At 39.9% G+C, this 57,671-nt stretch carries 54 protein-coding genes and 1 tRNA gene; 39 read left to right on the top strand and 16 right to left on the bottom strand.

Annotated features, from left to right (window positions below; all coding sequences use genetic code 11):
* Positions 1 to 24: 24 nt before the first annotated feature.
* The gene (locus FN960_RS22940) at positions 25 to 168 is read right to left on the bottom strand and encodes a hypothetical protein (RefSeq protein ID WP_185971110.1); all 144 of its coding nucleotides are present in this window, start codon (positions 166 to 168) and stop codon (positions 25 to 27) included.
* Positions 169 to 423: 255 nt separating this feature from the next.
* On the opposite strand from FN960_RS22940, the gene FN960_RS19035 reads away from it, so the two are divergent.
* The 7 genes from FN960_RS19035 (at position 424) to FN960_RS19005 (ending at position 7,365) form a co-directional block, all read left to right on the top strand.
* Positions 424 to 497, top strand: a tRNA-Met gene (locus FN960_RS19035).
* A 143-nt stretch (positions 498 to 640) separates the two neighbouring features.
* Positions 641 to 1,633, top strand: coding sequence for a thiamine-phosphate kinase (gene thiL, locus FN960_RS19030; protein ID WP_143850459.1), 993 nt, complete (start codon positions 641 to 643; stop codon positions 1,631 to 1,633).
* 10 nt (positions 1,634 to 1,643) lie between these two features.
* Positions 1,644 to 2,102: a tRNA (adenosine(37)-N6)-threonylcarbamoyltransferase complex ATPase subunit type 1 TsaE gene (gene tsaE / locus FN960_RS19025; RefSeq protein ID WP_438799905.1), complete on the top strand. Its 459-nt coding sequence runs from the start codon at positions 1,644 to 1,646 to the stop codon at positions 2,100 to 2,102.
* Entirely contained in the window at positions 2,093 to 2,809 is a 717-nt protein-coding gene (gene tsaB / locus FN960_RS19020) for a tRNA (adenosine(37)-N6)-threonylcarbamoyltransferase complex dimerization subunit type 1 TsaB (protein ID WP_143850457.1), read from the top strand. The genes tsaE and tsaB overlap by 10 nt, the downstream gene beginning before the upstream one ends.
* Entirely contained in the window at positions 2,802 to 3,248 is a 447-nt protein-coding gene (rimI, locus tag FN960_RS19015; RefSeq protein ID WP_143850456.1) for a ribosomal protein S18-alanine N-acetyltransferase, read from the top strand. The genes tsaB and rimI overlap by 8 nt, the downstream gene beginning before the upstream one ends.
* A gap of 1 nt (position 3,249) precedes the next feature.
* Positions 3,250 to 4,254: a tRNA (adenosine(37)-N6)-threonylcarbamoyltransferase complex transferase subunit TsaD gene (gene tsaD, locus FN960_RS19010; protein WP_143850455.1), complete on the top strand. Its 1,005-nt coding sequence runs from the start codon at positions 3,250 to 3,252 to the stop codon at positions 4,252 to 4,254.
* Positions 4,255 to 5,247: 993 nt separating this feature from the next.
* A complete protein-coding gene (locus FN960_RS19005; RefSeq protein WP_143850454.1) occupies positions 5,248 to 7,365 on the top strand; it encodes a hypothetical protein in 2,118 nt (705 codons plus the stop codon).
* A gap of 29 nt (positions 7,366 to 7,394) precedes the next feature.
* Here the strand turns inward: FN960_RS19005 and FN960_RS19000 are convergent, their stop codons facing one another.
* Positions 7,395 to 9,326 carry an ABC-F family ATP-binding cassette domain-containing protein gene (locus FN960_RS19000; RefSeq protein WP_143850453.1) on the bottom strand — a complete coding sequence of 644 codons (1,932 nt, stop codon included), beginning with the start codon at positions 9,324 to 9,326 and terminating at the stop codon, positions 7,395 to 7,397.
* Positions 9,327 to 9,494: 168 nt separating this feature from the next.
* On the opposite strand from FN960_RS19000, the gene FN960_RS18995 reads away from it, so the two are divergent.
* From FN960_RS18995 to FN960_RS18950, 10 genes are all read left to right on the top strand, one after another.
* Complete coding sequence (locus FN960_RS18995; RefSeq protein WP_143850452.1) at positions 9,495 to 10,133, top strand: redox-sensing transcriptional repressor Rex; 639 nt, start codon at positions 9,495 to 9,497, stop codon at positions 10,131 to 10,133.
* A gap of 26 nt (positions 10,134 to 10,159) precedes the next feature.
* The gene (locus FN960_RS18990) at positions 10,160 to 10,342 is read left to right on the top strand and encodes a twin-arginine translocase TatA/TatE family subunit (protein ID WP_143850451.1); all 183 of its coding nucleotides are present in this window, start codon (positions 10,160 to 10,162) and stop codon (positions 10,340 to 10,342) included.
* 18 nt (positions 10,343 to 10,360) lie between these two features.
* Complete coding sequence (tatC, locus tag FN960_RS18985) at positions 10,361 to 11,113, top strand: twin-arginine translocase subunit TatC (protein WP_143850450.1); 753 nt, start codon at positions 10,361 to 10,363, stop codon at positions 11,111 to 11,113.
* A 12-nt stretch (positions 11,114 to 11,125) separates the two neighbouring features.
* A complete protein-coding gene (locus tag FN960_RS18980) occupies positions 11,126 to 11,956 on the top strand; it encodes an STAS domain-containing protein (RefSeq protein WP_143850449.1) in 831 nt (276 codons plus the stop codon).
* Between the two features lie 163 nt (positions 11,957 to 12,119).
* Positions 12,120 to 12,638: a DoxX family protein gene (locus FN960_RS18975; RefSeq protein WP_143850448.1), complete on the top strand. Its 519-nt coding sequence runs from the start codon at positions 12,120 to 12,122 to the stop codon at positions 12,636 to 12,638.
* 678 nt (positions 12,639 to 13,316) lie between these two features.
* Positions 13,317 to 13,970 carry an ABC transporter permease gene (locus FN960_RS18970; protein ID WP_143850447.1) on the top strand — a complete coding sequence of 218 codons (654 nt, stop codon included), beginning with the start codon at positions 13,317 to 13,319 and terminating at the stop codon, positions 13,968 to 13,970.
* A 16-nt stretch (positions 13,971 to 13,986) separates the two neighbouring features.
* Positions 13,987 to 14,991 carry an ABC transporter ATP-binding protein gene (locus FN960_RS18965; protein ID WP_143850446.1) on the top strand — a complete coding sequence of 335 codons (1,005 nt, stop codon included), beginning with the start codon at positions 13,987 to 13,989 and terminating at the stop codon, positions 14,989 to 14,991.
* Entirely contained in the window at positions 14,992 to 15,738 is a 747-nt protein-coding gene (locus tag FN960_RS18960; RefSeq protein ID WP_143850445.1) for an ABC transporter permease, read from the top strand.
* A gap of 16 nt (positions 15,739 to 15,754) precedes the next feature.
* A complete protein-coding gene (locus FN960_RS18955) occupies positions 15,755 to 16,660 on the top strand; it encodes a glycine betaine ABC transporter substrate-binding protein (RefSeq protein ID WP_260682070.1) in 906 nt (301 codons plus the stop codon).
* Between the two features lie 169 nt (positions 16,661 to 16,829).
* The gene (locus FN960_RS18950; protein WP_143850444.1) at positions 16,830 to 17,159 is read left to right on the top strand and encodes a hypothetical protein; all 330 of its coding nucleotides are present in this window, start codon (positions 16,830 to 16,832) and stop codon (positions 17,157 to 17,159) included.
* Between the two features lie 38 nt (positions 17,160 to 17,197).
* On the opposite strand, the gene FN960_RS18945 is transcribed toward FN960_RS18950, so the two are convergent.
* Positions 17,198 to 17,410, bottom strand: a complete 213-nt coding sequence (locus FN960_RS18945) for a DUF4305 domain-containing protein (RefSeq protein WP_143850443.1) — start codon at positions 17,408 to 17,410, stop codon at positions 17,198 to 17,200.
* A gap of 1 nt (position 17,411) precedes the next feature.
* Positions 17,412 to 18,140, bottom strand: coding sequence for a CPBP family intramembrane glutamic endopeptidase (locus FN960_RS18940; RefSeq protein WP_260682069.1), 729 nt, complete (start codon positions 18,138 to 18,140; stop codon positions 17,412 to 17,414).
* A 272-nt stretch (positions 18,141 to 18,412) separates the two neighbouring features.
* Here FN960_RS18940 and groES point away from each other — a divergent pair, with 272 nt between their 5' ends.
* Positions 18,413 to 18,697: a co-chaperone GroES gene (groES, locus tag FN960_RS18935; protein ID WP_143850442.1), complete on the top strand. Its 285-nt coding sequence runs from the start codon at positions 18,413 to 18,415 to the stop codon at positions 18,695 to 18,697.
* A 44-nt stretch (positions 18,698 to 18,741) separates the two neighbouring features.
* A complete protein-coding gene (groL, locus tag FN960_RS18930; protein WP_143850441.1) occupies positions 18,742 to 20,385 on the top strand; it encodes a chaperonin GroEL in 1,644 nt (547 codons plus the stop codon).
* 89 nt (positions 20,386 to 20,474) lie between these two features.
* Here the strand turns inward: groL and FN960_RS18925 are convergent, their stop codons facing one another.
* From FN960_RS18925 to FN960_RS18905, 5 genes are all read right to left on the bottom strand, one after another.
* Positions 20,475 to 20,783, bottom strand: coding sequence for a tyrosine-type recombinase/integrase (locus tag FN960_RS18925; protein WP_143850440.1), 309 nt, complete (start codon positions 20,781 to 20,783; stop codon positions 20,475 to 20,477).
* A gap of 32 nt (positions 20,784 to 20,815) precedes the next feature.
* The gene (locus FN960_RS18920) at positions 20,816 to 20,983 is read right to left on the bottom strand and encodes a YolD-like family protein (protein WP_260682068.1); all 168 of its coding nucleotides are present in this window, start codon (positions 20,981 to 20,983) and stop codon (positions 20,816 to 20,818) included.
* Entirely contained in the window at positions 20,984 to 21,148 is a 165-nt protein-coding gene (locus FN960_RS18915; protein WP_143850438.1) for a YolD-like family protein, read from the bottom strand.
* Between the two features lie 85 nt (positions 21,149 to 21,233).
* Positions 21,234 to 21,920, bottom strand: coding sequence for a hypothetical protein (locus FN960_RS18910; RefSeq protein WP_143850437.1), 687 nt, complete (start codon positions 21,918 to 21,920; stop codon positions 21,234 to 21,236).
* A gap of 97 nt (positions 21,921 to 22,017) precedes the next feature.
* The gene (locus FN960_RS18905) at positions 22,018 to 22,233 is read right to left on the bottom strand and encodes a transcriptional regulator (protein WP_143850436.1); all 216 of its coding nucleotides are present in this window, start codon (positions 22,231 to 22,233) and stop codon (positions 22,018 to 22,020) included.
* Positions 22,234 to 22,449: 216 nt separating this feature from the next.
* Here FN960_RS18905 and FN960_RS18900 point away from each other — a divergent pair, with 216 nt between their 5' ends.
* On the top strand, positions 22,450 to 23,508 hold the full coding sequence (locus FN960_RS18900; RefSeq protein WP_143850435.1) for an FtsK/SpoIIIE domain-containing protein: 1,059 nt from the start codon (positions 22,450 to 22,452) through the stop codon (positions 23,506 to 23,508).
* A 661-nt stretch (positions 23,509 to 24,169) separates the two neighbouring features.
* Positions 24,170 to 25,042: a fumarylacetoacetate hydrolase family protein gene (locus FN960_RS18895; protein WP_143850434.1), complete on the top strand. Its 873-nt coding sequence runs from the start codon at positions 24,170 to 24,172 to the stop codon at positions 25,040 to 25,042.
* 739 nt (positions 25,043 to 25,781) lie between these two features.
* On the opposite strand, the gene FN960_RS18890 is transcribed toward FN960_RS18895, so the two are convergent.
* The 5 genes from FN960_RS18890 to FN960_RS18870 all read right to left on the bottom strand — a co-directional run bounded on the left by FN960_RS18890 (position 25,782) and on the right by FN960_RS18870 (position 30,492).
* Positions 25,782 to 27,743, bottom strand: coding sequence for a YjhG/YagF family D-xylonate dehydratase (locus FN960_RS18890; protein WP_143850467.1), 1,962 nt, complete (start codon positions 27,741 to 27,743; stop codon positions 25,782 to 25,784).
* Between the two features lie 172 nt (positions 27,744 to 27,915).
* The gene (locus FN960_RS18885) at positions 27,916 to 28,428 is read right to left on the bottom strand and encodes a hypothetical protein (RefSeq protein ID WP_143850433.1); all 513 of its coding nucleotides are present in this window, start codon (positions 28,426 to 28,428) and stop codon (positions 27,916 to 27,918) included.
* A 114-nt stretch (positions 28,429 to 28,542) separates the two neighbouring features.
* Entirely contained in the window at positions 28,543 to 29,238 is a 696-nt protein-coding gene (locus FN960_RS18880; RefSeq protein ID WP_143850432.1) for a hypothetical protein, read from the bottom strand.
* Positions 29,235 to 30,119, bottom strand: coding sequence for an ATP-binding cassette domain-containing protein (locus FN960_RS18875; RefSeq protein ID WP_143850431.1), 885 nt, complete (start codon positions 30,117 to 30,119; stop codon positions 29,235 to 29,237). The genes FN960_RS18880 and FN960_RS18875 overlap by 4 nt, the downstream gene beginning before the upstream one ends.
* A 1-nt stretch (position 30,120) precedes the next feature.
* Complete coding sequence (locus tag FN960_RS18870) at positions 30,121 to 30,492, bottom strand: GntR family transcriptional regulator (RefSeq protein WP_185971111.1); 372 nt, start codon at positions 30,490 to 30,492, stop codon at positions 30,121 to 30,123.
* Between the two features lie 475 nt (positions 30,493 to 30,967).
* Here FN960_RS18870 and FN960_RS18865 point away from each other — a divergent pair, with 475 nt between their 5' ends.
* The 4 genes from FN960_RS18865 (at position 30,968) to hpaB (ending at position 36,243) form a co-directional block, all read left to right on the top strand.
* Complete coding sequence (locus FN960_RS18865; RefSeq protein ID WP_143850430.1) at positions 30,968 to 32,902, top strand: endonuclease MutS2; 1,935 nt, start codon at positions 30,968 to 30,970, stop codon at positions 32,900 to 32,902.
* Between the two features lie 98 nt (positions 32,903 to 33,000).
* A complete protein-coding gene (locus tag FN960_RS18860) occupies positions 33,001 to 33,738 on the top strand; it encodes a polysaccharide deacetylase family protein (protein ID WP_143850429.1) in 738 nt (245 codons plus the stop codon).
* Positions 33,739 to 33,813: 75 nt separating this feature from the next.
* On the top strand, positions 33,814 to 34,257 hold the full coding sequence (locus FN960_RS18855) for a hypothetical protein (RefSeq protein WP_143850428.1): 444 nt from the start codon (positions 33,814 to 33,816) through the stop codon (positions 34,255 to 34,257).
* Between the two features lie 567 nt (positions 34,258 to 34,824).
* Positions 34,825 to 36,243, top strand: coding sequence for a 4-hydroxyphenylacetate 3-monooxygenase, oxygenase component (gene hpaB, locus FN960_RS18850; protein WP_143850427.1), 1,419 nt, complete (start codon positions 34,825 to 34,827; stop codon positions 36,241 to 36,243).
* Positions 36,244 to 36,296: 53 nt separating this feature from the next.
* Here the strand turns inward: hpaB and FN960_RS18845 are convergent, their stop codons facing one another.
* Entirely contained in the window at positions 36,297 to 37,487 is a 1,191-nt protein-coding gene (locus tag FN960_RS18845; RefSeq protein WP_143850426.1) for an MFS transporter, read from the bottom strand.
* A gap of 84 nt (positions 37,488 to 37,571) precedes the next feature.
* Between FN960_RS18845 and FN960_RS18840 the strand changes: the two genes are divergently transcribed.
* The 11 genes from FN960_RS18840 to FN960_RS18790 all read left to right on the top strand — a co-directional run bounded on the left by FN960_RS18840 (position 37,572) and on the right by FN960_RS18790 (position 53,019).
* Positions 37,572 to 38,237 (top strand): SIMPL domain-containing protein, encoded by a 666-nt coding sequence (locus tag FN960_RS18840; RefSeq protein ID WP_143850425.1) that lies wholly within the window; start codon positions 37,572 to 37,574, stop codon positions 38,235 to 38,237.
* Between the two features lie 279 nt (positions 38,238 to 38,516).
* Positions 38,517 to 38,810 (top strand): WXG100 family type VII secretion target, encoded by a 294-nt coding sequence (locus FN960_RS18835; RefSeq protein ID WP_143850424.1) that lies wholly within the window; start codon positions 38,517 to 38,519, stop codon positions 38,808 to 38,810.
* Between the two features lie 89 nt (positions 38,811 to 38,899).
* On the top strand, positions 38,900 to 39,139 hold the full coding sequence (yukD, locus tag FN960_RS18830) for an ESX secretion system protein YukD (RefSeq protein ID WP_143850423.1): 240 nt from the start codon (positions 38,900 to 38,902) through the stop codon (positions 39,137 to 39,139).
* Between the two features lie 33 nt (positions 39,140 to 39,172).
* The gene (essB, locus tag FN960_RS18825) at positions 39,173 to 40,504 is read left to right on the top strand and encodes a type VII secretion protein EssB (protein ID WP_143850422.1); all 1,332 of its coding nucleotides are present in this window, start codon (positions 39,173 to 39,175) and stop codon (positions 40,502 to 40,504) included.
* A gap of 28 nt (positions 40,505 to 40,532) precedes the next feature.
* Entirely contained in the window at positions 40,533 to 44,990 is a 4,458-nt protein-coding gene (gene essC, locus FN960_RS18820; protein WP_143850421.1) for a type VII secretion protein EssC, read from the top strand.
* 14 nt (positions 44,991 to 45,004) lie between these two features.
* The gene (gene esaA / locus FN960_RS18815; RefSeq protein WP_143850420.1) at positions 45,005 to 48,184 is read left to right on the top strand and encodes a type VII secretion protein EsaA; all 3,180 of its coding nucleotides are present in this window, start codon (positions 45,005 to 45,007) and stop codon (positions 48,182 to 48,184) included.
* Positions 48,159 to 48,641 (top strand): type VII secretion protein EssA, encoded by a 483-nt coding sequence (gene essA, locus FN960_RS18810; RefSeq protein WP_143850419.1) that lies wholly within the window; start codon positions 48,159 to 48,161, stop codon positions 48,639 to 48,641. The genes esaA and essA overlap by 26 nt, the downstream gene beginning before the upstream one ends.
* A gap of 691 nt (positions 48,642 to 49,332) precedes the next feature.
* Positions 49,333 to 50,157 (top strand): sugar-phosphatase, encoded by an 825-nt coding sequence (yidA, locus tag FN960_RS18805; protein ID WP_143850418.1) that lies wholly within the window; start codon positions 49,333 to 49,335, stop codon positions 50,155 to 50,157.
* A gap of 271 nt (positions 50,158 to 50,428) precedes the next feature.
* The gene (locus FN960_RS18800) at positions 50,429 to 50,776 is read left to right on the top strand and encodes a hypothetical protein (RefSeq protein ID WP_143850417.1); all 348 of its coding nucleotides are present in this window, start codon (positions 50,429 to 50,431) and stop codon (positions 50,774 to 50,776) included.
* Between the two features lie 277 nt (positions 50,777 to 51,053).
* Positions 51,054 to 52,307, top strand: coding sequence for a Glu/Leu/Phe/Val family dehydrogenase (locus tag FN960_RS18795; RefSeq protein ID WP_143850416.1), 1,254 nt, complete (start codon positions 51,054 to 51,056; stop codon positions 52,305 to 52,307).
* A 67-nt stretch (positions 52,308 to 52,374) separates the two neighbouring features.
* Positions 52,375 to 53,019: an SDR family oxidoreductase gene (locus FN960_RS18790; protein WP_143850415.1), complete on the top strand. Its 645-nt coding sequence runs from the start codon at positions 52,375 to 52,377 to the stop codon at positions 53,017 to 53,019.
* Between the two features lie 124 nt (positions 53,020 to 53,143).
* Here the strand turns inward: FN960_RS18790 and FN960_RS18785 are convergent, their stop codons facing one another.
* A complete protein-coding gene (locus FN960_RS18785) occupies positions 53,144 to 53,572 on the bottom strand; it encodes a VOC family protein (RefSeq protein ID WP_143850414.1) in 429 nt (142 codons plus the stop codon).
* 164 nt (positions 53,573 to 53,736) lie between these two features.
* On the opposite strand from FN960_RS18785, the gene FN960_RS23260 reads away from it, so the two are divergent.
* The 3 genes from FN960_RS23260 to FN960_RS18775 form a co-directional block, all read left to right on the top strand.
* Positions 53,737 to 53,862 (top strand): hypothetical protein, encoded by a 126-nt coding sequence (locus FN960_RS23260; protein ID WP_260682067.1) that lies wholly within the window; start codon positions 53,737 to 53,739, stop codon positions 53,860 to 53,862.
* A gap of 330 nt (positions 53,863 to 54,192) precedes the next feature.
* Positions 54,193 to 54,978, top strand: coding sequence for a 5'/3'-nucleotidase SurE (gene surE, locus FN960_RS18780; protein WP_143850413.1), 786 nt, complete (start codon positions 54,193 to 54,195; stop codon positions 54,976 to 54,978).
* Between the two features lie 171 nt (positions 54,979 to 55,149).
* Positions 55,150 to 57,671: DUF2252 family protein (locus FN960_RS18775; RefSeq protein WP_260682072.1), on the top strand; the 2,522-nt coding region annotated here is incomplete at its 3' end.

Here is a 57,671-nt window from a genome sequence, read left to right as displayed (position 1 = left end):
TACTTTTTTTTCTAAAGTATAGGTTTACCGATCTTGGTTTATATATTCAATCAATGTTTGAAGAATTGGTACGTCTGTCACTAATAAAACAGGTAAAAGTAGGACTGTTAATAATAGGGCAGCAGGAGTTAGGAGCATTGTACGAAACGCTTGTTTAACTGATGACATGATGATTCTCTCCTTTTTAAATATGAATCTGTCACAAAATATTCATATTTTTTTGCTATGGATAGAATAATACTCTCTTAGATTGAAAGATGCAACATTTTTGTTTGAAAAATGTTCAAATTTAAAGCTTGTTCATTTTATTAAAGCGTGCTAATATAGAAGATGTGCTAAACAATTCGCATATGATTATTAAAATATGTACATACTTGTAGAAGAAACAAATTGAAATAACCTCATCCATTAACTATATAACGACGCGGGGTGGAGCAGTCTGGTAGCTCGTCGGGCTCATAACCCGAAGGTCGGAGGTTCAAATCCTCCCCCCGCAATACCAATTACCAGAAAAACCGAGGCGGATGCTTCGGTTTTTTGTGTGGAATGAGAAAAGCTTAGTTTGTGGTATGATAAAGCAAGATTAGCTAAACTAAAACATAAATAGAAGATGTGTAATAGAGTGAGGGAGGTTTCACTCATGAAGGACGAATTTGCATTCATAAATATGATTAAGCCAAGAGAATATAAGCAATCCACCCTGGTCATGGGCATTGGTGATGATGCCGCTGTTTATCGGCCATCAAAGGGTATGCGAGAGGTTATTTGTCTAGATACGATGATTGAGGGGATCCATTTTACAAAAGAAACCTTATCTCCTGAACAAATAGGGCAAAAAGCGTTGGCTATTAATATAAGTGATCTGGCGGCAATGGGCGCGATTCCGCGATATTATCTCGTATCCGTTGCCATCCCATCTAGCTGGTCAGACACTGAATTGAAGGCGATTTATCAAGGGATGAGCAGTCTTTCTGATCGTTATGAGATGGATTTAATTGGGGGAGACACGGTCTCTGCAAAGGAGTCTTTAGTCCTTACTGTCACGGCTATTGGACAGGTAGAAGAAGGGGTAGAATTCTTCCGGAGCCAGGCAAAACCTGGCGATACGATATTTGTCACCGGAACGATTGGCTCGTCAGCTGCTGGTCTAGCGTTGTTATTAAAGCATGGTCGTTCAGGAAAATACTCAGATAGTGAAAAACAGCTAGTGATACTTCATCAAGAGCCAGAGCCTCAGGTAATAGCAGGGCGATTATTTGCTTCAAAATGCACACGAATGGCATTAAATGATATAAGTGATGGATTGGCCAGTGAGTCTCATGAAATTGCTGAGGCTAGTGGTGTCTCGTTATATATAAATGAGGAATCTATTCCACTTCACAACGCGTTATTGGATACAGTCGATTCAGTGAGTAAACGTGTAGAGTATGCTTTAAATGGTGGAGAAGATTTTCAATTAATCGGTACCGTTAGCTCAACTGAGTTTGACGAGCTTATCAAAGATGCGCTCAAAAAAGGAATTGTTCTCACGCCAATTGGAGAAGTCCGAGAGAAAGCTGAGCAGCTTGTTTACATAGTCAGAGAAGGTAGTGAAGAGCCTCTAGCGAAAAATGGGTATAATCATTTTAAATGAAGGTGAAGCCATGTATAAGATACTAATGAACTCTCCAGAGCAAACGACTCAGTTTGCCGAGGGATTGGGAGAATTATTAAATGCCGGGGACATCATTACGCTTGAAGGGGATTTAGGCGCTGGGAAAACCCATTTTACAAAAGGGTTAGCAAAAGGGCTTGGCGTGCAAAAGGTCGTAAACAGCCCAACCTTTACAATCATTAAAGAGTATAGGGGGCGGATACCGCTCTACCATATGGATGTCTATCGACTTGAGGAAGAGTTTGAGGAAGAACTGGGACTTGATGAATATTTTTATGGAGAGGGAGCCTGTGTAATTGAATGGGCTTCAAAAATTGCACCCCAGCTTCCGGAGCAGCGGTTGGATATCACAATTCGTCATGCGGGGGAAGATAAAAGGTATTTACTATTTCAACCAATGGGCGAACGTTATGAAATGCTTTGTAAGGAGATATCTGAATGGGAATAACATTAGCAATAGATACAAGCTCGTATGCACTAGGTGTTGCGGTTATTAAAGATGGGCAGGTGGCTGGAGAGGTCATCACCCATATTAAGAAGAATCACTCCTTACGATTAATGCCCGCGGTCCATACATTGTTACATGAGCTTACAATCGAACCAAATCAGCTCACAAAACTTGTCGTAAATGTCGGGCCAGGCTCTTATACTGGTGTTAGAATCGGCGTAACTACGGCCAAAACTCTTGCTTGGACATTGGGTATACCATTAGCTGGTGTTTCAAGCCTTGAAGTTCTTGCTCAGCAAGGCCGTTTTTTTGATGGTTTGATCTCTCCTATCATTGATGCACGACGGGGACAAGTTTATACTTCATTGTATCGTACCGTTAATGATGAAGCGCATCAGGAACAAGAAGAACAATTAGTTCAATTATCAGATTGGTTGGATGAATTAGTACTTGGTAAACAAAGGGTGCTATTTACCGGAGCAGATGTAGAGCTTCATAGAGACTTGATTAAAGAAAAACTTGGAGGGCTTGCATGTTTCCCACCTTATACCATGCAGCTTGCTCGCCCTGCAGAATTGGCACAATTAGGTGAACAAAGAGAGCCTGTAGAGGATGTACACTCATTTGTCCCGAATTATTTGCAACTTGCTGAAGCAGAAGCAAAATGGCAAGAAGCTCAGGGAAAAAGAGGTTCGTTGAATGACTGATGATCCTATTCGACTGATGAATCTGACGGATATTGACCAAGTGATGAAGGTAGAGCGGGATGCATTTACATCACCTTGGACAGAGGAAGTATTTATTAATGAGTTATCGGTTAATCATTATGCGTACTATCTTGTGTACGAGCTACAAGGGAAAATTATTGGATACTGTGGATTTTGGTTTATAGCTGGTGATGCTCAGGTTACTAATATTGCTGTTCTCTCTTCTTATAGAGGTCAAAAGCGTGGGCAGGAGCTTTTAGAAGCAGCTATCGCGATGATTAAAGGCATGGGTGGTAAGCGAGTTTCTCTTGAAGTAAGAGAGTCTAATCTGACAGCCCAGCAGCTTTACCGTAAGATGGGTATGCAAAAAGGCGGTATACGAAAAAACTATTATCAGGACAACGCAGAGGATGCGTGGGTCATGTGGGTGGATTTCTAAAATGACAGATTCTAAAAAAATCTTAGCAATTGAAACAAGTTGTGATGAAACGGCTGCTGCGATTATTGAAAATGGAACAACCATATTAAGTAATGTTGTTGCCTCGCAGGTGGAAAGCCATAAAAGATTTGGTGGGGTAGTACCAGAAGTTGCCTCTCGTCATCATGTGGAGCAAGTAACGAAAATCATTGAGCAAGCACTAGAAGAAGCGCAGTTAAAGCCAGCCGATCTAGACGCAATAGCTGTAACAGAAGGACCAGGACTTGTTGGAGCCTTGTTAATTGGTGTTCATGCGGCTAAAGCAATGGCGTTTGCTCATGGGCTTCCGCTAATTGGTGTTCATCATATTGCGGGACATATTTATGCCAATCAGCTTGTACGCCCAATGAACTTTCCATTAATGGCATTGGTCGTATCAGGTGGGCATACTGAATTGATTTATATGGAGGAAGATGGCCGCTACGAAACCATAGGTATGACCAGAGATGATGCGGTAGGTGAAGCCTATGACAAGGTTGCTCGTACACTAGGTCTTCCGTATCCTGGAGGTCCTCATATTGACAGGCTTGCACATGAAGGAGAAGCCGTGCAAACATTTCCCCGCTCCTGGTTAGAGAAGGAATCCTTAGACTTTAGTTTTAGTGGCCTAAAATCGCATGTACTAAATGTTGTCCATAATCAAAAACAACGTGGCGAGGAGATCTGCGTCGAAAATATTGCGGCCAGCTTTCAGGAAAGTGTGATTGACGTGCTAGTAACTAAGACGAGACGAGCTGTGGATACGTATCAAGTAAAGCAATTAGTGGTTGCCGGTGGAGTTGCTGCTAACAAAGGGCTACGAGCGGCGTTAGAAAAAGAATTTGCCGAAGAGATCGAGCTAAGTATTCCCCCGTTAAATCTATGTACAGATAATGCAGCAATGATTGGCGCCGCAGCATATGACCTATTAAAGAAAAATCAGTTCGCTGACTGGAGTTTAAACGGTAGACCAGGACTAGAATTATAGGCCATAACAGAAGTGTTTTCTGCAAGGGAATAATCCAACTTCTTGTGTAAGAAAGTTATCTAGACTCTATGTGTTTAATTTATCATAAATTTGATATCTGCTACTCTCACCAAGCGGACGAAAATGGAGGGCCGACATCTTTCGGTTAAAAAGGAGGCTACCGAAAGATTCATTTAGACAATGAGCTCATGTGCACCGCTACAGGAGAAAACTACGCTTTCCACGGGAACGGCCTCAGCCCTTGAAGTGGAAGGGCGCCACTACAATGTCTTCAGACGCGTTCTGTTCCGTAGGAGTCTACGTTTTCTCCTTCCGCTCATGGACTCAATCAGACAAAGGACCAACTTTCCTATCTAGGGAAATGAGGTCTTTTTTTGTTTGAAAGATAAATACCAGCATCCCTGTGTAAGAAAGCTATGTGGACTCTCCGTGTCTAATCTCTAATATACTTATATGAAAATTGATGCCCGCCACTCACCAAACGGACGAAAATGGAGGGCCGACACCTGCGGGATATAAAGGTTCATTGAGATAAATCGACGTAGTCGAGTTAGCTCAATACCTTCCCGCGGTAAGTGTGCCCCCATTTTCGGGAGCGTTAGCGAAGCAGCTATACTCAGATACCCTCCAATTCCTCCACGAATTTATACAGCGAAGTGTATTAGAAGTGTATTTCTGTAGCGAAACTTATACTCGTATTTACTTTAAAAGCTGAACTCCATTGTTCAGCTTTTTTTATTTGTAATAATACATTTGTCTTATATATGTACTTTTAAGATTAACAGCATGTGCATAAAATTATCCACAAGCTGTGAATACTGTGAATAACATATATTGAAGATACTTAAGAAGGAAGTTTTCATGTTTTATGAAGGACGAAAAAGCTCTTAGGGAATTTCTTGCTAAGAAGCAAAGCTGTGGATAAAACTGTGGGTAATGTGGATATGTCAGAATTTATGAACAAAGGACACGCATATGAGGATTATGTTGTTAATGAGTTTATTACTAGTAATGTACCCTACTCCGTTGAAAGCAAACATGGCTCCAGAACCAAGATCCCAAGTCATCATACTTGTGCCTGGTATGAGCTTTGAAGAAACAGAATGGTATGGATACCACGGCGAAAGCACATTATGGAATCAGGCTTATATAGGTGCCATGAATACCAAATCAGCTGACCTGCACTCCGACGTAAGTAGTATGGTTACGCTAGCAACCGGTCGGAAATCAGTTAGCATGTCCAATTGGCAATCGTTTCAGGAAACAGAGCTGGTTAATGGGGTCAAGGCTATCGATCTTCATAAGCAGCTTACTGGACAACAATCGTCCGAAAGTATTGTACATCCTCGGGTTGCCGAGCTTCAAAGGAAGAACCAACAAACACTCTATCGCTCAGATGTTGGACAATTTGGAGAGCGGTTAGAGGCAGGGAACATCGATAGATATGTCATGGGTACAAGTGATACAGCGAGCCAACACCGTTTTGCAGGCATTCTCGCCATGAACTCACATGGAACGGTTAATGGAGATATTATTAATAGTTTGGTAGAAGACACCACTCGCCCTTATAGCAAAAGAGTGAATGCATCATGGATGTTAAAAAAGCTAAACCAAACTACAGATTCAAACCGATTTATGGTTATTGAATGGGGGGATTTGTACCGCTTATTTAGTCAAAAGGAACAAATGGCTGAGGAACACTATGCTAACCAACGAGTGATGATCCTAGAAGAGCTTGAAGCATTTATTATTCAGTTAAGAGAGCAAATAAATGATGATATATGGCTAATTTCTCCGTTTGTACATCAGGAAGCATATCAAGAGAAACAGCAGCTAGCTCCGGTGTATAACTGGACGACAGAAGGGAGCGGGGGACAGCTCTATTCAGAGACAACAAAGAGGAAGGATGTCCTAAGCAATATTGATATCGTACCTACCTTTATTAAACGGTTAGGTCTTCCTTCTGAGCAGCATGACCTTGGTTTTGCGCTAGAGAGGACAGAAGATACTTCATCAAACAGAAGCCTAGAGGCTGTCAAGAATGTGAATCAAATGGTAGGCATATTTCAATCGCGTTCATTTGTTCTATCTACCTATATTAGCTGTTTAGCATTGCTGTTAATTGTAACAGGCTGTTTTACGTGGTTTAGACCAAAAAGAGCGTTACATACTGCCTTCGTTCTTCGATCAATTCTTCTGTCGGCACTCAGCTCACCGCTGTGGTTGCTTGTATTGGCTGGATTAGAAACAAAAACGGGGGCTGTTTGGTTTCTATGCCTGCTGTTCCTAAGTTCAACTCTTTGGGGAATTCTGCTTAGCAAAGCGGGTGACGTAGGCATTTATATCACGGCTTTGCTTACTTTAGCTGTTATTACTCTAGATGTCATGACGGGTTCAACAGTGATGTCACATTCCTATTTAGGCTACGATCCTCTTATTGGTGCGAGGTATTATGGGATTGGTAACGAGTATGTGGGCGTTTTTATTATTTTTGGTCTGTTACTCTCAGCTTGGACGACTCGTGTTCCAATGTCACGCGTCTCCCACCTTTTATTTTTTATTTTATGGCTAGGTCAATTGGTTATTCTGTCTCATCCGCACTTAGCGGCAAATGCTGGGGGTTTTCTATCGGCAGTAATGACAATAGGGTACTGGCTGTTACTTGAATGTAAGTCACGAATGAGTCGTAGATCTGTGATTCTCACTTTTTGTATAACTGGAGCCATTGCAATTCTACTGCTATTTTTAATGCAACAGATAGGTCCAGGGTTTTCCCACATTGGCAAAGCGTATGAGCGGTTAATCCAGGGGGATATAACATTTATTTTTGATACGATCTTGAGGAAATTGGAGATGAATCTAAAGTTATTCAAACACTCGAATTGGACGCAGCTGTTAGTGACAAGCTACGTGCTTGCAGCGATGATCCTCTGGTGGAAAAAGCTCCCGTTTCGAGAAATAGGAAAAAAACGCTTTATAAAAGTGGGAACGGTAAGCTCCATTTTTCTTCTGCTTATTAACGATTCAGGAGTCGTTGCAGCAGCAATTTCGATGTTTTGCGTTGTGGCTACCTATTTTTATTGGATTCAGACTGAACGAGAAAAGCAGTAGGGCATGATGACTACCTACTGCTCTGAGTTTTATTCTTTTGTTTGCAACGTTTCCCATTCTTCCATTAATGCCTCAAGCTTTTGATTAGAGGTGACCAGTTCTTCTTGGATACCTGTGGCACGAAGGTGGTCAGCGTAGACCTCTGGTAGGCATAGTTCAGCTTCCAATTGATTAATAGCCTGCTCTACTTCTGCCATTTCATCTTCAATAGCATCAATTCGTCTTAGACGCTGACGTTCTTGTTTTTTAGCTTCTTTGTCCTGCGAATAGTGTTGTTTAGTTGGTTGGACGTTTTCGTCTTTTTTTAGCGTAGGTTTTGCTTCTTCTAGCAAGGCATATTGCTTTTGCTCTTCTTTTTTCTCGAGATAATAGTCATAATCACCTAAATACGAGGTTATGTTTCCGTCTGAAAGCTCAACAGTACGAGTGGTTAATCGATTTAGAAAATATCGATCATGGGAGACAAAGAGTAGAGTACCTGGATAGTCAATTAATGCGGCTTCCAGTACTTCCTTTGCATCTAAGTCCAGATGGTTGGTGGGCTCATCCAGCAATAATAAATTGGCCTTTTGCATCATGAGCTTTGCCAAAGCCAATCTTGCTTTTTCCCCACCGCTTAATGCGTTAACTGGTTTAAGAACGTCATCACCACTAAATAAGAAGTTCCCAAGCACAGTTCTTATTTCTTTTTCAGGTAACAGCGTATACTCGTCCCAAAGTTCATTTAATACGGTTTTATTTGACTGAAGGTCAGCCTGCACTTGGTCGTAATAACCTACAGTTACCTGGGAGCCAAAACGAATCGTGCCTTGATCTGGAGTGAGCTTATTCATAATGGCTTTTAATAATGTCGATTTACCAGCTCCGTTGGGTCCAATTAAGGCAACACTCTCTGACCGTTTAAGCTCTAAGGAAAGGTTTGATAGGACGGGCTCGCCGGAAAAAGAAAGACTAAGATCTTCTACCCTAAGTACTTCATTTCCACTTTGTCTTTTAATATCAAATGAAAAGGAAGCTGACTTCTCTAGTCCATCGGGTCGATCAAGGCGGTCCATTTTCTCGAGCTGCTTTCTTCTGCTTTGAGCGCGTTTGGTCGTGGAGGCTCTAACAATATTACGAGCAATAAAGTCTTCAAGCTTTGCAACTTCTTCTTGCTGCTTCTCATATTGCTTAAGCTCCTGCTCAAATCGAGCGGCTTTTTCGTCTAAGTATTGGCTGTAATTCCCGCTAAACTTCGTTGACTGCTGCCTCGAGAGCTCTACTACACCATTTACAATTTGATCAAGGAAATAGCGGTCATGAGATACTAGTAAAATAGCCCCAGGGTATCCTTTAAGAAATTGCTCCAGCCATGAGAGTGTATCTATATCCAAATGGTTAGTAGGCTCATCAAGAATGAGGAGATCAGGCTTAGATAGTAATAGCTTAGCTAAGGCAAGTCTTGTACGCTGACCACCGCTTAAAGTAGTAATTTTAGTATTGTAATCAAATGATGAAAAATGAAGGCCGGAGAGTATGCTACGAATATCCGCTTCATATTGATAGCCGCCTTTATCCTTAAACGTGATCTGCAATTCATCATATTCTTTCATTAACTTGTCATAGCGAGAGGCATCTGCGAGCACAGACTCATCCGACATAGCTTGTTCTAATTTACGTAAGCTAGATTCCATCTTCTGCAGGGGCTCAAAAACGGTCAGCATTTCATCCCACATCGACCGCTCAGATGCTAAGCCGCTATGCTGTTCAAGATAACCAATTTGAATATCCTTTGGAATCATAATTTGACCTGAGTCAGGCTTGTATTCGCCTGTAATTAATTTCAGTAACGTTGATTTACCAGCCCCGTTTCGTCCAACTAGAGCAATCCTGTCACCGGTTTGAACCTCTAGTTTAACGTTTTGTAGAATGGGGTCTGCAATAAATGCTTTTGATATATTCATACACTGTAAAACAATCATAGTAAGTCCTTCCCATATACAGTTCTTTTTTATTAGTGTAACGTATTAAACAACATTCTAACAACTTACGAATACTTCGAATGCTAACCCTTACAATCCAGAGAAAATAGTGTACAATATAGTTAGTTCTCCTTTTGCAAAGGGTGAACAAGTATCAGGAGGAAATCAATGAAGTCAGATCAAATGAAGATCCCGCAAGCAACTGCAAAACGACTTCCACTTTACTATCGGTTTCTAGAGAATCTTCATGCCTCTGGGAAGCAGAGGGTTTCTTCAACCGAGCTGAGTGAAGCGGTTAAAGTAGATTCCGCTACAATTAGACGTGACTTTTCATACTTTGGTGCTTTAGGAAAAAAAGGATATGGTTATAATGTATCGTATCTCCTTTCTTTTTTTAGAAAAACATTGGATCAAGATGAGGTCACAAAAGTTATGCTAGTTGGAGTAGGGAATCTTGGCACAGCGTTTCTGCATTACAATTTTTTGAAAAATAATAATACCCAGATTGAAATGGCTTTTGATGTAGATAAGAATAAGATTGGCACAGATATTGGCGGTGTTAAAATCTATGATCTTAACCGTTTTGAAGAGATACAATCAGATGATATAAAGGTAGCCATTTTAACCGTACCTGCACAGGTCGCTCAAAAAATTGCGGACAGGCTTGTTGATGCTGGAATTAAGGGGATACTAAATTTCACTCCCGCCAGGCTTACTGTTCCTGATTACGTGAGAGTCCATCATATTGATCTTGCTGTTGAACTTCAAGCGCTTGTGTATTTTCTTAAGCATTACCCACTCGATTAGAGTTACCATATTAAGGAGGATGACGTATGCCGACACTCTCACCAATGAGTCTTGTATTAATTGCTTTAGTTGCATTACTTATTTTTGGGCCGAAGAAACTCCCAGAGCTAGGAAAAGCTTTTGGATCCAGTTTGCGTGAATTCAAAAATGCAACAAAAGGATTGGCTGATGATGAAGATGAGAAAAAACGAGATAAAGATCAAGTTTAGTATAAGGACGGTTTTACTATGAAAGAACTGGACATGTCCATCTGGGCTCATCTTGAAGAATTAAGACGAAGACTTTTTATCGTCCTCGTCTTTTTTGTGGTGGCACTAATGATTGGATTCTTCGTATCAACACCACTTATTACATTGCTGCAACAAACGCCAGAAGCAAGAGACTTGCCGATGAATGCATTTAAAATGACGGATCCTTTGAGAATATATATGACATTTGCATTTGCCATTGGGTTAGTACTCATCTTTCCAGTTATACTTTACCAAATTTGGGCTTTTGTAAAACCGGGTCTACATGAGAAAGAACAAAAAGCCACACTTGCTTATATCCCTATTGCGTTTGTTTTATTTTTAATAGGGGTGGCATTTGCCTATTTTATATTATTTCCTTTAATACTTTCATTCATGGCAAGAATGGCAGAGCGACTTAGCATTACGGAGCAATATGGCATTAACGAATACTTTGCATTTTTATTTCAACTTATTATTCCATTCGGCTTTTTATTTCAACTACCTGTGGTCATTATGTTCCTGACTAGAATTGGAATTTTGACACCAGATTTTTTGAGGAAGATTCGAAAATATGCTTATTTTGTTTTACTTGTCATCGCGGGATTTATTACACCGCCAGATTTGTTCTCTCATTTGATGGTTACCGTGCCATTGCTATTACTTTATGAATTGAGCATCTGGTTATCAAAGCTTACCTATCGCAAGTACAAACCTTACCTCACGAATGAAAACCTAAAGAAAGAAAACTAGGAGGGTAAAACAATGCCAGCAGCAAATCAGCTTCTACATGATTACATGAATGCGAAGTCCTTTGAAATCACTAAAGAATGGTATGAGACCATTATTGAAGATGATATTGATTCTGTTTATGCAGCAAGTGATAAAGAGTCGATTGATAGACTGACGAAACAGAATAGAGATTACATCGTTATTATCAGTTATCTATTTATCTCTGAAAAAGAAGAAGTATATAATAAGGTGGAAAATTGGATTGACGAGATTGGCAGTGATATGGCTCATCTTCAAACACCACTTCATCAAATATTCAGGGAATTTATGCGTACAAGAGATATATACATATCCTACTTGGAAAAGTTTACTCAAGAGCATGAGGATGTGCTCACATACGAAGAATTAAGTGATTGGAAGTCAAAGGTTGTGAAAACACTTGATTTCACCGTTCAGCATTTTATTAAGAAGATCGAAACAAATACAACGCTTCAATTAGAGGCTCAAAAAGAAATGATTAACGAATTAAGCTCTCCTGTTATTCTCTTACAGAATAACAGTGCATTGCTGCCACTGGTGGGTGACATTGATACGGCACGTGCAAAATCAATTATGGAAAACACACTTGCACAATGTGCTTTAAAGGGAGTCGACCATTTGTACCTAGATCTTTCAGGTGTTGTCATCATTGACACAATGGTCGCTACGGAAATTTTTCAATTGATTTCTGCACTGTCGATCATTGGTGTTCAAACGACCTTATCCGGTATACGTCCTGAAATTGCACAAACAGCTGTTCAATTAGGGTTGTCTTTTGAAAATATTAGTATCAAATCTACATTAGCTCAGGCATTAGCTAATTAGACGAACGGTCTTCCGTTTGTCTTTTTTTTATTGAGTTTGTGAAATTATAAACAAACTATGTACTTATTAGAAACATGATCACAAAGCAGTTGATATCGCTTATACTATGAGTAGAAAGATATTGTGAATAAATTCACAATAATAAATCTAAGGAGGTCTTTATATGATGAATCGTTTTTTAAGAGAAAGTAAATGGGCAGCGGGGTTACTTGGATTTCTAAGACTTTATCTAGGTTGGACTTGGTTATCATCTGGATTTGGAAAAGTAACCGGTGAGTTCTCGGCAGGAGGGTTTTTACAGGCAGCTGTAGCCAACCCAGTTGTGAAAGGGGAAGAAATTGTTTATCCGATGTATGTTAGCTTTCTTGAAAATGTAGCTTTACCATATGAAGGCCTCTTTAGCTCTATGGTTGCCTGGGGAGAGATTCTAGTCGGGCTGGCACTTATTGTTGGATTGTTAACTTCAACTGCTACCTTCTTTGGACTTCTAATGAACTTTTCATTTCTGTTAGCGGGTACCGTTTCAATAAATCCTATTATGATTATCATTGGTATGATTATCTTGGCTGCTGGAATGAATGCAGGTAGATTCGGATTAGACCGACTCGTTGGTCCTTATATGAAAAACAAATGGAATCAAAAAAACAAACTCATATTAACTCCAATCCTACTGAACATATAGCTTGATTGAGACAAAGTGAGCTAAAACAAGTATTTGGAGACAGAAGTAATATAGCTAAAAGAAAATCTGAACAATGTGGAGTCTCTCCAAATCATTGTTCAGTTTTTTATGGTACAAAAAATAATTTAAGGGTATCTGAGTACAGGTACTTCGCCGCCGCTCCGAAGATGGGGGCACTTACCCACTGAAAAAATATCCTTATAAGACTTTGAACTTTCATCAATTGTATAAGTCAGAATATGAGCGAAAGGAGAACCCGAAGACTCCTGCGGAACAGAACGCGTCTGAAGACATCGAAGTGGTGGTTTTCCGCTTCGAGGGCTGAGGCCGTTCCCGCGGAAAGCGTAGGGTTCTCCTGTAGCGGCGCCATTCAGCATATTCTTACATGTACATGACTTTTTCAGTGGCCTCCTATTTTCGTCCGCTTGATAAGTAGTAGGTATCAAAAGTTATGAGAGTTGACACACACAGATTCTACATAACTCTCCTACATACGGCGTCTGGTAGTTCAGCACATGTTTTATTATTCACTGTTTATAACTTAATTTTTAGGGTATGTTGTATTTATCCCCCTTTGCGCAAAAGCTATTACCATGAATGTGAAAGCAATCACCTAATACCCCTCCCGTTTACTTTTTCAATATTTATATTTTCAATTTAAGGAGTGTGATGGATGTAATGTCCAACTGGATTCAATATTTACAAATTAATCAGTCTGCCATCATAAACATGACCGTTGAACATGTTGTATTGGTTGGACTAGCTCTAATTATTGCGATCGCAATAGGTGTGTCGCTCGGCATTTATTTAACAACCAATGATGAACTAGCCGAGACCGTCCTGCAGGCGGCATCTGTATTATTAACCATACCTAGTATCGCCTTGTTTGGTATTATGATTCCTTTTTTCTCCATTATTAACCAGGGGATTGGTTTTGTTCCAGCGTTAACAGCCCTTGTTTTATATTCACAGCTACCAATCATTCGTAATACATATACAGCCATAAAAAATGTGGATCCAAATATAAGGGATGCTGCAAATGGGATAGGCATGAAGAGCAGACAACGAATTTTGCGTGTCGAGATTCCAATGGCTATGCCTGTTATTATGGCAGGAATTCGAACGGCCGTTGTATTAAACATCGGTATTGGGGTTATTGCTGCCTTTATTGGTGCAGGCGGTCTGGGTGGTTTAATTGTGCAAGGAATTACGCGGGGGGATCAATATTCAATTATTGCAGGAGCTGTTGCCGTTTCACTCCTTGCAATTGTGGCAGATGCATTATTATTTTTCATTCAGAAACGACTGACTCCGAAGGGAATTACACAATAATAAACGAGGTGGATACATGATTACATTTAAAAACGTTGTAAAGAAATACACTAGTGATGTAACAGCAGTTAAAGAAGTTAGCTTTGAAGTAAATGAAGGCGAAATCGTTATTCTTCTTGGTCCATCAGGCTGTGGGAAAACAACTCTACTTCGTATGGTTAATCGTTTAGAAACGTTAACGGGGGGAGATATCCTCATTAATGATAAAAGTATAAACCAGCTTGATCAAATTGAACTACGTAGACAAATTGGTTACGTTATTCAGAGTAATGGGTTATTTCCTAATATGACAATAGAAGAGAATGTTGTGATTGTACCTGATCTACTAGGGTGGAATCAGAAGAAAAAGAGAACGCGCTTTAACGAACTAATGAAACTAATAGGCTTAGACCCTGATGAATATAGAAAACGGTATCCTAACGAGCTATCTGGTGGACAACAACAGAGGGTAGGAGTCGCAAGAGCATTAGCGGCAGATCCTCCTGTTATGTTAATGGATGAACCGTTTGGCGCATTAGACCCATTAATTAGAGAGAGAATTCAGGATGAATTTCTGCAAATTCAAAGGGAAGTAAAGAAAACCATTTTGTTTGTAAGCCACGATATTGACGAAGCGATAAAAATGGCAGATAAGATTGTACTGATGAAGGATGGAGAGATTATGCAGTTTGGCACTCCGTCTGAAATATTAATTAATCCAGCAAATGAATACGTATCATCGTTTATTGGAAAAGACCGAGCGATTAAGCATCTAAGCTTACATACCATCGCAGAGCTTGAAGCAGAAATTGGCTTAGTTGGATTAGATCAATCTGTTGAAGACTCAAAAAGCGTACATATAAACGCAGATCTAAGAAATACACTTGCCATGTTGTTAAACCAGGAGGCTGACCAGGTTGTTGTCTTAGACGACAACGATCAGGAAAAAGGTGCGATCACCATTGATCTTGTGCAAAAGTATCTGCACTTGGAGATGAAGGAGCGTCCAAAATCAGCTAAGGGCGCAGGGGCAGGTGATTAAATGAATAGAAATCAACTGATTAATCGAGTGGTTAAATCTATACTTTACGGGTTAGTAGCTGTATTTTTTATCTGGACAGCAGCCATGGGGTATTACAACCTCATCTTTACAGATACTGATACATTTTTTGTTTTGTTTGGTCAGCATCTTTTACTGGTTGGCGTTTCATCCTTACTGGCGGTTGCCGTGGCTTTACCTCTAGCTGTCTTTGTCACGAGGCCAAAATATCGAAAGTTTGAATGGATGACATCAAATGCTGCCAACCTTGCTCAAACGGTTCCAAGTTTAGCTGTTTTAGCATTAATGATTGGTATACTCGGGATCGGGTTTGCACCGGCTGTATTTGCACTTTTTATTTATTCGGTACTCCCGATTTTTAGAAACGCAGTGGCAGGATTTAATTCCATTGACGCCAATATGAAGGATGCAGGTAAAGGGATGGGTATGACCCCTGCACAAATCTTCTGGAGAATTGAAGTACCAAATTCCAGCTATGCCATTATTGCCGGTCTTCGTACAGCGATTGTTTTAAACGTGGGAACGGCTGCCCTTGCTTATTATATAGGGGGCGGGGGACTTGGTGTTTGGATTTTTACTGGAATCAATTTATTTGATAATGCTTTTCTTTTATCCGGTGCTGTACCAGTAACATTAATGGCTATTGGTATTGATGCATTATTAGCATGGATTGGAAGGGTTGTTACACCAAAAGGGGTCAGACCGCCTGCATTGCAAGCTGTTGACTAAAAGGAGGGCAATACATTTGAAAAAGATCATGCTAACGCTCCAGCTAGCAGCCGCCCTCACAATAGTAGGAGGCTGTAATGTGTTTGGAGCAGGAGACAGGCAATTAACAATCGGGGCAAAGTCTTTTACGGAACAGCATCTGCTGTCTGAGATGACCTTCCACTTACTTGAGAATGAGGGTTATAATGTTCGTCAGATGTCTAATTTAGGTAGTAACGTTGTAAGAACGGCCTTAGAAAATGGTCAAGTAGATTTATACTGGGAATACACAGGTACAGCTTTAGTCAGTTATATGAATGAGGAACCGATTGCTGACCCGCCTGAAGCCTATGCAGAAGTAAAACGACTTGATAAAGAAAACGGAATAGATTGGATTAATTTGTCTGATGTGAATAATACATATACGCTTTTAATGAGAGAGGAAGAAGCTGAAGATTTAGGCATTGTTTCTTTAAGTGATTTAGCGTCATATGTAAACGAACATCCGAATACAATTACTTTTGGGACGGATGGAGAATTTGCAAATCGTCCAGATGGCTTGCCAAATGTAGAAGAAACCTATGATTTTCAATTTGGGGCTGCTCAGCTTAGACAAATGGATGCGGGCTTAATTTATGAGGCTCTATATAATGAAAGTTTAAATGTTGGATTAGGATATGAAACAGACCCAAGAATCGATCGTTATAATTTAATTCCACTTGAAGATGATCTTTCGGTGTTCCCGCCATATAATGTGGCCATTACCATTAATGAAGATGTGCTAGCTGCGAACCCGGAAATTGAAGAAATCACAAAGGATATAGCAGAGAAACTAAATAGTGAGATCATGCGAGAATTAAACTATCAAGTTGATGTAGAGGGGCAAAGTGTATCTATTGTTGCTTATAATTGGCTTGTGGAAAATGATTTAATTGATCAATAATTCAATTCACCACATCCCACTTCCCGTCCGCTAGAGAAGTGGGATGATTTTAACAAGTACATTCATCTTTAAAAAAGCAGAGTTATATTCTGCTTTTTTATGTGAAATGTTTTGAAAAAATGTGTGAGGGTATATAAAATCATGATAATTCTTTTTTGGAGGAAAACCTATGAATAGATTCCATGTGTGGATCCCCTTATTTTTCATGGTTTGTTTAATTGGCTCAATTAGTAGTGAACCTACAAATATACCAGATGACCATATCGCCATCCCTATACAAGGAGAAGCAAATAATGAAAAAAGCCCTGTCACATTAGATCAGGACATACAAAGCCAATGGTTCATTAGTAAGCAGAAATTTGAGCCGGCCACAGTCATATCTCCTGGCTTTCATTTTCATTCTGACTATTTAAAAGAGCTAGAGGTCGTTGTGGAGGTTGTGGAGAAGGAAGAAGAGCCAGTAGTAAGGAAAGAAGAGAAAATACCTAACGAGCTTTAAAAAAGCCCTACCAATTGGCAGGGCTTTTTACATACAGCTTATTTTTGGTCTTTGTCCTGCATCTGTTTGATCATTTTTCGCATTCGTAAGAACCGGATGCCGACATAAAAATCAAAAGCTGCAAAGGCAATGATAAAAAAGCTAAAAAATGTCCAGCCATTTGCTCCAACCTGCATGGTCGCAAGATAGACAAGGACTATGCCTAAAAAAAGATAAAACACGGCCATGGCGACCGGAGAAGCCATTCTCATGTTAGCCTCCTATTATTTTCAGGACTAAAATTAAAGCTTCCTGAATGTTATACTGTTCCATTAAGTCCTGGAAAAAGTCATAGAATATGACCTGGACGAGGACAACAAAGGAATTTAATGCAATGTGCGCAATGATCGGCACAATAATACGTTTACTAATGACATAGAGGAACGCAAATGCATAACCCATACATAGATACACAAGTAAGTGTGTGAAATCCCAATGAGCAGCGGCAAAAATCAATGAACTAATCGTACTAGCAAAGAAAAAGTTCATTTTCTTATATAATGAGCCAAATAGTACTTTTCTAAAAACAATTTCTTCAATGATTGGTCCAAGAATCGCAATGACTACAATCATAAATGGAAAGGCACGGCTAAGTTCAACAAGGTTTTCTGTATTCTCAGAGCCAGGTTCAATTCCAAATACAAAGACTTCGATTAATGCTGCAATGTATTGAGCTGCAAACACAAGAAAGACCCCTGCTAAAGACCAAACCACTGTCATGCCAGCAGTAGAGCGATTTCTGTCAAGGTTGCCTTTACGCATATCAGGAATAAGTAAACCAAATATAATTAATGTCCCGATAATATAACTCACAACCGTAGAATAGCCCACGAGCAGATTCTGATCAGTAACTCCTAACCCAATAAAAAGAAACATAAGTGGAACTGCCCCAAATAGCATAGCTACAAAGGTAACGAGGATAAACCAATACCGTATGTTCAAAACAATTGCTCCTTTTCCTTTGTCTAATCACTTGTTCATTTTATCATAGTCTGTACAGAATTACAGAAGGGATGCCTTATCTACATGACGAATAAAAGGAGTGAAACGCACTCAATAGGACTTACGCAAAGATAGAAGCATTTCGACAAAAAAATTAAGTCAAATGGCTTGCAAAAGAAGGCAGTTATGATTATGATAAGAATTGTGTTAGCACTCATGACGAACGAGTGCTAATAGACTACTACATAGTATTGAAAGGGAGGGTGTTTTCCTTGTTAAAACCATTAGGTGATCGTATTGTTCTTGAGCAAATCGAGTCAGAGGAAACAACAGCAAGTGGAATCGTATTACCGGATTCTGCAAAAGAAAAACCACAAGAAGGTAAAATCGTTGCTGTGGGCACAGGTCGTGTAACTGAAAATGGCGAGCGTGTAGCGCTTGAGCTAAAAGAAGGCGATTCTGTTATCTTCTCAAAATATGCAGGTACAGAAGTGAAATATGAAGGAAAAGAATATTTAATTTTACGTGAGAGCGACATTCTTGCTGTAATCGGCTAAATACAACAAGCAATAACTAAGAACTAATTTAGGAGGCTGACAAAATGGCTAAAGATATTAAGTTTAGTGAAGACGCGCGTCGTTCGATGCTTCGCGGAGTAGACGCACTAGCAAATGCTGTTAAAGTAACGCTTGGACCAAAAGGACGTAACGTGGTTCTAGAGAAGAAATTTGGTTCTCCGCTCATCACAAATGACGGTGTAACAATTGCTAAAGAAATTGAACTAGAAGATGCATTTGAAAATATGGGTGCTAAGCTAGTTGCTGAAGTAGCAAGCAAAACAAATGATATCGCTGGTGACGGTACAACAACTGCTACTGTTCTTGCTCAAGCGATGATTCGTGAAGGTCTAAAGAACGTAACATCTGGTGCTAACCCAATGGTTATCCGTAAGGGTATTGAAAAAGCAACAGCTGCAGCGGTACAAGAGCTTCAAAACATTGCAAAACCAATTGAAGGTAGAGAGTCAATCGCTCAGGTTGCGGCTATTTCTTCAGGTGATGAAGAGGTCGGTCAAATTATCGCAGAAGCAATGGAACGTGTCGGAAACGATGGCGTTATTACTCTTGAAGAGTCAAAAGGTTTCTCTACTGAGCTTGAAGTAGTAGAAGGTATGCAGTTTGACCGTGGCTATTCTTCTCCATACATGGTTACAGACTCTGATAAAATGGAAGCTGTTCTTGATAACCCGTATATCCTTATCACTGATAAGAAAATCGGTAATATCCAAGAGGTTCTTCCGGTTCTTGAGCAGGTTGTACAACAAAGCCGTCCAATTCTTATCATTGCTGAAGATGTTGAAGGCGAAGCCCTAGCAACTCTAGTTGTGAACAAACTTCGTGGAACATTTAACGCAGTAGCTGTTAAAGCACCTGGATTTGGAGATCGTCGTAAAGCAATGCTTGAAGATATCTCTGTTCTAACGGGTGGAGAAGTGATTACAGAGGATCTAGGACTAGATCTTAAATCTGCAAACATCTCTCAACTTGGTCGCGCAAGCAAGGTTGTTGTAACAAAAGAAAACACAACAATCGTTGAAGGTGCAGGTCAAGCAGACCAAATCGCTGGTCGCGTAAACCAAATCAAAGCTCAGTTAGAAGAAACAACTTCTGAATTTGATAAAGAAAAGCTTCAAGAGCGTCTTGCTAAGCTTGCTGGTGGCGTAGCTGTTCTTAAAGTTGGAGCTGCAACAGAAACCGAAATGAAAGAACGTAAGCTTCGCATCGAGGATGCCCTAAACTCTACGCGTGCAGCGGTAGAAGAAGGAATTGTAGCTGGTGGTGGTACGGCTCTAGTGAACGTACTAAAAGCCGTTCAAGCAGTTGACGCTTCAGGAGATGAAGCAACGGGTGTGAACATTGTCATCCGTGCACTTGAAGAGCCAGTTCGTCAAATCGCTCACAACGCAGGCCTTGAAGGATCTGTGATCGTAGAACGCCTTAAAGGTGAAGACGTTGGAATTGGTTTCAACGCTGCCACTGGCGAGTACGTAAACATGATTGAAGCCGGTATCGTTGACCCAGCTAAAGTAACGCGCTCTGCCCTTCAAAACGCAGCAAGCGTATCTGCTATGCTTCTAACAACCGAATCCGTAATCGCTGATAAGCCAGAAGAAAATGCTGGCGGCGGCGGAATGCCTGATATGGGCGGAATGGGTGGCATGGGCGGAATGCCTGGTATGATGTAAGGTCATCCATTGAAACCTTGATTTAATATGGTTTTGAAGGTAAAAGAAGTAGTGTTTTCTCAAAAAAACTCACGAAAAACTCACATTTTTTAAGAAAACACTTTTTGAAGGATGTTCTCGTGTAAGTTCGATACTTGCACGGGGGCATTCTTTTTCATTTTCTCTGTTACGTGGGTATAAACTTTCATAGTTGTTGCTACATCTTCATGACCAACTCGTTTCATGATGGTTGGTAAGTCAACTCCAGCCTCTGTTAACATACTAATGTGTGTATGTCTAAATATATGAGGTGTAGCTTTCTTTTTAATGCTTGTCATACTCATAAGTCGTTCCATTCGAGTTGCAACAGTTTTAGTAATATAGGGATAGCCGTTTGGGCGACTAAATAAAAAGTTCATCTCTGCACCGACCTCAAGCAATTCACTTTAAGTTACTCCATTTCCCCGCCTTTGTGCTCAATCTTCAACTGCTTTTGATCAGATGACACCTGATTAATGTAGCATTCAAGGTCATAATAGTGTCCATCTCGCCAATAATTGATGTTAACCAATAGAGTGTGATCGAGAGCGTCCATAATTACATATCCAATCTCCTGCAACTAATCTGGATCCAGTATATGCTTATCAACTTTCTTTTCCTCTGCATCAGCAGCGCGAATAGCCGCCTTGTGCTCAGGTAACATCATAAGGCTACCTTCCCACGTTAGATTCTCTCGACGCAAATATAACTCATGATCCGCTTTGTACTTATCCATTTCATGCATAGTACCCCTCCTAATTAAAGATAGTATGCTCATTATATACGAATGTATGTTCGTTAATCAACATGAAAAAAGAGCCATGACGGCTCTAGTTAAAATCGACTTGAAAATCCACTTCATCACCTAATGTATCAAAACTTTCATTATCGTGTGGCGAATTAATTAGTATTCTTACCCACTCAACTTCGTTCGGATCTGAGTTCTCTAATAAAAAGAATACAGAACCTTTTTTATTAACCGCGCCTATAAATTCACCATCAATGTAATCACTTGTAAACACATCAGACTCTAATTGTTCACCGGTACTTGTTGTAATAGTAGCTTGATCAGGATAGAAGTTAACAGTATCCTCTGATGAATTTGACACCTCCATGTCAATTTGAATTACGCCAGTAGGTTCAAAGTCATAAAATTCAGCTATATCCTCAGGCCACTCTAAAACCTCTGCGATATTAACTTGAGGAATGTTTAATGTCATTGGTCCAGTTTCTATAGTGTCTATTGTATCGTTGCGGCCTAATAAGAGTAAGTTGCCATTAGCATCAGTTTCGCCAACTTGAGTTTCCCAATCGCTCTCAATTACATCCTCTGGATCTTCGTCAGCCGCTTCCTCGTCGTCGGTAGCTTCTTCTTCATCTGAGTTATCAGTTAAGGTTGTTTCCTCTGTATCTTCTTGATTAGATGCGTTAGAATCCTCTTCTGTTTGTGTATCTTCTCCACAGGCAGCAAGAGCTAGCATGCTTACTAACCCCGCAGTTAATAATAGTTTTTTCATGATAAAACCCCTTTATTTATGTAGTGATAAATCCAAATACAAATTATAAAGGTAACAAGACTTTTTTCATAGGTATTCGACAGTATTAGACAAAAGATTAACCAAAAAATCTTCGATCATCTAATCCCATTCGCTTCAGCGCCCCTCGTACCTTAGTTTCAGTGGACCCTTTTATTGAGTATTTATCATCATTGCATAAATTTGAAATGGTGCCTCTGCTTAACCCACTTTCTTTCTCTAATTGAATTTGATCGACACCCGATCTATCCAGTTGTTTGCCGAACCTCGAACGCTTCTTTCCTAATCCGAACATTGAACCCACTCCTTTTAAAAAGAGTCTGTCCAATATGTCATTTTGTTATACGAGGGAAAAAAAGTGACATATTGACCAAGCGAGTCACAATACGATTAAGTATGCTAAGTCAGACACCCAAAAAGACACGATGATTGGCTTACTATCAAGGTTTGTACGCTCAATCTAATGTCTTTTCATCTGGGGCCATACTACGTATACGAGGTGGTGTGATGAGTGATTTTATCGATGCTTACGACAGTGGCAGCAGCTGGGGTTGTTGGGTACACGTACTTTGTGCAGAGTGGTTCGCCCTCCCCATCGAAAAGTGACGCAAAAAAGAATCAACGCATTTTTGTGAATCGCGGGCTGTCAGTCAAAGAAGGCAAGAACATCCGAACGATACAGCAGTTGAGGAGGCGAGATATACCAGGAGGCAAAGAATACGTGTTTAGGATCCCGCTCGGTTTGTCGTATGAAGATTTCTCGAAACAACTCTCAGCACTGCAAGATGGACTCAATAACCGAAGGCAGAGGAGAGAGATCACGTTAAATGACATCAAGGCAATACGCAGGTTTAAGGACATTATTGAGCTGTGGCAAAGGGAACCGGAGCGAGTGAACAAGGAAATTGAGATGAACTATGACGGTGTGCTGAAGATCAAGGTATACGATGAGCCTTTACCTGATCAGTTCACTTACACCAACGAGACAGCGACTAGTTGTAAAGGATGGCAGATACCTGTCGGCTATAATCGTACCGGACTCATTAAACATGACTTTGCTGACATTCCTCATCTTCTCGTAGCTGGGGCCACGGGTAAAGGGAAGTCAGTATTCTTGAAGAGCATCGTAAGCACACTCATATCCAACCAACCTAAACACCTGCAGCTCACGCTTATTGATCTAAAGGGAGGTCTTGACTTCTCTCCCTTTGCTAGGTGCCGACAGCCTAAGACTCTTGCTAAGGATGTAGAGGAAGCATACACAGCACTGGTGAAGATCAGAGAGCATATGGAACAACGAATGAATTTCATGCTATCTAACGGGTATGAAGATGTATCAGAAATGGGCGAACCTACACGGCATTTTATTGTAATCGATGAAGCGGCCGAGCTCTCAAGTGCTGGAGAATCGGATCCTAACCTCAAAAAGATGAAGGTTGCATGTGAGGCTCTTAGTGACATCACCCGCCGTGGTCGCGCTGTTGGATTGAGCCTGGTATACGCCACTCAGTATCCGACTAACGAAACGCAAATTGATGATGTGAGGTTTTTAAAGTTCACAAAAAACTAACAGGAATAAAAAATATTACGATTGATTTAAGAAGATAAACTTTCTTTTGTGGAAAGTAGACTTATCGTAAGAATAATGGTATTAGGGTTTCAAAACCCTAAGAAACCAATGGAAACATGCCTAGTATGATGTAGAGAAACGTTGATTTAATAGGGTTTCGACTCAATTAAATTGCTGTTTATCTGCAAGATGTCACAAAGATATCTCGAAAAACTCAATTTTAGCCCCAGTAAAGATAAATACTCTTTACTGGGGTTTTTAACATTTATTAGAATGAGCTACATTAGAGAATGAATGCTCAAAGATTTTGAAAATGCTTAACATGATGATAAAATGCGCGGAAAAAGATAGACGAGGCGCGAAAAAATTTGAAATGAGCGATTTATCCAAGTAATGTGCTCAAAAAGCTAAGCAGTTGCGCGAAAAAAACTAAAATGACCGAAATTAGAAATGGAATGCTTCGAAAAGTGAAATATATGCGCGGAAATCTCTATGAGCTTTAATCATGAGGAACCCACCTACTACTAATTAAACTAACCATAAATAAGGGCTGCACAAATCCAAGCATTATGTTTGACAATTCTGATAATAAAAATTAAAATGTAAGCGCGTTCATATGTTTATAAAAATTCATTTACTCTAAATAGAAGGGATAGGATCTATGAGAATTATCCGTTATAAAAAAGACAGTAGAAAACAATTAGCAGCAGTGACAAAAGACAATGAGGCGTTTGACTTACCTTTTACCGACTTTATATCAATGATCTCAGAAGCGCGTATTCAGAATAAAACACCATTGGAACTGGTCACTCAGCTTACGGAAAGCCAAATCAAGCAATCATTAGCAGAGCTTGAACTAACGACACCACTCGACGCACCGGAGATATGGGCAGCTGGTGTCACCTATCAAAAAAGTAAGGAAGCGCGGAACTATGAAGCGACTGAAGGAAAGTTGAATGCGGAGACATTTTATGACAAGGTGTACGAGGCGAAACGACCGGAGATATTTTTTAAATCAACGGCAGCTAGAACCGTTGGACCAAATGATCCAGTCTACCTGCGATCTGATTCGAATTGGCAGATCCCTGAACCCGAATTAGGGCTGGTTATTGATAAGGAAGGAACCATTCTTGGATATACGGCTGGCAATGATATGAGCTGTCGTGACATTGAAGGGGAGAATCCATTATATCTTCCTCAAGCAAAAGTGTGGAAACACTCATGCTCCATTGGACCAGCAATCATATTAAAGGAAGCAGTGGCTGATCCGTATGAACTTCAGATTATTTGTCGGATATATCGTGAGGAGGAGCTTGTGTTTGAAGGGGATGCACAAGTCAATCAGCTAAAACGGACATTAGATGAACTGGTGCATTATTTAACTCTAGACAACGATATTTTTGACGGAACGGTTCTCCTTACTGGAACTTGTGTCGTGCCACCAAATGAATTTACTCTTGCTGAGAATGACCGAGTTGAAATTGAGATTCCTGGTATTGGCGTCTTAAATAATCCCGTGCATGTGAACAAATAAAAAGTTTGTTTCAAAAGAATGGTGGTTGGGTTGGGACAGAAGTATTATAACTAATAAAAAAGCTGAAGAATGATGGAGACTTTCCAGTCATTGTTCAGCTTTTTGCATTTATAAAATAAGGTGGATGCCGCTCTGGGAATACACTTCGCTTGTATAAATACAAGGAGAATTCGGAGGTTATATGGGTTCTTCGGCAGTCGCTCCCGAAAATTGGGGCACGCTTACCGCGGGAGTACCTGAGCTAATCTGGCTCCGCCATCATATCTCAATGAACAATTTCATAGAGGTCACTGAAAAAAGATGTTTATAAGACTACGAAGTTCTACAATTGTTTAAGTCAGAACATTAGCGGAAGGAGAACCCGTAGACTCCTGCGGAACAGAACGCGTCTGAAGACATCGAAGTGGTGGTTTTCCACTTCGAGGGCTGAGGCCGTTCCCGCGGAAAGCGTAGGGTTCTCCTGTAGCGGCGCCATTCGGCTCATTCTTACATGACTTTTTCAGTGGTTTTCTTTTCCTCCATTTTCGTCCGATTGGTTAGTTGCGAGTATCAATTGTATGAGAGATTATACATGCAGAGTCTAGATAACCTTTCTACGGGGTAGAATGACAGCGAAGTGGCGATATCCTAATTTTATGGATGAATCTGTGGTTAGCTGCCCATTCTGTAGTGGCACTGTTCGTCTTTTTATAGTTCTGTCCACCCTCATTAATATAAAAAAGTCGAAATACATCCATCGTTACTCCGTTTTCCTCTGAGCCAGTGCTGCCTCTCCAGCTTCTAATACCTTAATAATTCGATCAACATCGTACACACTGCCATTCCAGGTGCCTCCACTAACATTTTGCAAGGCTGCCCATAAACGAGTATCATCAGGCAGGGTCTCGGCTGGTTTAATAGCGGGGTTTGTTGCACGCTCATTTAGAACCTTCGCGCCTTCCTCTGGAGTTAGCTCTACATCACCAGTTCCTAAAAAGTGAAGAGTACCCTCTAGCTTGTTTGTATCTATTCGAATCTCAATCACATCACCATCACGAAGCTTACCAATCGGTCCGCCGGCCAAGCCTTCAGGTCCAATATGTCCAACACAGGCGCCTGTTGAAACGCCTGAGAACCTGGCATCTGTGATAAGAGTGACATACTTTCCGTAGGATAAATGCTTGAGGGCAGACGTTAGCTGGTAGGTTTCCTCCATGCCGGTGCCGAGTGGACCACAGCCAGAAACAACCATGATATCCCCTTTTTCTACCTCATTATTTTTTATGGCGGCAATGGCAGCCCGTTCACTTGAGTATATCTTTGCCGCATTTTTATGATAATAGATACCATCGCTTGAGAGCACCTCAGGATCGATGGAGGTGGATTTGATAATAGAACCTTCAGGTGCAATATTGCCTACAGGAAAAGTAATGGTTGAACTCATACCTCTGTTTTTGGCTTGCTTTGGCGTCATGATCACTTCTTCCGGTTTAATCCCATCTGCCTCATACAAACGTTCCTTCATCCGTTGTCTCCGTTCAGAATCCTCCCACCAGTCTAAATTCTCTCCTAGAGTTTTACCGGTTACTGTTAACACCGATAGATCAAGCAGGTTTGCTTCTCGTAAATGGAGCATGACCTCTGGTACACCACCGGCAAGGTACGCGCGAATGGTCGGATGATAATCTGGACCGTTAGGGAGCACACTCACAAGACGTGGTGTTTGTCGGTTAACCTCTATCCAGTCTTCGATTGTTGGTGTGCGCAGTTTAGCGGCATGGGCTATGGCAGGGATATGTAGTAGTAAATTTGTAGAGCCACCGAATGCTGCATGTACAACCATGGCATTACGAATCGAAGCATCTGTCAGGATATCCTTTGTTTTTAACCCGGTGTTCTCCATATACATGACCGCTCTTGCAGATTGTCTCGCCATCTCCTTCCAAATGTCCTGTCCAGAGGGAGCTAGGGCGGAGTGGGGGACAGATAATCCGAGAGCTTCACCTACAACCTGTGCTGTAGCAGCCGTACCAAGAAACTGACAGCCTCCACCTGACGTAGCACAGGCTCGACAGCCCAGCTCAGACGCTTCTTTAAGTGTTAACTCATCATTGGAGTAGCGCGCGCCAATTGTTTGAATCTTACCAGCATCCTCTCCATAAAGCGGTGGTAGGGTGACGCCACCTGGAACAATAACAGTTGGTAGCTCATGCATGGCAGAAAGGGCAATCATCATTGCAGGCAGCCCTTTATCACAGGTAGCAATGCCAATGACTGCTTTTCGAGTCGGGAGGGAACGAATTAATCGTCGATACACAATGGCCGCATCATTCCTATAAGGGAAGGAATCAAACATCCCATCCGTACCCTGCGTGCGTCCATCACACGGGTCACTTACATAGGCAGCAAATGGCATCCCTTTAGCTTTTGTCACTTCATCCGCTGCTTCCTTCATTAATAAATCAACTTCCCAGTGCCCCGTATGGTAACCAAGAGCAATAGGGTCACCGTTTTCACTTTTAAGTCCACCTTGAGTACTTAAAAGCAAGACCTCCTTGCCTAGTAATTGATTGGGACTCCAGCCCATGCCTACATTTTGTGAGAGACCAAATAAGTCACCGCTAGGCGAGTGGCGAAGCATTTGATCTGTTAACGGCAGACTCCCATCTGCTCCTGGAGCATTAGTTTTAATGTGATACATCTCATTTGTCGGGGTTTGCATTAAATCATCTAACGAGTAATCCAATTGAATGCCCTCCTTTATAAAGCGCTTACATTTTTAGTTGATTATAATTAACTAAATCTTATCTTAGTATAAACCCCATAGTGTGAACTTTGCGAATATTTTATTTGGAATAAAAAAACCACCGCATTATCGTGCGGTGGTGAATTAATCAGTCAAAATAACCGTCAGCTTCATCTAAGCTTTGGAATCGGTGAATATTAATAATCCCTTCTTCTTCAGAACTTAAAACGCCAAGATAGCCATCATTGGCTGGAAACAGATCAAGATATTGACCTTCTTCTTCATTTTGGATGGTTTTATCAATTGGAAATGCTTGTAGTTCCTCGTAGTAGGTGCCATAGTCCATTCCAACATAGAAAACCGGCTCAAGCTCATCTAAAGAATAGAAGGTTTCATCAGTTTCTTCTGGATCCTCAACAGTCCCATCATCAGAAGTAGGAGATTCTGTTGAGTCAGTCGTATCTTCTTCAGTCCCATCATCTGCTTGATCTTCATCATTTGTTTCAGTATCAGAAGCTTGCTCTTCTTGATTGTCTTCATCTATTTCCTCTTGTGCATCTGTAGGATCATCTCCAGCAGTATCATTATTATCGCCGTTTGTTCCGCAAGCACTTAGCACAATTAGCGCCGCAAATCCTGTGGATAGTAAATATTTTTTCATCGTTGTTCCCCCAAAGTATGCAAAATGTAGTTCAATGTTACTATGATATACGGTTTAGTACAAGATCTAGTTTCACTTACTATGTGAACGATATGTTTTTTGTTATCTTGTTGACTACACTTTAACACGAATATGCTTTGTTACTAACCTGATAATCCACATTGTTACTGCGATTAAAATAAATGAAACAATAATCGCAACTAGCATAGGTAAATCTCTTTCTGGTAAAAACTCAAATGTCCTATTTCCTTGATCTCCCCAAACAAAATCACTAACGGAAACCAAAAACACTCCTATGACAATAAAGAGCATGCCAATTAACCAAGGGTATTTGTAAAAGCCAGCACTAATTAGCCAACCGATAAAAAAGAACAGTGTTAACCTTAATACAAGGGAAATGAATGTAATGAATAGACCAGAAACGGTGATACTCTCGATAAGTTGCCATCCAAACATAGTGAATATCATAGTCTCTATAAGTAGAAGTAAAACGGCTACAACAGCGAGTATAAAACTAATAAAAACCGCTGCTTTAGAGGTGCCTACAAAATAATCTCGCCTAGTCACTCCATTTGAGGTTAAGTAAGCGAGAATTCCACCCATGTTCATAATGCCTAAAATTAATAAAAAGATGGGGGCTGCTTGTGAAATAGTGCCGAGTATTGACCAAGATATAGATTCAATACCGAAGTAAGAAATGGCTGTTACTGAAATAATATGAACAAGGACCATGATTGACAAAAACCATATAGACCAGGTCATATAATCATTGAATATATGTTTAAAGACTACTTGTTCTTTTTTCTTCATACCTGTTCACTACCTTCCTCAGTTAAGTGAATAAACAGCTCCTGTAATTTAACAGTGCCCACTTGAAGGTCAAGCTCCTTCGCTTTTTGCCGCTGAGTTTCATCCAGCTTTCCATATAGCATGACGGATTTTGTATCGCCTAGTGTTTGCTCATTAAGTAAAGTGGCACCAGAAACAAATGAATCAACCTTACTTGATTGACCAGTAATCTTCACACCGCTCTCGAGTAAATTATCGGTTCTATCATGTACAAGCAAAGACCCCTCTTTAATAATCAACACCTCTTCAAATAAATTATCCATTTCAGAGATAAGATGTGTAGATAGGATAATCAGACGTGGGTGTTCCATATAATCGTTTAGCACTTCTTCATAAAAGATTTCTCTTGCAGGGGCGTCCATACCAAGATAAGCTTCATCAAAAATCGTGATAGGACAGCGACTGGCAAGACCATTTACAACTAAAAGTGCTGATTGCATGCCTCGCGATAAATGATTGACACTTTGGTCCAACGGAAGCTTAAACCGTTTAATTAAATAATTTGCATAATCAGCATCGTAATGGGGTCTAAACAATGCTCGATCAGACAGCCACTTTTTTACATTTTCATATTCATACTCAAAGGATTCCTCTTTAACAAATATAATGCTCTCCATAGAATCCGTGTGTTCGAATACAATTTGATTATTTACGTTCAAGGTTCCTGAAGTAGGTTGGTCATAAGCAGCAAGTAAAGAAAGCAGAGTGGTTTTTCCTGCTCCATTTCTACCAAGCAAACCATAAATTTTATCTCCAGTAAGCTCAAATGAGATATCCTTAAGAATGGTATCGACACCATATTGAAGAGAAATATTGTTTGCTGTTACTTTTGTTTCTCTCATGCTATTTCCTCCCTTTTAATTCGCTGATCATTTCTTCTATCTCCGGTAAGGTAATGTCGAGCTTTTCAGCTTCTTTGATCATTTTCCAAACATATTCGTCCTTAAAACTTTGCCTTCGTTGGTTCACTAATTTCTGGCGTGCACCTTCAGCTACAAACATACCAACACCTCTTTTCTTAAATAAAATTCCTTCATCTACGAGTTCATTCACTCCTTTTAATACGGTAGATGGATTAATTTTGTAATAAGCTACAAGCTGGTTGGTAGAGGGGGCTTTTTCACCCTCTTTAAGTATTCCTTCAATAATATCTTCCTCGATCATCTCTCTAATCTGTAGGAAAATCGGACGGTTATCATCTAATACACGCACAATGTGGTCACCTCCACTTATATAGTATTATGGTTAGTTGGTTATGTGACTAACCATATAACAATGCATTTTAGATGTCAATATAACATATTTAACAAATTGACTTTTTTATCTGACTTGTCATAGAATAGAAATGAAAATAAACTACTTGTTTCAATATGTCAGGAGAATGTTTAATGAGTGCGAGTGTTCTTAACTAATCCGTTAGTTTCATACGGGCTTGAAAGTCTGCAAAAACAGAGAGTTACTCTGGTTTATTTGTTGTGCGGATTTCGAGTGAGTTAAGAACAAGCATCATTGAGACATAGAGAATGGATATAAATCCAGCTATGACAGAGATGTCATGGCTATTTTTATATTCATTTTTAGGGGGGAGTCTGCTATTTATTAGGCTTCTGCCTTATTCTCTAAGCCGTCATGAGCTAATGTTCATGGCGGCTTTTTTTATTGGAATCAATTTATAGGAGGAATGACAAAAATGAATCAAAAGACAATCGAAGCTTTAGGATATTTGGAGACGTTGGAAGTGGTTTCTACGTTTGCACGAACATCACGAGCAAAGAAAACGATTAAAACAGCCATGCCATCAACGAACAAGAAAAAGCTAGATCGGATGTTTGAGGAGATAGATGAGGCTGAATCTATTCTAAACATTAGCTCAAGCGTACCAATTTATGCTTTAGAGGATTTAGAGCATTTCTTGGACCAAGGAAAAAAGGGACTCTTTTTACGAGCGGATCAATTTGTGCAGGTCCTTTCTTTTCTTGATCATTGTATGAAGCTGAAGCGATTTATGAAAGATAAACGCGTAGCTGGACCGACTATTAGCTACTATGCGGAATCGATTGGTGAGATGGACAGCTTACATGAGGAAATCAACCGATGTATTCGAAATGGGCGGGTAGATGAGCATGCAACAAAGGAGCTTGCATCGATTGTTAAACAGATTCAAATTCAAAAAGCGAGATTACAATCTAAAGCGCAGCAGATGGTCAAGTCTAGTAAGCTGAAGCCCATCCTGCAGGATACTGTCATTTCGGAACGGCAGGGAAGGCTTGTCCTTTCGGTAAAGAAAGAATATCGGACGAAGCTATCTGGCTCCGTTTTAGACACATCCTCATCTGGATCTACTTTGTTTATTGAGCCGTCTGAGTGGGCGGATATACAAAGTGAGGTTGAACTACTGCAATTGTCTGAACAGCAGGAGATTGAGCAAATTTTATATCAATTGACCGATTCATTTATAACACATGAGCAGATTCTCCGAGTGGCTATGGATACGATGCATCATTACGATGTGTTATTTGCAAAAGCAAAGTATAAGCAAGAAATACAAGGGGTAACACCCGAGTTAAATGAGGAGTATTGTATTGAACTTACGGAGGCGAGGCATCCTCAGCTTGGTGAAAAGGCTGTACCTCTATCAATGAAGTTAGGATCTTCTAATCGTGCCTTGGTCATTACAGGACCAAATACAGGTGGAAAAACAGTGGTATTAAAAACTGTAGGATTATTAACGCTGATGGCCCAATCAGGCATTCCGATTCCGGCTGCGGAAGGGTGTCGCATACACTTATTTCACTCTATTTATGTAGATATTGGTGATGGTCAGAGCATTGAGGAGAATCTCAGTACCTTTAGTTCAAGGCTTGTAAGCATCATTGACATTTTGCGGGAGGCCAATGATCACTCATTAGTGTTGCTTGATGAGCTTGGCTCGGGTACAGATCCAGGAGAAGGAATGGGTCTTGCTATAACTATTTTAGAGCAGCTTTATGAGAAAGGGTCTACATTGCTCGCAACCACTCATTATAGTGAAATGAAAACATTTGCTGATCAGCATGAAGGCTTTTTAAATGGTTCCATGGAATTTGACCTTGAAACATTGAGCCCAACTTATCGATTACGTGTTGGGCATGCAGGAAAAAGTCAAGCGTTTGATATTGCGTTAAAGCTTGGATTGCACCCCACTTTATTAGAAAAGGCTCATCGCTTGACGTACCATCACTCAATTTCCTACTGCGATCATCTGGATGAGGTAGAGCTTAAGCAACCGAAATATGAAAAACAAATAGCTGTGGGTCGTTATTCGGCCAAAATTAGAGCCCAAGATCGTACAAAAGAAAAGAAGGTTACACTATTTTCTCAAGGAGACAATGTCATTGTAAAAGCCACAAGTGAAACAGGCATTGTTTACATGGGACCAGATGCGTATGGGGATTATATCGTGCAAATTAAAGGGGAAAAACACAAAATGAATCATAAAAGACTTCAGCTCCATATCAAAAAGGATGAGCTGTACCCGGAGAATTATGATTTCGATCAAATCTTTAAATCAAAAGAGTACCGAAAGACCAAAAATCAGCTGAAGCGCAAGCATGTGGAAGGGCTGATATTGGATGATGAAGATTAAGTAGGTTATTCTGGTGTTAGCTGTATAGTCTGGCCTCCTCATTCACAAACTAACCTGATTACATACTCCTTGTAACAGGCAGGGGAGGAGGCCATGATTTGATAAAAAAAGTTGTAGTAGTGTTCGTATGTATCTGTATATCGTTTTTATTTTCTATAAAAGGGTTTGCAAAGGACCGCTTCGATTATGAGCAGACAGGGAAAGCTATTTGGGATATTCCCACGACAAAGCCTCTGATTGCGTTAACCTTTGATGATGGGCCTCATCCAATCTACACAAAAAAAATAATGGACCTCCTAGATCGTTATGATGCGAAAGCAACCTTTTTTGTCACAGGTTCACAGGTTGAAAAACTACCTGAAGTTATCCAACAGCTAGCAAATAACGGTCATGAAATCGGCAACCATACGTATCATCATTTTTATTCTCATACCATGAGTAAGCAAATCCTTCGTGCTGAGATTAAGGAAACGGAAAAGAAAATCGTTGAGATAACAGGTGTGTATCCCCATTTATTTAGACCTGTGGGAGGCTACTATGATGACATGATCATTGAAACGGCTGCAGAAGAGAACTACCAAGTAGTTATGTGGTCTTGGCATCAGGATTCTAAGGATTGGGCAAACCCTGGCGTTGGTCATATTATTCGCAATGTATTACCAAAAGCGCAATCGGGGGACATTATTCTATTTCATGATGCTGGTGGTAAACGAACGCAAACGGTTCAAGCGTTGGAAGTGATTATTCCAGCACTGCTTAATGAGGGGTATGAACTTGTGACAGTTTCCGACTTAATAAAAATGACAAATCATTGGACTTTGTTCAAACAGCTATGAGACGATTGCAGATTATTGTAGGATTATATATGATTAAGTCGAAGGCATGCTTAGAGAATTTGGGAGGGAAATGAAATGACTCATCAGCTATTTGATTATCTAGATAAAGAGCAGGAGCGATTAAAAACAAAGAAATCCCCTGTTGAAGAAAAGGAATACCAATTTTTTGAAGAGGTCATCACTTTATATGAAAAAATTGATAACGCTTTACAGCCTGCTGTTGAGAAGGGTCAACTTACAATAAGTGAAACCTCAATTGGAGCCAACCGATTTAATTTAATGGGTAAACTTATTAAGGTTTACGGTAAAAAACCAGTCGTGTTAATTCCAGATGTAACAGCAAGCCAACGTGGAGATTACAAGATCTCCATTCAATCAGGTGCCACTGTTCTGCATAGCACATATTTCTTTTTTGATAACGGAAAGTGGAAGTCAAATCGCCATGAATTTGGTGGAATGAAAAAATCAGAATTAAATGAGCAAGCCTTTATGGATATATTGCTTTTGTTAATTCGATAAAAGATAAGACCTAGCGTCAGCTTATGTAAGCAGGCGCTGGGTCTTTTTTTTATGTAAATAGTCATACCAATGCCTAATAGAATAGCCGACACCTACGGGATGAATAGAACTCCACTGGAAAAAGAAGCTTTATATGAAAGTGAATCTTCCTATCATTAAAAAAGTAGCTTTCATTTTTTTAAATTTAAATGTTCGTCATTTGTTTGAGCAGAACCGTAGCGGAAGGAGAAACCGAAGACTCCTACGGAACAGAACGAGTCTAAAGCCCTTGAAGTGGTGCACTTCCACTTCAAGGGCTGAGGCCGTTCCCGTGGAAAGCGTAGGTTTCTCCTGTAGCGGTGCATGAGCTCATTTCCAGATGACTTTTTCAGTGACCTTGATAAACAGGCATATGGGAAAAAAGGGCTTGTCCGGTTAGACGGCTGCCTGACCTCGGGCAAGTCCCTTCTATTTTTGGAGTGACGGATGAAGAAATGAATCATGTCTAAAATCCAGGTTCGGGCATTGAGCACCCAATCTTTCTATTATGCATAGAATGAACGATCATTTACGTAAGGATGGGTGAAAATGGGGACAGTAACTGGTAAGGAATATGTAGATCGAATTAATGGCTTAAAAAATCAAATCTGGATCGATGGAGAACGGGTGCAAGGTGATCTCTCAGATCATCCTGCTTTTCGAGGGATCTTATCGACTAAGGCAGCACTGTATGATTTTGTTCAATCCAATCCAAATCAACTTATGGACGCTTCCCAAAAGTATAACTTCTCCTTTGAAATACCGCGCACCCACGAGCAATTGATTAAACGGAGAGAGGCCATTCGTTTTTGGGCATCTCAATCTGCAGGCTTGTTAGGAAGGTCTCCGGACTATGTTAATTCAGCTATTATGGCCATGGCAAGCTACGCACCTTTTTTTGGTGAGTATAGCGATAACATGAAACAAATTTACGAAGAGGCTCGTGAGCAAGATTATTCGTTTACGCATACATTTATTAATCCGCAAATCAGCAGGAAGTTTTACTGGCCAGATGGCGATGATGAGACGGTTATTGCGGCTAAGGTGGTTAAAGAAACCCCAGAAGGGCTGGTCATTCGAGGAGCAAGAATGCTTGCAACCCAAGGGGGATTAACTGATCAATTGCTTGTTTTGCCCGCTGGTAGCTTTACGGATTCTTCGTATTTGTTTGGTTTTAGTATCCCTTCAAACACGCCGGGGTTATCCTTTGTATGTAGACCTAGTTATGCTGAGAATGCTTCAACATTTGACCAGCCTTTGGCGTCTCGATTTGACGAGGGTGATGCAATGGTTGTGTTTGATGATGTGCTGGTTCCTTGGAAGCGAGTCTTTTTATATGGTGATTCTGAAATCACCTCAAATTTAAAAACCGATACAGGTTTAGAAGCATTCTTGCTCTATCAATCAGCGAACCGTCAGCTAGTTAAGACGGAATGGATACTTGGCATTGCTCAACTGATGGTGGAAAGTCTGTCAGTGGCAGAATATCAGCATATTCAAGAAAAGGTCAGTGAGGTAGCCATGGCTAAAGAAATTATGAATGGCTTGATACTTGCCTCAGAGGAAGCAGCCATTAAGAATGAATATGGTGTGCTAGTTCCAAACGGGCTTCAGCTAAAGATGGCGTTTCATTATTATCAAAAGACCTATCCAAGATTAGCTGAAATTCTAACGTTGCTAGGTGCTAGTGGATTAATTTGTATTCCCACCGAAAAGGATTTTGAATCACCAAATGAGGCAGTTTTATCTCATACACTTCAAGGAGAACGTCTAGCGGCAAAGGATAAAATTAAGCTCAACAGAATGGCATGGGATTTAACAATGAGCTCATTTGGCTCTCGTCAGACACTATATGAAAGGTTGTTTTTTGGAGATCCAGTGAGGACACCAGTTTCTATATATTCTATGTACCCTAAGGAATCAGCAAAAGAGAAAGTTTTGTCCTTTCTTTCGATTGATTTAGAGTAACCATTTATATTTGGGGGAGGACTTACCGCACAGTCCCCCTCACATTGCCTGTTTTAGTTGTTGGGATTCTTTCCTCTAATCATAAACCACATGAAGGTAAAGCCTAGCATACTCGCAAGCGTAATAGCAGTAGAAACCTGATACATACTACTTGCTCCCCAGGTTTGAAACAACCAGCCCCCAAGTGTACCTGCTATAATTCCAGCAAGGCCGCTAAATACTAAGGTGAATAAGGCTTGCCCGCTTGCTCGGTATCGATCGGGAATGATATGTGCTGTTAACATGGTTCCAATGTAATAGTAAATTCCGAACGTAACACAATGAAGCGTCTGAACAGCAAGAAGAGACACTGGTGAAGTCACCTGACTCATTAGAAACCATCTCAATGAAAATAAAAGGCTAACGCCTACTAAGCAGGCGATCATTGTACGTTTATTTGGTTTTAAGTAGCGATCCAATAATAGAAACACAGGCAGCTCAAAGATGGCTGTTAGCAAGGCAGAGTAACCAATTAGTGCTAATGAACCACCTAATTCAACAATGTAAAGGGAGACAAAGGTCTGATTCATGGCATTAGGCACAGCTAGAAGTAACCCTAAAGATAGGAAAATTAGAAAAAAGCGATTTCCGAGTACATTTGAAAGATAGCTTCCTCTCAGACCCCTCGAAGACTCTGGAACTTTTGGTTTTGGAAACAAAAGCAAAAAAATTAAGGTACACAGAAGCATTAAACTATAAAAAATCCAAAGCTGTTCGATTCCAGTCAGCGCAATAATCGGTCCAGCGAGACCTGCCATGATGGCATAGCCCAGAGAACCCCAGGCGCGGATGCCACCAAATTTAACAGGGGAATCACTAATAGTCGCTAGAATTAAACTATTGCTCTGTGAGAAAGAAGGCGTCTGGAATAGGAAAAAAATCAGCATAGCTGTTAGTACAAGAGCAGGAGCATGTAATTGAAACACAAACTGTACAGCAAGAAGATTACCAATTAACATCAGGATAAGAATGAGTCGAATGTTTTGGAGGCGATCTCCCCAATACGCCCAAAAGGGATTAGCGAAGATAGCGACAAAAGGCCCTCCAGCCATTAATAATCCGATTGTTACCGTACTGTATCCAATTTCTTTAAAATACACGGGAAAATAAGAGAGTAAGATAGAAATGGAGCCATATAGAAAAAAGAGAAACAATTTTAATAATAAAAGTGAGCGCTTCCATTCACGTAGTGATGTTGTAGTCATGAGAGTCCTTTCCAATGAAATGAAGTATGAATTGTCTTTAGTGTAATACATATAAATTAATTCGTACACGAGGGAGGAATGTAAATGTATGATTCAAAACAAACTGTTCCACATAGACCTTCACTACCGTTAGAGGCTCATCCAGAAAGACATACGATTCAAGTAATGGGAGAAGCAAGTCTTTCGGTACCACCAGACCAAGTCATTATCGTTTTAGGAGTTAAGACAGAAAATGCCTCAGTTGAGGAAGCACAACAGGAAAATTCGCAATTGACCAATAAGGTAATTGAAACACTTGTTGGTTTAGGTATACCACAAAGCGATATTCAGACCATAAGTTATCAAATCAGTCCCCAATATGATTATGTGGATGGTCAGCAGGTATTTCGTGCATATGTGGTTACTCATTTACTGCAAGTACGTACTAAACAATTTATGATGGCTGGGTCTATCATTGATCAAGCTGTAGAAGCAGGAGCAAACGAAGTAATAAGCGTGCAATTTACCACAGAAGATACAGAGACTGAGACGAAAGAAGCACTCGTACGCGCCTTAAATAATGCAAAAGAAAAGGCGGAGGCGCTAGCTAAATCATTATCCGTGCCATTGCATCCGGTCCCGATCAAAATCCAAGAGATGAGCATGCCCTCTGTGCAGCCGATGTTGTTTGCAGCTACAGAAGCAACACGAATTGAACCAGGTTTAGTCACAATTAGAGCAGAAGTTGAGGTGTGGTATTTGGTTGGTTAAAAAATAAATTTGATAATTTTTTCCGAAATATGTTTTAAATTTGCTTTTTAGGGAAATGGAAATCTGTCATACGTTTTAACCTATATAAATCATAGTAGAAATGGAGTGGTGGTAAAAAAATCCTAAGTTCAAAATTTCATAGTGTCGAAACTCGTTCTAAAGAACGAAACCCTATCCGTTCTTTCATACCATTTTTGGAAACATGTAAGTAATTCATTGACTTGAAATTTATAACTGGTTTAGCATGGAATTGTACTAAAAATTAGGAGGGAATTAGTTATGGCTGGAAATATTAGATTATCACCGGATCAGTTAAGAGAGTTTGCTGGGCAATATAGTTCACAAAGTGAGCAGGTTCACAGCATCGTAGGAGAATTAGATTCCCTAATTGGAAGATTACAAGAAGCGTGGGAAGGTTCTTCAAGTCAAGCGTTTGCAAATCAATACACTGAGCTTAAACCTTCGTTTACACAAATGGGTACACTATTAGAGGAGATTTCAGTACAGCTTAAAGGTGCTGCTAGTACACTTGAGGACACTGATAATCAAATCGCAGGTAAGATCGGGTACTAATTAATCAGTAGGATCATTGATTAATAACTAAAATGGGGACGCGACAAAATCTCTGGATTTTAGCGTCCTTTTTTTCGGGGGCTGAGACTTTGTACATAGTTCTGACGATAGATATGGAACGGTATAATCGTAAATCCATCGATTTGCGGGTGTCGGACCAATATACCGTTAAGGAGTTAATTGATATTACCTGGCAGATGAATAAGATGTCGGGGCTACCCAACGATGGGTATTGGGTGAGAATCATCAATAAGAAAAAGGTGTTGCCACACTACGCAATTTTAGCAAATAGTGGTGTTACTACGGGAGATCGTCTACGAATTCTTTAAAGGAAACTAGTTAAGAAGGAAGGCGTCAATGACATGGTGGAAGAGAAGATTTCTTACTTTGAAAAGAAAATAGGAGCTGCCTTAGAGAAAGAGGATAACAGCTGGGTTATTACCTTTCAGCAAGCGAGACTAAAGCTGCATGACCCACTTGAGATTAACTTTCTTATTAACTCTGATACTGTTTTAACCAGAGAGATTGTTACAACTGAGGATACCATTCAAATTAAAGCACAACCGAAACAGGAACTCTATGATTTTGACATTATACATACAAAAGATTTATACGCTAAGTGGATGTTGATGAATCAGCTACTTAAAAAAGTTCAACACCATCAAACTAAAAGATTAAACCTTTTTATCTGTCCAGAAAATCTATTATTTGATCAGAGCTACGAACCTTACTTTATCCATTATGGGGTTACAGAAAGTATTCCACCCTATGACATAGATCAAGAACTATTATTACACGAGCTGAAAGCCACACTTGCTTTCCTTATTAACCCTAAACATTCCTTTGAAGAATACGAAGCCTATAGTGAGACATTAAGACTAACAGAATCAGCTAAGGATATTATGGATGCAAAGAGTATAGACGAGCTCCTTGTTGTTAGTCAGAATTCTCTTAAAGAATTAGAAACAGAAGGAAAAGAACAGGTTCATATTCCGCGCAAAAGCTGGTTAATAAATCGTTACTCATTAATTGGGGCTGTGGCATTATTGGTCCCACTCATTGCTTTATCTATTTATGGGTATTGGTTCTTTATTCCTGAGAAGAATGCTTATATAAAAAGCAGTCAGCATTATATTAATGCAGACTTTAGTTCCGTCATTGATGAATTAGATTCATACAAGGGTGAGAGGATGCCATACGTTGTTCAATACCAGCTGGCAAATGCATACCTTGCAACAGAAAGCCTAACTGAAGAACAGCGTCAGAACCTGCAAAATACACTTACTCTGCAATCTAATGAGAACGTCTTCTTGTATTGGATTCACCTTGGCAGAGGAGAAAATGAAGAAGCAATAGATCTAGCTCGCTCCATAGAATATGAATTAGTCATATTAGGACTATTGAAATATAAAGATGAAGTGACAAATGACGCCTCGTTGGATACAGAGGAAAGAGAGTCTCTTTTAAATGAAATTCAAAATGAGCTTGATTCATTTATGGATGAGCGAGAAGAGCAAAGACAGCAAGAAGAGCAAGAGCAAAACCAAGAAAATGGGACAGTAGATGAAGCGGATACTGAAGACTCAAATGAAGATCAGGAAGAAGAGACGGAGGCTGATGCAGAGCCAAACGAGGATGAAAACAACGAAGAAGATAACAATGAAGATAATGAGGAAGAAAATGAAGAAGAATAAGTCTGTTTACGTGTAAGGGGGGATGAGTATGAGTCAGCTGTGGATCATAACACCAACAATGTATCAAACCATACCAATAGAAACTTCAGGCGAAGAACATTCATTATGGATTGGTCCAGATAAAAATTATGCATTAACCACAAGCTTTCCACTGGATGAAGGAGATATAGAGGTAAGAAATGATCCCACGTCCAGTACATGTGTCATCTATCAAAACAACAAAAGGCTTGCAGAATTAACAGTAGGAGAGTCTTATACACACCAGCAGAAATCTGATGATATTGTGTTTAAATGGACGGCCGAATCTGTAGAGACCGATTTATTCTACGTTGGTCAAGAGAAGGAGCTAACATTCTCTGTTGACGGAAATGGAACAGATTCTTTTAGCTGGGAAGGTGACACCGAACTATTCTCAGCTTCAGGAACCACATCCATTATTTATTACGATGGCAAATGGACCGTATTCCCAGAGCATACCATGACTTTGTATTTGAATGGAAAGAGGTTGGAGACAGCTACCGTCATTGAAGAAGGAGACCTGCTTTTTAGTCCCTACCTAACCTTTAGTTTTCTGGAAGCAGACATGCTGCAAGTGGTAAGTCATCATCCATACCAAACCTCGTTAAAGAAGGCCGAGTTACCCGCTTCAGAAATGAAACGCAAATACCCTGAGTACAGGCGAACGCCTCGAATGCTTTACGATTTACCAAACGATAAGGTCTCATTCTCCTTTCCTTCACAGGAATCCGAGGATAACAGCAGAAGCTTATGGTTAATTATTGCTCCACCATTAGTGATGCTGCTCGTCATGGGATTTGTCGCGTTAGTTATTCCTCGAGGTCTATACATCATGATCTCACTGGCTATGTTTATGACAACACTTGTCACTTCAACGGTCACTTATTTTAAAGAAAAAAGCAAACGGAAACAAAGAGAAGAAACGAGACAGCGCGTATACACACGGTATCTGAAGGAGAAAAGAGAAGAGCTTCAACAATATGCAGAAAAGCAAAAGGAAGTATTAGAGTATCATTACCCAACTTATGAACAATTAAAGTATTTAACTAAGCATATGAGCGGTCGGATATGGGAGAAATCACTGGAGAGTGAGGATTTTCTGCGCTTTCGGATTGGCAATGCAGACATCGAGCCAAGCTATTCGATCTCAACATCTTCTTCTGACTTTTCCAATCGAGACATAGATGAACTACTTGAACGTTCAAGAGAATTAACAGATGCCTATGATACGATTAAGCGCGCGCCCATCGACGTTAATTTTGCAGCTGGAATGATTGGATTGACGGGTAAGCAGTCCATTCTTCGGAGGGAAATCAAACAGATTCTTGGGCAGCTTGCTTTCTTTCATAGTTATCATGATGTCAGGTTTATTAGTGTGTTTCATGAAGAAGAATATGAGCACTGGGATTGGCTCAAATGGTTGCCACATTTTCAAGTGCCAAATAGTTATGCCAAAGGATTTATTTACAACGAACAGACAAGAGATCAGTTATTAACCATTATTTACGAAATGGTTAGAGAAAGAGATCTCCATGAAGATAAAAATGCAAGATTTGTACCCCATTTGGTGTTTGTGGTTTCTAATACTTCTTTAATTTCAGAGCATCCGATTATGGAATACCTTGAAAGAAAGGATCATTCTATAGGTATTTCTGTGTTATTTGCTTCTGAAGTTCAAGAGAACCTATCAGAGAATGTTCATACGCTTATTAAATATATTAATGATCATGAAGGTGAAATTGTGATTGAAGAGGGAAAAGCAGTTCACCAATCCTTTTATCTTGATCGTTACTCAGAGCACGGGAATGAGGAGTTTTCAAGACTACTTTATTCTCTAAATCATCAGGTTGGGATGAGTCATTCAATTCCTGACATGGTTGGTTTTATGGATTTACTCGGAGCGGAATCAGTGAAAGAGTTAAATGTCGCTGAGAAATGGGCAACAAATCAATCAGCGAAGTCACTTGCTGTACCAATTGGATTAAAGGGTCCTGATGACCAAGTATTTTTAAATCTTCACGAAAAAGCACATGGTCCACATGGTTTGCTTGCAGGAACTACTGGATCAGGTAAGAGTGAATTCTTACAAACGTTTATCCTATCCTTATCTGTTCATTTTCACCCACATGAGGTTGCGTTTTTACTTATTGATTATAAAGGCGGAGGGATGGCCCTTCCGTTTAAAGACATGCCGCACCTTCTTGGAACGATCACAAACATTAGTGAGAGTCGTAACTTCAGTGAACGGGCACTCGCTTCCATTAAAAGTGAGCTAAAGCGTAGACAATCTCTTTTTGATAAGCATGAGGTTAATCACATTAATGGTTACACCGACTTGTACAAAAGTGGAGTGGCACTAGAACCCCTTCCGCATTTATTTATCATTTCGGATGAATTTGCTGAACTAAAGAATGAAGAGCCTGACTTTATTAAGGAGCTAGTAAGTGCAGCGAGGATTGGACGGAGTTTAGGTGTTCACCTCATTTTAGCTACACAAAAACCAGGAGGCATCATTGATGATCAAATCTGGAGTAACTCACGCTTTAAAGTTGCTTTAAAGGTTCAAGATGCGAATGATAGTAAAGAAATCCTTAAAAATCCTGATGCAGCCGGAATTACGGTCACAGGGAGAGGCTATTTAAAGGTTGGTAATAATGAAGTCTACGAACTCTTTCAATCTGCGTGGAGTGGTGCTCCGTATCAAAAGCAAACCTATGAAGGTGAAGAAGAAATAGCGATCGTCACTGATATGGGATTAATTCAGGTATCAGATGTGACAACGCAAGATACCACTAGTGCCACAGAAACTAAAACAGAAATAGAAGCAGTAGTTGAGGAGATTATTCAGGTTCAGAATAAGCTTTCAATCGAAAAAGCCGCGAGCCCTTGGCTTCCTCCACTTGGTGATCACTTAACTATGAATGAGCCAACGATAAGCGAGAATCATTTTGTGATTGGCCTAAAAGATGAGCCTGAGAAGCAGCTACAAGAACCTTTAACATATGAGTGGATTCAAGATGGAAACATTGGTATTTTTGGTGCGGCAGGCTATGGGAAGTCTATGACTTTACTACGTTTTCTATTAGGCTTTGCAAAAGTATATGCACCAAATGAAGCGCAATTTTATCTCTTTGATTTTGGTAACGGGTCCTTACTTCCACTTAAACAGTTACCTCACACGGGAGATTACTTTAAGTACGATGATGAACGAAAGCTGGAGAAATTCTTAGAATTTCTGAAGAAGGAAATGGAACGTAGAAAGCAGCTGTTTACGGAGTATGAAGCAAATAATATTCAGATGTTTAACCAATTATCTAAAGAGAAGATGCCGGTCATTTATCTAGCTATAGATAATTTCGATCTAATTCGGGAAGAGTTTCAAGATCTTGAACCACACTTCACCCAATTTGCTCGTGACGGCCAAGCGTTAGGTATTTTTATCATGCTCACAGCATCTAGAAACTCAGCTGTCCGTCAGCCATTAATGAACACATTAAAAATGAAAATTGTCCATTATTTGCTTGATAAACATGAAGTACTAAGCATTGTTGGACGCTCTAAGTATGAAATTGAACAAGTTCCAGGAAGAGCGTTGGTTTTAAAGGATCAAGCCTATTTAACGCAAATGTATTTGCCTGTGGAAGGTGAAGATGATTTACAGCTTTTTGATAATATGAAGAAGTTGATTGAACAGCTCAAAGAAAAGTATCAAGGCATTCCACAACCAGTAGCCATTGCTATGTTGCCTTCACGACTGGATTATGAAATGTTCTTACAATACCAAAAGGCTGAAACGAGTCCAGAGATGCTAGCAGTAGGACTCGATGAAAACACAGTTAAGCCTGTGCACATAGACTTAAAACAAAGTCATCTCCTAGTCTTTGGTCAAAGTAAAAAAGGTAAGACAAATGTGATCAAAGTATTAATAGAAGAAATTCTACGTAAACAAGATAAAGAGATTGCGTTGTTTGATGGTATGGATCGAAGTCTTTCCTCTTATGTAAAACGTGATGGCATTCAGTACATTGATACAAAAGAAGATATTATGAGCTGGTGTGAAAGAACCGAAGAGATTTTAAAGCAGCGTGAAGAAACCTATATTGCTGCGATAAGAGAAGGAGATGTCGATCAGAGCTTCACACCAACTTATTTAGTGATTGATAGTATGGCTCGATTTATGCAGGTAAGTGATAACAAGATTCATGACTTAGTGGCTTCATTCATTAAGAAATATAGTCATTTAGGTTTTTCTATCATTGTTGGTGGGAACGCAAATGAATTTACCAAAGGATTCGATCCATTAACAAATGAGTTAAAACTGATTAGGCAAGCCGTTATCCTCATGAAAAAGCAAGAACAAACTTTATTCTCCTTGTCATACACGCGCAAGGAGCCAGAGATACAGCCTGGATTTGGCTATGTGGTTGTGAATGGTCAAGAAATGAAAGTGCAAATTCCAAAGGTGTAGAGTGGAGGTTACTTATGAGATCAAAAAAATCATTGAAATTAGCATTGCTAATCGCATTTATCCTCATTGTTCCAACGCTGTTCTTTAATTTTATTGGTGGACAGCCAATGCTGGAACGTGAAGTGGCAACTGGTCAGATTGCGATCGTTAATGAGGATGTTGGATCAGATTATAATGAGATGACGTATCAATTCGGTTCCGACATTTCAACCATTATTGCAGATAACTCTGAGTATGAATGGGTGACTGCAAGTAGAAGTGCAGCTCTGAATGGTTTAGAAAATAGACAGTATGATGCTGTCGTTTTCCTTGATTCCTCATTAACTCGTAACGTCTTAACATTTAAAGACGATGAGCCAACTAGGGGCTCCATTCAGTATGAAGTTCAGCCCAATTTAGAAGCAAAAAACCAAGAGAAGGTGCAAAAGGAATTAGCATCGGCTAAATCAAAAATTAATACGCAGGTAAGTAAGCTATATTGGCAAGTTGTCGCAGAGGAAGTTGCGGATGTTCGAGAGAAGTTTGATAATATTCTTGAACGTGAAAGAGACTTCCAAAATGCGATGTATTCCTTTTATACACCGGTGTCCTCTAATCTCACAGACGAGATTAATAGACAAAAGGACGTGCTTGATCAAGCCATTGAGATGACGGATTCGGCTAAGGATGAATCCAATAATTCAATTAATGAACGAGAAGGCGTAGATGATGAAATCCAATCCTTTCTAGACGGTGTCTCCACTTTCCGAGATTATCAAGAGGAGCAAACCGATCTATTACTAAATACAATGCAAACCAACCAAGAGCTAGTATTTACAGGCGCAGGTGATTATGAAGAAGCGGTTATTGCCGGTCTTAGGTCGGTAATAGAAATTCAATCACCTTTAGAAATGGATCAAGTAGATGAAGGTGATATCCTTTCCAGAATTCTTGGTATCCAACGTAGATCTGAACGCAATAATGTCATGGTTGCTGATAGCTATCAATCGATTTTGCAAGCCTTAGAGCAAGCAGATTTGGATATTGACAAGATCACTCAAGAGCAAAGAGACATTCTTTTCACATATAAAAACAGAGCAGATAATAAACAAATAGATGCTCAGCAGAATAAGCTGAGAGAACAGCGTTATAAATTACTCCAAAGTCCAGAAGATGAAGCCAATGATCGACCAGACATGCGGGATGATTGGAAAGAGCTTGAGCTAGAAAGAGGCGAACTATCGGATCTAAGACAAAGTCTCGAGAAGATAAGAGAACATTTAAAGAGGCTTGAGCCTGGTAAAGAAACCGATGAGCCTGAGGACGAGAAAGAAGAGGACAAAGAAACTCCAGATTCAGAAGATAAAGATAAGGACAAGGATAAAGATAAGGATAAGGATAAGGATAGGGAGAAACCGCCAACAGATCCAAAGCCAGAGACTCCTGACCCAGGACAAGAAGCTCCTTCAGATGATCAAGAACAAGAAGAGCAACTTCCTGAATCTGATGAAAATGAAGAAGCAAATGAGGAAGAGTTAACAGAAGAGGAAAAATCGGAAGAAGTAGCTATGGTATTAACTACCTTGCTTTCTTATTCTGATTTTAATGCAGAAACGATGAACAGTCGTTCAAAAAAGAAAAACTTAAATGACGACGAACGCATGGAGTTATGGAACGAGGCAATGCTAGCGCTTGAAAGGCATGAAGAGTTAATTATAGAAGCTGAAGAGGAATGGAGTAAAGATGCAGGTCTATTTAATCAACTCCTAACTAACTATATGGAGCTTTTCACGTGGATTGAAGACAGACTGGAAATTCCAGAGTTTGAATCGGAATTAGAAATGACTGAAAAAATCCGTGACACTGAAAAAGAACTTCGTAAAAGTGGTTATATTCCAGATGAACGTATGAATCAAATAGAAGGCCTTTTTAACTGGCCAATTAATAGCAATGATTTGACTGAATTAACTCAATACTATGCGGAGCTTGTCTCATTTGAAAACATTCTTAGAGAGCTTCATGGTGGTAACGAAGGCATGATGGATCAAATCATTGATGAGCAAGAAGGCGTTGATGATATTTCAAATTCAATTATTCGCCTAAACAATTCAATGGAGGATATCCCAGAAGTAGAAGAAGATTTATTGACGTCGGCTGAAGAAGCAGAGATTGCTCAGGACGAGTTTAATCAATATGTAGAACAAACTCTAGCGATGATCGATGACTATGAAGATGTAGTGGCCTCCGAACAAGATCTAATTGCTGATGAGCTTCAGCAACTATCTGAAAGCAGTAATGGATTCTCTTCTCAATTAAATGAGGAGATGGAGGATGCAGAGTTAAATGAAAGACCAGAGGAACAAAGTGGGGAATTCCTGTTAGCCAATCAATCGAGTACGCTCAGTAATTTGGAACGTATTTCTTCCATTGTTGATTCAATCGCAGACCGTCAGAATAATGTGGTTGGTTATACGGATGAACTCCGTGATCGTGTAGGCTCGGTCCAAGATCAGGCAGATGCTTTAAATAGTGATTGGGCTCAGAATGTGGACACCACCGAACAGGTGCAAGGTGATGTGTATGACATTCTGCAGAACACGATGGTAGATGGTCAGCATAATGACTATGTTTATAGCTATTTAGCTAGTCCTGTTCAAGTTAGTGGCGATACTTTAGGTGAGAGAAGTAGTTCAACCACCCCACCTATTGTCATGCTAGTTATTGTTATGCTCAGTGCACTACTGATTGGGTATTTGTTATATCAGTATTCCAATACAAAAATGGCTTTAAATCTAACCTTGCTTCTTGTGTTGAATTTAATTGTCGGTTTAATTATTAGTATTTATGGATTGAATGTGTATTCAATGAATGATTCCCAATCTATTCAATGGACAGTCTTTACGATTCTATTGTTACTTGTTGTTTCATCACTCGTAAAGGTAGCATTTGAAGTTGGTGCATTCACGGGCTGGATTGTGAGTCTTGCTATTGTGCTCTTCTTTATTAGCCCACTACTAGATATGGCCATGCCGAACTTTACTGTGAATCATCCAATTGCCAATGTATATATGTCCATTCAATTTGGATCAGCGGCACAGTTTTATCCTGCTGTAATATTGTTAGGTGTGTTGGCTACGTTATTTGTCAGCCTTCCATTCATCATCAAACATATAAGAGGAAACGGAACCGATGAAGCCCAACCGAACAAGGCATAAGTCGCTCAGCTGGCTTATCGCCCTAGTCATATTGGTGGCTCCTATAACGGTGATCGCAGCAGATGAACAAGAGTATCAACGAATTGAACCAAATGAATATGTCCAAAAGCAAATTGAAATGAATTTAAGCAAATACGCAGAACAAAACAATCGAAGTGCCAGCTCACTTCCAGAGGAACAACTTATTCTTACGTTTCAACAAGAGGAGCAACAAGCGGAAGACGATTTATGGGCTGAGTTATTTATTAGTCCAATATCAAGTCAAGCCTCTCTCTTAAACGAGGTTGAACGATATGATTTATTTGCCGAAGCATTTTCGACCAGGTCAACTCATGCAGAAAACAATGAGAGTGGTGGGACCGTGAGTATTAGTGTGCTCCTCATTGGAGCAGTCATCGCCTTAGTTGCGCTCCTATTCATCTGGGTTCTACCAAAATTAAATGAAGAGAGTAAGTAGTGTTTTCTGTAGTCTGGGAAAATAGATAATATCATCCAGTCATTTCAAAAATAGTGGGTAAGGTCATTGATGACTTTTCCCACTATTTTTTTGAGCTCATCAAGACCCAGGGCTCTTGAAAATAAAGAAATGCATGCTTAAACTAGCGTAGGAAATACATGGAGAATCCTGTGGGAGGATCACTACGGCCTCAACCAATGAAGTGGTAGGAAGGCACTTCAAGGTCGGTCTACCACGTGCTATCCCGGTGGAGCTTCATTTTCTCCTTCCGCGTATGTTTCCAATCAGACAATTGACCAACATTCCTATTTAAGCGGAATGGCTGCACTGGTTTCCGCGCACGAACTCCGCTTTTTCGCGCATCACATGATGCTTTTCGCGCATTTTCGGGTTTTTCGCTCATTGGCTTGATCTTTCCGCGCATGACCCGATGTTTTGCGCGCATTTTCATTTTTTCCGCGCGCCCCCTGCCTATTGTCGCGCATTTTCCATCCGTGGGGTGGGGATGGTGGTCGATTGGCTGTGCTTACCGACTTAAGCACGAGAGTTTAGATAGTCTTCCTATGTATTTACTGCACTTTACGATAGCGGAGCCACCCCCATCTATCACGCGCTGTTTTTAACAGCGTTGAATGACATGCTATACTAAATAAAGAAGTGAAATGTAGTTATATGATAGGAGAGAATATGTATGTATAAACTAGTTGCTATAGACATTGATGGAACCCTTTTAAATGATCAACACGAAGTCACAGAAGAGGTAAAAGAAGCATTACATGCTGCTAAAAAAGAAGGAGTCAAAATCGTCTTATGCACAGGAAGACCCATTGGTGGAGTGCAACGGTATTTACAAGAGTTGAATCTGGTAGAGGAAGGCGATTACGTCATTGCTTATAATGGAGCTCTTGTTCAGAATGCACACACAAAAGAAGTGGTGTCAGAATTAACACTTGAATATAAAGATCTTAAACGGATGTATGAGCTTAGCCTTGAGTTGGACTGTCCAATGCATTATTTTGATTCGGCAAATCTCTATACACCCAACCGTCAAATTAGTACGTACACAGTTTTAGAAGCTCATTTGACTACTGTACCCTTACATTATCTTCCGGTAGAAGAGGCGCCTCAGCATATAACCATTCCAAAAATGATGTTTATTCACGAGCCTGAGAAATTAGATCAGGTCATTAAGAGAATTCCAGAAGACATTAAACAATCGTATATGCTTGTTAAAAGCGCCCCATTTTTCTTGGAAATTTTAAATCCTAGCGTAAGCAAAGGAAACGCCGTAAAGCTATTAGCTGAGGAATTAGGAATTAAACAGGAAGAAATCATGGCTCTTGGGGATAATGGGAATGATGTAAGTATGATTAAGTTTGCGGGCTGTGGTGTGGCAATGGGAAATGCGATTCCAGAAGTAAAAGAAGTGGCAGATCATATTACCTCCTCAAACAACCAGAATGGGGTCGCACAAGCTATACGCGAGTTGATTCTGGAACAGGCATCCATTAAATAATATATGGAATCAGCATTTATCTCTGCAGTTAAATCCATTTTATGGATCTTGATTGTTCTAGTCTCTGTCTATTGCTTTGTGACATTTAATGATCCTGTTCGCGGTGGAAAAGGGATATGGTTTTTACTGGCGGCTCTACTACTTGCCTGGTATGTATTAAATAGTATACAAAAAAGAATAAATAAAAACCGAAAATAACGCTAGCGTTTCACTTATGCATGACGGGGTAATAATGAACTATTATCTTTTTATAAGCAAAGGGTGAAACCACGTGGATGAACAGGAAATTGTATCTTTGGAGCAATGGAAGCATGATTTAGAGAAGGAGCTTAAGCTTTTTGAGGAGCAAAAGAAAATGATCACAAGTCAAATAGCTAGTCTTAAAGCCAAAAAAGAGATCATACAGCAAGTATCAAACACATTTGATCAAAGAGAAGATGATTTGGATCAAGCAGAGTTTGAACAACACTTTGAAATGCAATCAATTAATGATGAGCTAGAAAGATTAAATCTAGATTTAGAATATGTGACTACCTCAAATCATGCAAATGCAGTCTACAATGATCTTGTGATTCAGCAGATTGAACAAAAACTATTAGAATGGGAACAACGAGTTTAATATTAGAAGTCATATTTTTATCGTTGCAAGCATATAAATAGTAAGGGGAGAGTGGTGTAACCTAAGGGGGGATAATCTGTGAAACTAGTTTATTTTTATCTTATTCATCCTATCTTAGTAAAGACCTTTGCAAAACAAATTGAATTGCACGAATTAATTATTCGCGAGAACACATTAGAGACGATGTAAGCCATTGTGGCTTATACGTCTTTTTTTGTTTGTAATGAAAAGGAAACGGGAACTAGCTAAGAAATAAAAGGAACAGGGGGAGTTTTTAATGAGTCAAAATCATACACTAACAGCCTATGACCAAGTGAAGCAACAGATAAGAGAAGCAACAGATCACTTAGATATTAGTCCGATTATAAAGGATTTGCTTAACCAGCCTAAACGAGTGTTGCAGGTTTCCTTTCCTGTGGAGATGGATGATGGAAGTACAAAGTTGTTTGAGGGCTATAGAGCTCAGCACTTGGATGCACTAGGTCCATATAAAGGGGGTCTCAGATTTCATCCAGAAGTAGATTTGGAAGAGGCCAAAGCTCTGGCGATGTGGATGACATTTAAATGCGCCTTGGTACAAATTCCTCATGGCGGAGGAAAGGGTGGAGTGGTGTGCGACCCAAATGAATTGAGTGATAGAGAAATAAAACGGTTAAGTCGTGCATTTATGGAAGCGGTTCAAGATATAATTGGTGAAGACAAAGACATTATGGCACCTGATGTTAATACGAATTCTACACTTATGGGCTATATGATGGATACATACGCAAAAAGAAGGGGGGGAACGGTTCCGGGGATTATTACTGGAAAACCCCCTATTGTGGGTGGTTCAGCTGGACGGAATATAGCCACAGCCCAAGGAGCAGTTTATATTGTTAACGAACTGCTTAACGATTTAAATAGAACGAAAGAAAACACAACCATCGCCGTGCAAGGCTTTGGCAACGGAGGAAAAATTGCAGCAAGACTACTTTATGATCTAGGCTATAAAGTGATTGCAGTCAGTGATTCTAAAACAGGTCTTTATCATAAGGATGGATTAGATATTCCCAAAGTACAACAAGCGAAAGAAGAAGGGGACTTAGCTTTGCATAAAAATGCCCAAAGATACGATCATCCTGATGATCTTCTATACGCTGAGGCTGACATTCTTATTCCCGCTGCATTGGATGGGGTTATTCATACTGAGAATGCTCATGATATAAATGCTGAGATCATTGTTGAACTAGCTAATGGACCAACCACTGTAGAAGGTGAGAAGATCCTTACACAGAAGGGCAAACTGGTTATTCCAGATATATTGGCTAATAGTGGCGGGGTGATCGTGTCCTATTTAGAATCAGTACAAAATCACATGAATTACTATTGGTCTGAGGAAGAGGTATTGAAGCAGATGAAAGAAAGAATTCTGGAAAGCTATAAGAGCATACTGGTTTATGTTGATCAGTATGAAACGACATATCGGACGGCCGCTATGATAGCTGCCATCAAGCGAGTAGAACAAGCGATATATGCGAGAGGTTGGGTATAACGTTTGTGATTTAGGCATCGGGGTATCCATATAAGTGAATATATAGTTAGAAAGGAATGAATGAACAATGAAAATATTTGTTGTAGGAGCAAATGGTCAAATAGGAAAACAAGTCGTTGAAAAAATCCAGAATCAGGGCAAGCATACAGCTAAAGCAGCTGTTCGTAAAGAAGAGCAGCTTTCATATTTCCACGATCTTGGTGCTGAAACAGCGTTAGTTGATTTAGAAGGAAGCATTGAAGATATTGCAGAAGCTGCCAAAGGAGCAGATGCAGTCGTTTTTGCAGCGGGTTCAGGTGGTAAAACAGGTCCTGACAAAACAATCCTAATTGACATGGATGGCGCAATTAAAACAGTGGAAGCCGCAAAACAAGCAGGTGTGAAGCGTTTTATCATCGTAAGTGCGATAGGTGTACACAATCGTAATACATGGAGTGACGAAATTAAGCACTACAGTGCAGCCAAGCATTATGCAGATGTATGGTTAGAGGAAAGCGGTCTGGATTATACGATCATCCGACCTGGTCTGCTAACTAATGATGCAGGTACAGGGAAGGTGAAGGCAGCCTCCGACTTAGAACGTGGAGAAATTCCGCGAGAAGATGTCGCAAATACGATTATCGAATCACTAGATGAAGACAGCTCAATTAACAAAAGCTTCGATCTGGTCTCCGGGGATTCAACAATTAAAGAAGCACTGCATAGTCTTTAGATAAAGGGTGAAAACCATTCAATCTGAAACCTAGAAGTGCCGAGCAATTAAGTGGTTGACTTAGTTGTTCGGCTTTTTTCTAGGTCGTTAAGTGAACGACCTATATAATCGGCATAGGGGAACGTCAATCGTTAAAATTTGTAAGTAAAGATGGGTTGGTTTTCTTATAATGCTCTTTCCTTTGTGTAATATTGCCAGTATGAAATTCAAGCAAATGTCCGTCCGGATCTCTAAAGTAGATTGAGTCACCTTCTCCTTCAACAGAACGATTTCTCCCCGGAAGAATGTCTGCATCTATACTTTCTAATAGTAGTCGCAGTCTAGTTAAATCTTGCGAACGGACAGAGAACGCAACATGTGTGTATGAATCATAGATGTCCTTTCTAGGAATACCATCCTCCAGATTTAAGGCGATCCAAAGCCCAGCTACTTCAAAATAAGCTGTTTTCTCACCATGCACAGTTGGAGATGCCCCTAAAATGGCTTGGTAAAACCTAACGGAACGAGCCATATTAGTTACAGAAAAAGTAATGTGTCCAAGCCCTTGAATCATATCTCACCTCAAATTAAATGTACTCCATATGAATATACATGAAAAACCTCATAGTATCTTGTAAATAATAAAATTTTTATAAATTAATATAAAATTAAGGTTGTTTTTTTTAGAATGTGGTATTTATAAATAAGTAATATATTGTAGTAAGGGGGAACAAGCAATTGATAATAGATCAAATTCAATTTCTCCAAATCGTAAATGACTTTGAAGAAAAGCTTGGTAGAGAACTAACATCTGAAGAAATAGAACTTCTATACACCATCCTCCATAAGCAAGAAATAAATTAGTGAGGGTCTCCGTCTCACTTATAAATCCGTCTTTTTTTGCTCCTTCTTTTTTTTGGTGCCATTATTTAAAACATACATAAGAATGTTTATTTGAGCTTGTCGACAGATTCTACATTTGTCGGCAAGCTTTTTTTGGTATGAAGGGAATATCTGAGTGCTCTGCTGTGTCAGCCATCATCCTGATCGAGGGAATTCGCAATGAACACCTCTAATAACTTTACATAAAATTCACAAAACAAAGAACATAGATTCATATTCTATCAAAAAATAAAGCGTAGCATATTGAACAAGAGGGAAGAAGGCAGGTTTTAAAAAGGAGGTGGGTCTATCATGAAATTTTTAGTAACAAATGATGATGGAATTTTCAGTCCTGGCGTAGCGGCTTTGGTAGAGGTATTGCAGCATTTTGGAGAGACTATCGTTGTTTGTCCAGATCAGAAAAAAAGTGGGGTTAGTCACTCTGTTACACTGCGTCAGCCACTAAAAGCAACTGTTGTAAAAGTATTTGGAGACAATGTTAACTCATGGGCAGTAAATGGTACTCCAGCTGATTGCATTAGGCTCGGCCTGGATGTCTTGACGGATGAAAAACCAGACGTTGTTATATCAGGAATGAATATTGGTGCCACAGTGGGCAGAGACATTTATTACTCTGGAACCATGGCAGCGGCTGCTGAAGCTTCACTTTACCAAGTGCCAGGGATGTCTATCTCTGTAGATAGAATGTCTGATGAAGATATTAAGTTTCAACATCCGAAATACTTGCTTTATGGACTATTAGAAAATCTATTTAGTCAGAGATTACTAAAACATGTCTGTTTAAACATTAATGTACCCTACCTCCCTAAAGATGAATGTAAAGGAATTGTTTCTGTTCCTCCTGATATAAGTGTGAGTCGCTATAAATACGTTGAATTAAATGATACAGACGGCTGTGTTTACTATTGGGTAAAGGATCGCTTAAAGGAGCCTATGATTTATCAAGAGGGCCTAGACTTTGCCAAGCTAAAAGAGGGATATATTACGATTTCACCACTTGAAGGGAAGCTATCTCAAAAGAAGCAATTGAAACGTCTGGAAAAGTGGTTTCCGCAAACAGTTAGTCCAATCAAATAGATGGAAGGAAGCCAAACATAAGAAGAGTTAAATAGTGAATTGATAAGAATATTGGAGGGGCTATTTTCACTTGTGAAACTTTTGTAATGAATGTGTAAATTGAGGCTTTTAGATAATATTGTCGATTACACTGGAATGAAAGTTTTCTATTGCAGGAGGTTTTAAGTGAAAATGGGTAAGAGTAAACGTAGATTATATGTAAGTATGTTAGTAGCCACAACTGTTATAATACCTACAATGGATGTTCATGCAGAGCAAGACGATCTACAGAATGAAGGAGTGTTTCAGTTACAAGAGGGAACAGAAACAGTAAATGATCTCCAGCCTCAAGAAGAAGACACTACTGAGCTCGAGGACATTCGAGAAGAGCAAGCTGAACCTGAACAGATTGAGCTGGACATTCCTGATGAGACATTAAAGGGTATTCTTTTGAAGCAGGTTCAATCGAATGGGTTTGAGCAACTTACTCAGGAAGCACTAGAGAGTATTACTGAACTAGCAGGAGCAAGAGGTTCAGGTATTAAGAGTCTTGAAGGCCTACAATATGCCAAGCATTTAAGCATTGCTGATTTAAGAGAAAATCAAATTACTGATCTTACGCCGTTAGAGAGCTTAACTGAGCTTGAAGATTTACGGATAGCATCTAATCAGATTACAAGTGTTAAAGCTTTAGCAGATCTTACATTAATGAAACGTCTAGATTTACGTTCTAATAGTGTAAAGGATCTTTCTCCATTAAGTGAGCTGAAACAGTTAGAAATATTAGATCTTCGAGAGAATGGCTTATCGGACATTCGTGTCGTGGCATCCTTTTCTCAATTAAAAGAATTAAATTTACGTGAGAATGCAGTCAGTGACCTTCATCCGATTCGTGAATTAGTTGAGTTAGTTGAACTGAATATACATACGAATGAGGTTCAAGATATTAGTCCATTAGAAGAACTAGTAAAGCTAGAATCTATTACAATGAGACGAAACCAGATTTCAGATATTTCCGTACTAGCTAATTTACCTTTATTAAAGGATTTAAACTTAAGAGATAATCAAATTACTTCTATTGAATCGTTACGTAACCATCAATTTCTAACAGTTCGTTTAAACCTTCGTGATAATCCAGGTCTAACTGATTTTACACCGGTTGCTTCTTATTATGATCAGATTGAAGATGTGGACTTTGTGATTCCTAAGATACCGACGGATCTATCCGATCTTGATCTACTTGATGGTGATAGTCGTATTGCTAGTTTAACAAAACGTTTCCTACAACATAATCAATATATTAATCAACCAGATGTGCGTCAAACAAAAATGAATTTACTTGGAGCCAGCCCCTTTTCTTTTTACCGAGGTTCAGCTCACTTATTCTTTGAAGATGCAGCAGCAGATGGTCTGATTGTACCTGATTCATGGAGGGGACAGCCTTCGTTAAACACATGGATTACAGGTGATTGGCATATTGAAAACATTGGATTCTACGGAAATGGTCTAAATGAAGCCATCTTTGATTTTAATGATTTTGATGAAGTGGCCGTTGCTCCATATTATTATGATTTATTACGGTTTGGAACAAGCCTTTATCTACTTAATGATGTAGCTCCAGGATTACAGCTTGACTATGAAGAAATGGAAGAAGTAGTTATAGCATTTAGTGAATATTATAAAGAGGCTTTAGAAGATGTCATTGGTCAGGACGTAGATGTACATGATTTCCGTTTCACCCATGATAAGCTTTCTGGGCTTGTAGGCGCCACTGCTTCTGAGATAGCAGGACTGGATCGGTTTGCGGAGCTTGGTAGATGGACTCAGATTGTTGACGGGCAAAGAAAAATGGACACTTCCAATGCCAGACTATCCGATATTACAGATGACGAACGTGCAGAGATTGTTAATGCATGGGATACGTATCTTGAAGCATTGGATGATAAGATCATTGCTGAAGTGGGCGAAGAATATTTTACTATTAAAGATGTAGCCAGACGAACGGATGCTGGTTTAGGAAGCTTAGGAACAGAACGGTATTATGTTCTGATTGAGGGTGAATCATCTGGGCAGCATGATGATATCATCTTAGATATAAAATCACAGCTACCTTCAGCTGTAGATAAAGCTAGTGTAGGTCAAACCCAGGCATATCCTACACACGCTGACCGTACAGTGGCAGGCATGCGTGCATTGCATAACTATCCTGATATCCACTGGGGAAGACTTATTGGTGAGCAGCATTCTTATTTAGTGAAAGAACGCTCGAGCTATAAGGATGAATTTGATCAATCTTCTTTTTCATATACAGACGATTTGGATTCATTTATCTATTACAGTGCAAAGGCTTCTGCTTATGCGCATGTAAGAGCAGCTGATTCTTTAGGAATAAACGAATTTGCCTCAGCGGCTTATTCTTTAATGAATGAAGAAGCATTTGATCAGCAATTTGCAGACCTTTCTCTACAATATTATGGACAAACGTTAAAGGATCATGAAATCTATTCTACTCTTTACCAAAATGGTGCATTTTCCGAAGAGGCTTTTGAAGATGTCCCTGATAATGGAGAGACACCAACACCAGAGCCACCACCGGGCGGAGGAGAGACACCGACACCAGAACCACCACCGGGCGGAGGAGAGACACCAACACCAGAGCCACCACCGGGCGGAGGAGAGACACCGACACCAGAACCACCACCGGGCGGAGGAGA

Origin of the sequence: Alkalicoccobacillus porphyridii, assembly GCF_007293315.1 — a bacterium.
GTDB classification, from domain to species: Bacteria; Bacillota; Bacilli; order Bacillales; family Bacillaceae_D; genus Alkalicoccobacillus; species Alkalicoccobacillus porphyridii.
Note: the sequence above shows the minus strand (reverse complement) of the source record. Positions and strands in the feature narration are given on the sequence as shown.

Coding starts and splice junctions, on each gene's coding strand:
- essA (WP_143850419.1), top strand. CDS start 48,159: ATGAAGCCCAACCGAACAAGGCATAAGTCGCTCAGCTGGCTTATCGCC.
- surE (WP_143850413.1), top strand. CDS start 54,193: ATGAAATTTTTAGTAACAAATGATGATGGAATTTTCAGTCCTGGCGTA.
- FN960_RS18880 (WP_143850432.1), bottom strand. CDS start 29,238: ATGAAGAAAAAAGAACAAGTAGTCTTTAAACATATATTCAATGATTAT.
- groL (WP_143850441.1), top strand. CDS start 18,742: ATGGCTAAAGATATTAAGTTTAGTGAAGACGCGCGTCGTTCGATGCTT.
- tsaE (WP_438799905.1), top strand. CDS start 1,644: ATGTATAAGATACTAATGAACTCTCCAGAGCAAACGACTCAGTTTGCC.
- FN960_RS18905 (WP_143850436.1), bottom strand. CDS start 22,233: ATGTTCGGATTAGGAAAGAAGCGTTCGAGGTTCGGCAAACAACTGGAT.
- FN960_RS18875 (WP_143850431.1), bottom strand. CDS start 30,119: ATGAGAGAAACAAAAGTAACAGCAAACAATATTTCTCTTCAATATGGT.
- essB (WP_143850422.1), top strand. CDS start 39,173: ATGGTGGAAGAGAAGATTTCTTACTTTGAAAAGAAAATAGGAGCTGCC.
- FN960_RS18965 (WP_143850446.1), top strand. CDS start 13,987: ATGATTACATTTAAAAACGTTGTAAAGAAATACACTAGTGATGTAACA.
- tatC (WP_143850450.1), top strand. CDS start 10,361: ATGAAAGAACTGGACATGTCCATCTGGGCTCATCTTGAAGAATTAAGA.
- FN960_RS18990 (WP_143850451.1), top strand. CDS start 10,160: ATGCCGACACTCTCACCAATGAGTCTTGTATTAATTGCTTTAGTTGCA.
- tsaB (WP_143850457.1), top strand. CDS start 2,093: ATGGGAATAACATTAGCAATAGATACAAGCTCGTATGCACTAGGTGTT.
- esaA (WP_143850420.1), top strand. CDS start 45,005: ATGAGATCAAAAAAATCATTGAAATTAGCATTGCTAATCGCATTTATC.
- FN960_RS22940 (WP_185971110.1), bottom strand. CDS start 168: ATGTCATCAGTTAAACAAGCGTTTCGTACAATGCTCCTAACTCCTGCT.
- FN960_RS18885 (WP_143850433.1), bottom strand. CDS start 28,428: ATGAAAAAATATTTACTATCCACAGGATTTGCGGCGCTAATTGTGCTA.
- rimI (WP_143850456.1), top strand. CDS start 2,802: ATGACTGATGATCCTATTCGACTGATGAATCTGACGGATATTGACCAA.
- essC (WP_143850421.1), top strand. CDS start 40,533: ATGAGTCAGCTGTGGATCATAACACCAACAATGTATCAAACCATACCA.
- FN960_RS18945 (WP_143850443.1), bottom strand. CDS start 17,410: ATGAGAATGGCTTCTCCGGTCGCCATGGCCGTGTTTTATCTTTTTTTA.
- FN960_RS18855 (WP_143850428.1), top strand. CDS start 33,814: ATGACTCATCAGCTATTTGATTATCTAGATAAAGAGCAGGAGCGATTA.
- FN960_RS18975 (WP_143850448.1), top strand. CDS start 12,120: ATGATGAATCGTTTTTTAAGAGAAAGTAAATGGGCAGCGGGGTTACTT.
- FN960_RS18835 (WP_143850424.1), top strand. CDS start 38,517: ATGGCTGGAAATATTAGATTATCACCGGATCAGTTAAGAGAGTTTGCT.
- FN960_RS18865 (WP_143850430.1), top strand. CDS start 30,968: ATGAATCAAAAGACAATCGAAGCTTTAGGATATTTGGAGACGTTGGAA.
- FN960_RS18795 (WP_143850416.1), top strand. CDS start 51,054: ATGAGTCAAAATCATACACTAACAGCCTATGACCAAGTGAAGCAACAG.
- FN960_RS19005 (WP_143850454.1), top strand. CDS start 5,248: ATGAGTTTATTACTAGTAATGTACCCTACTCCGTTGAAAGCAAACATG.
- thiL (WP_143850459.1), top strand. CDS start 641: ATGAAGGACGAATTTGCATTCATAAATATGATTAAGCCAAGAGAATAT.
- FN960_RS18840 (WP_143850425.1), top strand. CDS start 37,572: ATGTATGATTCAAAACAAACTGTTCCACATAGACCTTCACTACCGTTA.
- FN960_RS18785 (WP_143850414.1), bottom strand. CDS start 53,572: ATGATTCAAGGGCTTGGACACATTACTTTTTCTGTAACTAATATGGCT.
- FN960_RS18980 (WP_143850449.1), top strand. CDS start 11,126: ATGCCAGCAGCAAATCAGCTTCTACATGATTACATGAATGCGAAGTCC.
- FN960_RS18845 (WP_143850426.1), bottom strand. CDS start 37,487: ATGACTACAACATCACTACGTGAATGGAAGCGCTCACTTTTATTATTA.
- FN960_RS18960 (WP_143850445.1), top strand. CDS start 14,992: ATGAATAGAAATCAACTGATTAATCGAGTGGTTAAATCTATACTTTAC.
- yidA (WP_143850418.1), top strand. CDS start 49,333: ATGTATAAACTAGTTGCTATAGACATTGATGGAACCCTTTTAAATGAT.
- FN960_RS18915 (WP_143850438.1), bottom strand. CDS start 21,148: ATGCATGAAATGGATAAGTACAAAGCGGATCATGAGTTATATTTGCGT.
- hpaB (WP_143850427.1), top strand. CDS start 34,825: ATGGGGACAGTAACTGGTAAGGAATATGTAGATCGAATTAATGGCTTA.
- FN960_RS18995 (WP_143850452.1), top strand. CDS start 9,495: ATGAAGTCAGATCAAATGAAGATCCCGCAAGCAACTGCAAAACGACTT.
- FN960_RS18925 (WP_143850440.1), bottom strand. CDS start 20,783: ATGAACTTTTTATTTAGTCGCCCAAACGGCTATCCCTATATTACTAAA.
- FN960_RS18950 (WP_143850444.1), top strand. CDS start 16,830: ATGAATAGATTCCATGTGTGGATCCCCTTATTTTTCATGGTTTGTTTA.
- FN960_RS18895 (WP_143850434.1), top strand. CDS start 24,170: ATGAGAATTATCCGTTATAAAAAAGACAGTAGAAAACAATTAGCAGCA.
- FN960_RS19000 (WP_143850453.1), bottom strand. CDS start 9,326: ATGATTGTTTTACAGTGTATGAATATATCAAAAGCATTTATTGCAGAC.
- FN960_RS18970 (WP_143850447.1), top strand. CDS start 13,317: ATGTCCAACTGGATTCAATATTTACAAATTAATCAGTCTGCCATCATA.
- FN960_RS18890 (WP_143850467.1), bottom strand. CDS start 27,743: ATGCAAACCCCGACAAATGAGATGTATCACATTAAAACTAATGCTCCA.
- FN960_RS18910 (WP_143850437.1), bottom strand. CDS start 21,920: ATGAAAAAACTATTATTAACTGCGGGGTTAGTAAGCATGCTAGCTCTT.
- tsaD (WP_143850455.1), top strand. CDS start 3,250: ATGACAGATTCTAAAAAAATCTTAGCAATTGAAACAAGTTGTGATGAA.
- FN960_RS18790 (WP_143850415.1), top strand. CDS start 52,375: ATGAAAATATTTGTTGTAGGAGCAAATGGTCAAATAGGAAAACAAGTC.